This window comes from Mixta tenebrionis, from assembly GCF_006517625.1.
GTDB classification, from domain to species: Bacteria; Pseudomonadota; Gammaproteobacteria; order Enterobacterales; family Enterobacteriaceae; genus Mixta; species Mixta tenebrionis.
Genome location: NZ_VHQI01000010.1, coordinates 1 through 57,671, shown reverse-complemented (window position 1 = coordinate 57,671; position 57,671 = coordinate 1). Strand labels below are relative to the sequence as shown.

At 57.2% G+C, this 57,671-nt stretch carries 46 protein-coding genes and 8 tRNA genes (1 of these 54 running past the window's edge); 25 read left to right on the top strand and 29 right to left on the bottom strand.

Annotated features, from left to right (window positions below; all coding sequences use genetic code 11):
- The 8 genes from hflK to nnr form a co-directional block, all read right to left on the bottom strand.
- Nucleotides 1-784, bottom strand: the 5' portion of a protein-coding gene (gene hflK / locus FKM52_RS15960) for an FtsH protease activity modulator HflK (RefSeq protein ID WP_141177149.1). Its footprint begins 455 nt before the window's first position; only the first 784 of its 1,239 coding nucleotides appear in the window; its start codon is at nucleotides 782-784; its stop codon lies beyond the left edge, outside the window.
- Nucleotides 785-850: 66 nt separating this feature from the next.
- On the bottom strand, nucleotides 851-2,131 hold the full coding sequence (gene hflX / locus FKM52_RS15955) for a ribosome rescue GTPase HflX (protein ID WP_141177148.1): 1,281 nt from the start codon (nucleotides 2,129-2,131) through the stop codon (nucleotides 851-853).
- A gap of 69 nt (nucleotides 2,132-2,200) precedes the next feature.
- Nucleotides 2,201-2,524, bottom strand: a complete 324-nt coding sequence (gene hfq, locus FKM52_RS15950) for an RNA chaperone Hfq (protein WP_141177147.1) — start codon at nucleotides 2,522-2,524, stop codon at nucleotides 2,201-2,203.
- A gap of 101 nt (nucleotides 2,525-2,625) precedes the next feature.
- Nucleotides 2,626-3,576: a tRNA (adenosine(37)-N6)-dimethylallyltransferase MiaA gene (miaA, locus tag FKM52_RS15945; RefSeq protein WP_141177146.1), complete on the bottom strand. Its 951-nt coding sequence runs from the start codon at nucleotides 3,574-3,576 to the stop codon at nucleotides 2,626-2,628.
- The gene (gene mutL, locus FKM52_RS15940; protein ID WP_141177145.1) at nucleotides 3,569-5,461 is read right to left on the bottom strand and encodes a DNA mismatch repair endonuclease MutL; all 1,893 of its coding nucleotides are present in this window, start codon (nucleotides 5,459-5,461) and stop codon (nucleotides 3,569-3,571) included. The genes miaA and mutL overlap by 8 nt, the downstream gene beginning before the upstream one ends.
- 75 nt (nucleotides 5,462-5,536) lie before the next feature.
- On the bottom strand, nucleotides 5,537-7,201 hold the full coding sequence (amiB, locus tag FKM52_RS15935) for an N-acetylmuramoyl-L-alanine amidase AmiB (protein WP_377092806.1): 1,665 nt from the start codon (nucleotides 7,199-7,201) through the stop codon (nucleotides 5,537-5,539).
- Nucleotides 7,201-7,677, bottom strand: a complete 477-nt coding sequence (tsaE, locus tag FKM52_RS15930) for a tRNA (adenosine(37)-N6)-threonylcarbamoyltransferase complex ATPase subunit type 1 TsaE (protein ID WP_141177143.1) — start codon at nucleotides 7,675-7,677, stop codon at nucleotides 7,201-7,203. Before tsaE ends, amiB begins: the two co-directional genes overlap by 1 nt.
- A complete protein-coding gene (gene nnr / locus FKM52_RS15925; RefSeq protein ID WP_141177142.1) occupies nucleotides 7,674-9,197 on the bottom strand; it encodes a bifunctional ADP-dependent NAD(P)H-hydrate dehydratase/NAD(P)H-hydrate epimerase in 1,524 nt (507 codons plus the stop codon). Before nnr ends, tsaE begins: the two co-directional genes overlap by 4 nt.
- On the opposite strand from nnr, the gene queG reads away from it, so the two are divergent.
- The 4 genes from queG to grdH all read left to right on the top strand — a co-directional run bounded on the left by queG (nucleotide 9,196) and on the right by grdH (nucleotide 15,520).
- Nucleotides 9,196-10,335: a tRNA epoxyqueuosine(34) reductase QueG gene (gene queG, locus FKM52_RS15920; protein ID WP_141177141.1), complete on the top strand. Its 1,140-nt coding sequence runs from the start codon at nucleotides 9,196-9,198 to the stop codon at nucleotides 10,333-10,335. The genes nnr and queG overlap by 2 nt on opposite strands.
- Nucleotides 10,336-11,268: 933 nt before the next feature.
- Nucleotides 11,269-12,837, top strand: coding sequence for a BCCT family transporter (locus tag FKM52_RS15915; protein ID WP_141177140.1), 1,569 nt, complete (start codon nucleotides 11,269-11,271; stop codon nucleotides 12,835-12,837).
- 28 nt (nucleotides 12,838-12,865) lie between these two features.
- Nucleotides 12,866-14,194, top strand: a complete 1,329-nt coding sequence (locus FKM52_RS15910; protein ID WP_141177139.1) for a glycine/sarcosine/betaine reductase component B subunit — start codon at nucleotides 12,866-12,868, stop codon at nucleotides 14,192-14,194.
- A gap of 12 nt (nucleotides 14,195-14,206) precedes the next feature.
- Nucleotides 14,207-15,520, top strand: a complete 1,314-nt coding sequence (gene grdH, locus FKM52_RS15905; RefSeq protein WP_141177138.1) for a betaine reductase selenoprotein B — start codon at nucleotides 14,207-14,209, stop codon at nucleotides 15,518-15,520.
- Nucleotides 15,521-15,991: 471 nt separating this feature from the next.
- Here the strand turns inward: grdH and FKM52_RS15900 are convergent.
- The 8 genes from FKM52_RS15900 to orn form a co-directional block, all read right to left on the bottom strand.
- Nucleotides 15,992-16,067: transfer RNA gene (locus FKM52_RS15900), tRNA-Gly, on the bottom strand.
- 27 nt (nucleotides 16,068-16,094) lie between these two features.
- Nucleotides 16,095-16,170 (bottom strand) — tRNA-Gly (locus tag FKM52_RS15895).
- 27 nt (nucleotides 16,171-16,197) lie between these two features.
- Nucleotides 16,198-16,273 (bottom strand) — tRNA-Gly (locus FKM52_RS15890).
- A 27-nt stretch (nucleotides 16,274-16,300) separates the two neighbouring features.
- Nucleotides 16,301-16,376: transfer RNA gene (locus tag FKM52_RS15885), tRNA-Gly, on the bottom strand.
- 27 nt (nucleotides 16,377-16,403) lie between these two features.
- Nucleotides 16,404-16,479: transfer RNA gene (locus FKM52_RS15880), tRNA-Gly, on the bottom strand.
- A gap of 27 nt (nucleotides 16,480-16,506) precedes the next feature.
- Nucleotides 16,507-16,582, bottom strand: a tRNA-Gly gene (locus FKM52_RS15875).
- Nucleotides 16,583-16,609: 27 nt separating this feature from the next.
- Nucleotides 16,610-16,685 (bottom strand) — tRNA-Gly (locus FKM52_RS15870).
- Between the two features lie 151 nt (nucleotides 16,686-16,836).
- A complete protein-coding gene (gene orn, locus FKM52_RS15865) occupies nucleotides 16,837-17,382 on the bottom strand; it encodes an oligoribonuclease (RefSeq protein ID WP_141177137.1) in 546 nt (181 codons plus the stop codon).
- Nucleotides 17,383-17,523: 141 nt separating this feature from the next.
- Between orn and rsgA the strand changes: the two genes are divergently transcribed.
- The 3 genes from rsgA to mscM all read left to right on the top strand — a co-directional run bounded on the left by rsgA (nucleotide 17,524) and on the right by mscM (nucleotide 22,917).
- The gene (rsgA, locus tag FKM52_RS15860) at nucleotides 17,524-18,579 is read left to right on the top strand and encodes a small ribosomal subunit biogenesis GTPase RsgA (protein ID WP_141177136.1); all 1,056 of its coding nucleotides are present in this window, start codon (nucleotides 17,524-17,526) and stop codon (nucleotides 18,577-18,579) included.
- Nucleotides 18,580-18,681: 102 nt separating this feature from the next.
- Nucleotides 18,682-19,581, top strand: coding sequence for an archaetidylserine decarboxylase (gene asd, locus FKM52_RS15855; RefSeq protein ID WP_141177135.1), 900 nt, complete (start codon nucleotides 18,682-18,684; stop codon nucleotides 19,579-19,581).
- 9 nt (nucleotides 19,582-19,590) lie between these two features.
- Nucleotides 19,591-22,917 (top strand): miniconductance mechanosensitive channel MscM, encoded by a 3,327-nt coding sequence (gene mscM, locus FKM52_RS15850; protein WP_141177134.1) that lies wholly within the window; start codon nucleotides 19,591-19,593, stop codon nucleotides 22,915-22,917.
- A 47-nt stretch (nucleotides 22,918-22,964) separates the two neighbouring features.
- On the opposite strand, the gene epmA is transcribed toward mscM, so the two are convergent.
- The gene (epmA, locus tag FKM52_RS15845) at nucleotides 22,965-23,942 is read right to left on the bottom strand and encodes an elongation factor P--(R)-beta-lysine ligase (RefSeq protein ID WP_141177133.1); all 978 of its coding nucleotides are present in this window, start codon (nucleotides 23,940-23,942) and stop codon (nucleotides 22,965-22,967) included.
- Nucleotides 23,943-24,151: 209 nt separating this feature from the next.
- Between epmA and frdA the strand changes: the two genes are divergently transcribed.
- From frdA to frdD, 4 genes are read left to right on the top strand one after another with little or no spacing between them, the layout of a single operon-like run.
- Nucleotides 24,152-25,942, top strand: a complete 1,791-nt coding sequence (gene frdA, locus FKM52_RS15840) for a fumarate reductase (quinol) flavoprotein subunit (RefSeq protein ID WP_141177132.1) — start codon at nucleotides 24,152-24,154, stop codon at nucleotides 25,940-25,942.
- Nucleotides 25,935-26,669, top strand: a complete 735-nt coding sequence (locus tag FKM52_RS15835) for a succinate dehydrogenase/fumarate reductase iron-sulfur subunit (protein WP_141177131.1) — start codon at nucleotides 25,935-25,937, stop codon at nucleotides 26,667-26,669. The genes frdA and FKM52_RS15835 overlap by 8 nt, the downstream gene beginning before the upstream one ends.
- A gap of 10 nt (nucleotides 26,670-26,679) precedes the next feature.
- Complete coding sequence (frdC, locus tag FKM52_RS15830) at nucleotides 26,680-27,075, top strand: fumarate reductase subunit FrdC (protein ID WP_141177130.1); 396 nt, start codon at nucleotides 26,680-26,682, stop codon at nucleotides 27,073-27,075.
- A 10-nt stretch (nucleotides 27,076-27,085) separates the two neighbouring features.
- Nucleotides 27,086-27,439: a fumarate reductase subunit FrdD gene (frdD, locus tag FKM52_RS15825; protein WP_141177129.1), complete on the top strand. Its 354-nt coding sequence runs from the start codon at nucleotides 27,086-27,088 to the stop codon at nucleotides 27,437-27,439.
- Nucleotide 27,440: 1 nt separating this feature from the next.
- Here the strand turns inward: frdD and FKM52_RS15820 are convergent, their stop codons facing one another.
- Nucleotides 27,441-28,892: a flagellin N-terminal helical domain-containing protein gene (locus FKM52_RS15820; RefSeq protein ID WP_141177128.1), complete on the bottom strand. Its 1,452-nt coding sequence runs from the start codon at nucleotides 28,890-28,892 to the stop codon at nucleotides 27,441-27,443.
- A 198-nt stretch (nucleotides 28,893-29,090) separates the two neighbouring features.
- Here FKM52_RS15820 and FKM52_RS15815 point away from each other — a divergent pair, with 198 nt between their 5' ends.
- Nucleotides 29,091-29,642: a lipocalin family protein gene (locus FKM52_RS15815; protein WP_141177127.1), complete on the top strand. Its 552-nt coding sequence runs from the start codon at nucleotides 29,091-29,093 to the stop codon at nucleotides 29,640-29,642.
- 56 nt (nucleotides 29,643-29,698) lie between these two features.
- Here the strand turns inward: FKM52_RS15815 and FKM52_RS15810 are convergent, their stop codons facing one another.
- The 3 genes from FKM52_RS15810 to efp form a co-directional block, all read right to left on the bottom strand.
- The gene (locus FKM52_RS15810; RefSeq protein ID WP_038623848.1) at nucleotides 29,699-29,833 is read right to left on the bottom strand and encodes an entericidin A/B family lipoprotein; all 135 of its coding nucleotides are present in this window, start codon (nucleotides 29,831-29,833) and stop codon (nucleotides 29,699-29,701) included.
- A 113-nt stretch (nucleotides 29,834-29,946) separates the two neighbouring features.
- Nucleotides 29,947-30,081 carry an EncA/B family entericidin gene (locus tag FKM52_RS15805; protein WP_141177126.1) on the bottom strand — a complete coding sequence of 45 codons (135 nt, stop codon included), beginning with the start codon at nucleotides 30,079-30,081 and terminating at the stop codon, nucleotides 29,947-29,949.
- Between the two features lie 50 nt (nucleotides 30,082-30,131).
- On the bottom strand, nucleotides 30,132-30,698 hold the full coding sequence (gene efp, locus FKM52_RS15800) for an elongation factor P (protein ID WP_141177125.1): 567 nt from the start codon (nucleotides 30,696-30,698) through the stop codon (nucleotides 30,132-30,134).
- 41 nt (nucleotides 30,699-30,739) lie between these two features.
- Between efp and epmB the strand changes: the two genes are divergently transcribed.
- The 5 genes from epmB to FKM52_RS15775 all read left to right on the top strand — a co-directional run bounded on the left by epmB (nucleotide 30,740) and on the right by FKM52_RS15775 (nucleotide 40,151).
- Entirely contained in the window at nucleotides 30,740-31,768 is a 1,029-nt protein-coding gene (gene epmB, locus FKM52_RS15795; protein WP_141177124.1) for an EF-P beta-lysylation protein EpmB, read from the top strand.
- A gap of 1,509 nt (nucleotides 31,769-33,277) precedes the next feature.
- Entirely contained in the window at nucleotides 33,278-33,904 is a 627-nt protein-coding gene (locus FKM52_RS15790) for a response regulator transcription factor (protein ID WP_141177123.1), read from the top strand.
- The gene (locus FKM52_RS15785) at nucleotides 33,904-37,365 is read left to right on the top strand and encodes a response regulator (protein ID WP_141177122.1); all 3,462 of its coding nucleotides are present in this window, start codon (nucleotides 33,904-33,906) and stop codon (nucleotides 37,363-37,365) included. Before FKM52_RS15790 ends, FKM52_RS15785 begins: the two co-directional genes overlap by 1 nt.
- 104 nt (nucleotides 37,366-37,469) lie before the next feature.
- Nucleotides 37,470-37,898 (top strand): DUF1090 domain-containing protein, encoded by a 429-nt coding sequence (locus FKM52_RS15780; protein WP_141177121.1) that lies wholly within the window; start codon nucleotides 37,470-37,472, stop codon nucleotides 37,896-37,898.
- Between the two features lie 66 nt (nucleotides 37,899-37,964).
- On the top strand, nucleotides 37,965-40,151 hold the full coding sequence (locus FKM52_RS15775) for a fimbria/pilus outer membrane usher protein (RefSeq protein ID WP_141177120.1): 2,187 nt from the start codon (nucleotides 37,965-37,967) through the stop codon (nucleotides 40,149-40,151).
- 39 nt (nucleotides 40,152-40,190) lie between these two features.
- Here the strand turns inward: FKM52_RS15775 and FKM52_RS15770 are convergent, their stop codons facing one another.
- The 5 genes from FKM52_RS15770 to FKM52_RS15750 form a co-directional block, all read right to left on the bottom strand.
- Nucleotides 40,191-40,538 (bottom strand): DUF4156 domain-containing protein, encoded by a 348-nt coding sequence (locus FKM52_RS15770; protein WP_141177119.1) that lies wholly within the window; start codon nucleotides 40,536-40,538, stop codon nucleotides 40,191-40,193.
- A 228-nt stretch (nucleotides 40,539-40,766) separates the two neighbouring features.
- A complete protein-coding gene (locus tag FKM52_RS15765; RefSeq protein WP_141177118.1) occupies nucleotides 40,767-41,417 on the bottom strand; it encodes a hypothetical protein in 651 nt (216 codons plus the stop codon).
- 32 nt (nucleotides 41,418-41,449) lie between these two features.
- Nucleotides 41,450-43,600 (bottom strand): hydantoinase/oxoprolinase family protein, encoded by a 2,151-nt coding sequence (locus FKM52_RS15760; protein WP_141177117.1) that lies wholly within the window; start codon nucleotides 43,598-43,600, stop codon nucleotides 41,450-41,452.
- Nucleotides 43,601-43,642: 42 nt separating this feature from the next.
- Complete coding sequence (locus tag FKM52_RS15755; protein WP_141177116.1) at nucleotides 43,643-44,938, bottom strand: transporter permease; 1,296 nt, start codon at nucleotides 44,936-44,938, stop codon at nucleotides 43,643-43,645.
- A 9-nt stretch (nucleotides 44,939-44,947) separates the two neighbouring features.
- Nucleotides 44,948-46,294 carry an FAD-dependent oxidoreductase gene (locus tag FKM52_RS15750; protein ID WP_141177115.1) on the bottom strand — a complete coding sequence of 449 codons (1,347 nt, stop codon included), beginning with the start codon at nucleotides 46,292-46,294 and terminating at the stop codon, nucleotides 44,948-44,950.
- Nucleotides 46,295-46,570: 276 nt separating this feature from the next.
- Between FKM52_RS15750 and FKM52_RS15745 the strand changes: the two genes are divergently transcribed.
- Together FKM52_RS15745 and FKM52_RS15740 are read left to right on the top strand one after the other, a co-directional pair.
- A complete protein-coding gene (locus tag FKM52_RS15745; protein WP_141177114.1) occupies nucleotides 46,571-47,491 on the top strand; it encodes an ROK family protein in 921 nt (306 codons plus the stop codon).
- Between the two features lie 20 nt (nucleotides 47,492-47,511).
- Nucleotides 47,512-48,492, top strand: a complete 981-nt coding sequence (locus tag FKM52_RS15740; protein WP_141177113.1) for a LacI family DNA-binding transcriptional regulator — start codon at nucleotides 47,512-47,514, stop codon at nucleotides 48,490-48,492.
- Nucleotides 48,493-48,738: 246 nt separating this feature from the next.
- Here the strand turns inward: FKM52_RS15740 and groL are convergent, their stop codons facing one another.
- The 3 genes from groL to FKM52_RS15725 all read right to left on the bottom strand — a co-directional run bounded on the left by groL (nucleotide 48,739) and on the right by FKM52_RS15725 (nucleotide 51,405).
- Entirely contained in the window at nucleotides 48,739-50,385 is a 1,647-nt protein-coding gene (gene groL, locus FKM52_RS15735) for a chaperonin GroEL (RefSeq protein ID WP_141177112.1), read from the bottom strand.
- A gap of 45 nt (nucleotides 50,386-50,430) precedes the next feature.
- Complete coding sequence (locus FKM52_RS15730) at nucleotides 50,431-50,724, bottom strand: co-chaperone GroES (protein ID WP_141177111.1); 294 nt, start codon at nucleotides 50,722-50,724, stop codon at nucleotides 50,431-50,433.
- 219 nt (nucleotides 50,725-50,943) lie between these two features.
- Nucleotides 50,944-51,405 carry an FxsA family protein gene (locus tag FKM52_RS15725; RefSeq protein WP_141177110.1) on the bottom strand — a complete coding sequence of 154 codons (462 nt, stop codon included), beginning with the start codon at nucleotides 51,403-51,405 and terminating at the stop codon, nucleotides 50,944-50,946.
- Between the two features lie 395 nt (nucleotides 51,406-51,800).
- On the opposite strand from FKM52_RS15725, the gene aspA reads away from it, so the two are divergent.
- From aspA to FKM52_RS15695, 6 genes are all read left to right on the top strand, one after another.
- Nucleotides 51,801-53,237: an aspartate ammonia-lyase gene (aspA, locus tag FKM52_RS15720; RefSeq protein ID WP_141177109.1), complete on the top strand. Its 1,437-nt coding sequence runs from the start codon at nucleotides 51,801-51,803 to the stop codon at nucleotides 53,235-53,237.
- A 115-nt stretch (nucleotides 53,238-53,352) separates the two neighbouring features.
- A complete protein-coding gene (locus FKM52_RS15715) occupies nucleotides 53,353-54,654 on the top strand; it encodes an anaerobic C4-dicarboxylate transporter (RefSeq protein WP_141177108.1) in 1,302 nt (433 codons plus the stop codon).
- 95 nt (nucleotides 54,655-54,749) lie between these two features.
- The gene (cutA, locus tag FKM52_RS15710; protein ID WP_141177107.1) at nucleotides 54,750-55,073 is read left to right on the top strand and encodes a divalent cation tolerance protein CutA; all 324 of its coding nucleotides are present in this window, start codon (nucleotides 54,750-54,752) and stop codon (nucleotides 55,071-55,073) included.
- The gene (locus FKM52_RS15705; RefSeq protein ID WP_141177106.1) at nucleotides 55,049-56,764 is read left to right on the top strand and encodes a protein-disulfide reductase DsbD; all 1,716 of its coding nucleotides are present in this window, start codon (nucleotides 55,049-55,051) and stop codon (nucleotides 56,762-56,764) included. Before cutA ends, FKM52_RS15705 begins: the two co-directional genes overlap by 25 nt.
- A 75-nt stretch (nucleotides 56,765-56,839) precedes the next feature.
- The gene (gene dicD, locus FKM52_RS15700) at nucleotides 56,840-57,418 is read left to right on the top strand and encodes a division control transcriptional repressor DicD (protein WP_141177240.1); all 579 of its coding nucleotides are present in this window, start codon (nucleotides 56,840-56,842) and stop codon (nucleotides 57,416-57,418) included.
- A gap of 109 nt (nucleotides 57,419-57,527) precedes the next feature.
- A tRNA-Phe gene (locus FKM52_RS15695) sits at nucleotides 57,528-57,603 on the top strand.
- Nucleotides 57,604-57,671: the final 68 nt, after the last annotated feature.

Sequence of the window (57,671 nt, the reverse complement as noted above, 5' to 3'; positions counted from 1 at the left end):
CTTCCGCCTCACGCACGTACTGCTCGCGGTTTTCACGTGCGGCGATCGCATCGTCAAATGCGGCCTTCACCTCTTCCGGCGGACGCGCCGCCTGGAAGTTGACGTCCAGCACGGTGATGCCCATATTGTACGGGCGAATGGTTTCATCGATTTCACGCTGCGTTTCGCTACGCACCACGGTACGCCCTTCCGTCAGGATGCGATCCATGCTGGAGCGGCCAATCACGCCGCGCAGCGCGCTGTCGGTCGCCTGGCGCAGGCTGTCATCGGCGCTGGTGACCGCAAACAGATAGCGCTCCGGATCGGTAACGCGGTACTGCACGTTCATTTCAACGCGCACGACATTTTCATCGGAGGTAAGCATCACGCCGGAAGCGGCTAGCTCGCGCACCGCCTCAACGTTTACGGCGCGCACCTGATCGATAAAGGTGGGCTTCCAGTTCAGACCCGGCTCTACCAGATGGCTAAACTGACCAAAGCGCGTTACCACGCCGCGCTCCGCTTCCTTGATGGTGTAAAAGCCGCTGGCGGCCCAGATCACTACCGCCGCTGCGGCCACGATGCCGACCAGCTTGCCGCCGTTGCCGGCGCCGCGTAGGTTATCGCCGCCTTTGCCGCCGCCCAGACCGCCAAGCTTTTTGCTCAGCTTACGGAAGATATCATCGAGATCGGGAGGCCCTTGATCGCGTCCTCCTTTGTTTCCCCCAGAGTTGCCGCCTTGATTATTGCTGCTTCCCCACGGGTCGCGGTCTTGTCCGTTATTACCGGGCTGATTCCACGCCATGTTTATACTCCATTTATTATGTGTGCGGTGGTATCCCATGCCGGGATACGCGTTTCAGGCAACATGTCAAACAATATAATCGACCAGCGTCGGCTCCTGCTTGCACAGGCGGCGCCAGTCGACAATCGGCATGCGTATCGTTAGCCCTACGCTGCCGTCCTCTTCATTCCATTCATTCTCAATGGCCTGCAGCTGATAAAAACGGCTGCGCAGGCGCCCCGCCTCCGGCGGCAGGCGCAGATCGTAATGCGCAATTTCGCCGGCCAGCCGCTCGGTCAACGCCTGAAACAGCAGCGGCAGGCCCGCGCCGCTTTGGGCGGAAAGCCAAACGCGTACCGGCAGGTTTTCATCATTGCGATCGATACGCGGCTCAAAACCCTCCAGCATATCGATTTTGTTCATTACCTGCAGCGCAGGGATTTCGTCGGCTTCAATCTCTTCCAGCACCGTTTCCACCGCGGCGATATTGTCATCCATACGCAGATCGGCGGCATCGATAACGTGCAGCAGCAGCGCGGCCTGGCGCGTTTCCTGCAGCGTGGCCTTAAAGGCGGCGACTAAATCGTGCGGCAGATGGCGAATAAAGCCTACCGTATCCGCCAGCACCACCTCGCCGACATCGGCGACGTCAATACGGCGCAGGGTCGGATCGAGAGTAGCGAACAGCTGGTCGGCGGCGTAAACGTCGGCGGAAGTCACGCTGTTAAACAGGGTGGATTTACCGGCGTTGGTATAGCCCACCAGCGAAACCGTTGGGATATCCGCCTTGGCGCGCGCCTGACGCCCCTGATCGCGCTGCTTTTCGACGCGCTCCAGGCGCGACAAAATCTGGCTGATGCGGTTGCGCAGCAGCCTGCGGTCGGTTTCCAGCTGAGTTTCACCCGGTCCGCGCAGGCCGATCCCCCCTTTCTGACGCTCAAGGTGAGTCCAGCCGCGCACCAGGCGCGTGGCGAGATGGCGCAGCTGAGCCAGCTCTACCTGTAATTTACCTTCATGAGTACGGGCGCGCTGGGCAAATATATCCAGAATTAATCCCGTGCGGTCAATCACACGGCATTCGCACAGACGCTCAAGGTTGCGTTCCTGAGCCGGGGTCAGAGCATGATCGAACAGCACAACGGAAGCTCCGGTGGCTTTAACCGCTTCTGCGATTTCGACAGCTTTACCTTCACCGACAAAATATTTGGGATGTGGCGCTTTGCGGCTACCGGTTATCACGCGCAGCGCTTCGACGCCTGAGGAAGAGACCAGCGTTTCGAATTCCTGCAGGTCTTCTGTCTCTTTGTCTTGCGAGAACCAGATGTGTACCAGTATGGCCTGCTCACCGGCATCATAACGGTCAAACAAGCTTAAACCTCTCTAATAAATTGACCAAAACGGGGTAGTTTCCCCGTTCTGGTATTGCGATGGCAGAGCTTACTCAGCGCTATCACCGTCTTGCTGCTGCGGCTGCGATTGCGATTGCGATTGCGCTGCCTGATTATTGCCGCCGTGGTGATAGTTGCTACCGCCGCCAGCGTTGTTGCTATGGTGGGAGACGGCACGGGACGGAACCACGGTAGAGATAGCGTGCTTATACACCATCTGGCTGACCGTATTTTTCAACAAAATCACAAACTGATCGAAAGATTCAATCTGCCCTTGCAGTTTGATGCCATTAACCAAATAAATCGAAACCGGAACACGCTCGCGACGCAGTGCGTTCAAGAACGGGTCTTGTAATGATTGCCCCTTAGCCATTCTATCTTTTCCTTATATGCTTGTTGTTTATTACTAAGAACCCTGCGGCTCTAAATACTGCGTAAAAAATTTGCGCACGATAACGGTTCAATTGTACACATTCACCCGCGGTTCGCATCAAGAACCTGTAATACCTGGCGAAGAGACTGGTCTGGACGATCGCTGTCAAGCCAGTGAACATGTTGCCAGCCTCGTAACCAGGTCATTTGGCGCTTGGCAAGCTGCCGGGTGGCGCAAATTCCCCGATAAACCATCTCGTCGTATGGGATCTCGCCTTCAAGGTAAGACCACATCTGGCGGTAGCCCACACAGCGAATGGAAGGCAAATCCGTATGCAAATCTCCCCGTGCAAACAGCGCACGCGCCTCAGCTTCAAACCCTGAAGCCAACATTTGTTCAAAACGCAACGCAATACGCTGATGCAATACTTCACGGCTCGCCGGAGCGATAGCGAACTGCACGACATCATAGGGCAGAGCATCACCCGCAGTTTTCGTCAGTTCTGTTAAAGTTTTACCCGAAATAAAAAAAACTTCCAGTGCTCGCGAGAGTCTCTGGGGATCATTCGGATGAATACGTGCTCCGGCAATGGGATCAATTTCACATAATTGGCGGTGCAGAGCTTCCCATCCCTGTTCACGCGCCATCTGTTCTATCCGCTTACGTACTTCCGGATCGGCCGAGGGCAATGGCGACAATCCTTCCAGCAACGCTTTGAAATAGAGCATGGTTCCACCAACAAGCAACGGAATTCGCCCCTGCGAGACGATATCCGCCATTTCCGCCAGCGCATCACGACGAAAATCGGCAGCTGAGTAAGCTTCCGACGGATCGCGAATGTCCAGCAGACGATGGGGCGCCAGCGCCAGCTCTTCCGCGCCAGGTTTGGCAGTGCCAATATCCATGCCGCGGTAAATCAAAGCTGAATCAACGCTAATCAACTCTACCGGCAAGTGATCACGCAGCCTGATGGCCAGCGCAGTTTTACCGGAAGCCGTCGGCCCCATCAAAAAAATAGCCTTAGGCCGGCCCGCCATTTTACTTTCACTCATGCTTCAGGGCGCTTAACGCCGTTTCTGTGTCAATCGGTTGTAATAAACCCGGAGGCGGCGATTTCAACAGCGTCGGGCAGAGCCTTTCGACATCCGCCAGCAACGCTATCGCCTGTGAGTGATTCCAGCGCATATCGTCCAGCTCCGCCTGCCGCGCCAGCCACTGGGCCAGCAGCGTCGGCGAAATATCCTGCTGACGGGCGAGATAGCCTAACAGTTCTGGAATCAAGATTTGTAAATTTTGTTGGCGTAATGGTAAAGGCACCGCGCGAAGCGTCACATGCTGCCCATCGCTTTGCAAATCGATGCCGAGCAGGCGCAGCAGTTCGCCCTGTCGCTGCATCGCTTCGCGCTCCGGCACAGCCAGTTTCAGCCGCACCGGAATCAGCAGCGGCTGCGGCTTCAGCCCCTCGTCGCCCGGCTCCAGCTGCGCCTGGCGCAGCCAGCGCGCCGCTACCGCCAGCGCGATCATTGCCAGCCCGCCGTCACGCTCCACCACCGCATAGCGATCGCGCAGCACCGTCAGCACTCGCCCCAGGCTTTGGCTGTGGCCGCGCAGCGGCGCCTCAGCCGCTTCCGGGCGTGAAGCGCGCGGCGGCGCTTCCTCCGCATGCGCCGCAGGCGTTTGCAGCAGCTGCTGGTACAGCGCGCCTTCTCTTTTCTGATAGCCCGGCTGCTGCTGCGGCCAGCCGGCGCCTGAGCCGCCTTTTCCCGCAGCGCTACCGGCGGAGGAGGCGCGGGGCGATGCCCCCGCTGCCGGCGAAACAGGCTGCCGCCCAACGCTTTCAGCTGATGGAGTGGCGAAGTGGTTGCCGCCCGCCGCCGGTCGGTTCTCCGGCTGCCAGCGCGGCATCTCCCGCTCGTCGTTTAGCGGCAGCCGTTCCGCCCCGGTTTCCTGCAAGACGCTAATCACGCCCTGATAGATAAAATCATGCACCAGCCGCGACTGATGAAAACGTACCTCGTGCTTTGCCGGATGGACGTTAACATCAACCTGATGCGGATCGATTTGCAGATAGAGCACGTAGGCGGGCTGATGATCGCCGCCCAGTTTCTCCTGATAGGCCTGGCGTATCGCGTGGTTGATTAATCTGTCGCGCATCATGCGCCCGTTGACGTAGCAATATTGCAGTTCGCTGACCTGGCGAGCGCCGGCCGGATCGGCCACCCAGCCGCGCAGCAGCAGATCGCCATGCTGCCACTCGATTTTCAGCGCATGTTCCATAAAGGTAGCGCCGCAGATTGCGCCCAGCCGCCGCAGCTGCTGATTTTCCTGCGTCGCCGCGCGATACTGGCGCACCAGCTTGCCGTTGTGGGTCAGCGAAATAGCGATATCGAAGCGCGCCAGCGCAATACGCCGCACTACCTCATCAATATGGGTAAATTCCGTTTTCTCGGTGCGCAGGAATTTACGCCGCGCCGGCGTATTGTAAAAGAGATCGAGTACCTCCAGCGTGGTGCCGGGCGGATGCGCCGCCGGCTTTACCGTTACCGTCATATCGCGCCCTTCCGCGTAGGCCTGCCAGGCCTCGCTCTGCTCGGCGGGACGCGAAGTCAGCGTCAGGCGAGACACCGAGCTGATACTGGCCAGCGCTTCGCCGCGAAATCCAAGGCTCACGATCGCTTCCAGATCGTCCAGCGAGGCGATTTTGCTGGTAGCGTGACGCGCCAGCGCCATCGCCAGTTCCTCTTTACCAATGCCGCTGCCGTTATCGCGGATGCGAATCAGTTTGGCGCCGCCTTTTTCGATATCGATATCAATGCGCGTGGCGCCCGCATCAAGGCTGTTTTCCACCAGCTCCTTTACGACCGATGCCGGACGCTCGACCACTTCACCGGCGGCGATCTGGTTAGCTAACTGGGGCGGCAGGATCTGAATGGGCATCGGGCATATCCTCAATCTGGCGTAAAACAAGGGCGTCACGCGACCTGAGCGTAGCGGGCCGGCGGCCCGCTGCCGTTATGAGGCGGGGATCTTTAGCGTTTGCCCCAGCATCACGTTGGTCGACTTCATATTATTGGCCTGCATAATCGCCTGCGCGCTGACGCCATAGTGAACTGCAATGGCGGTCAGCGAGTCGCCGCGCACCACTTTATGGCGCAGCGGGCGACGGCTGGCGGATGCCGTAGCGGCAGACGCAGCGCCGTTGGCCGGCACCTTCAGGCGCTGTCCGACCCAGACGCTCTGCTTTTTCAACTGGTTCAGCTGCGTCAGCGTACTCATCGAGACGCCATAGCGCGCGGCGATTCCCGATAGCGTTTCGCCCCGCTTAACCACGTGGCGCGTTACCGGTCCGGTATAGGCTACCGGAGAACTGGCGCGATTCGCTTTAACTTCAACCGCCGTTGCGGACGCCAACGGACGGTTTTCCTGCTTTGGGACGGATTGCAACGGATGCGTCAGGAAGTAGCTGCGCAGGCCGCGATAGATCGACCCGGCAATCTTCTCCTGATACGCGCTGCTTCCCAGCAGCCGCTCCTCCGAAGGATTACTGATAAACCCCGTCTCCACCAGCAGCGAAGGGATATCCGGCGAGCGCAATACGCCCAGGCTGGCATGTTCCGGACGCCGTTTGTGCAGCGATCCTACCTGCTGCAGCTGCTGAATCACTTTTATCGCCACATCATAACCGACGCGCTGCGAATGACCGAACTGTAAATCCAGCACCGCCTGGCTGAGATAGGGATCGGCCTGACTGTTCGCCAGCAGATCGCCCGCGCCGCCCAGCAGCTCGGACTGCTTCTCATGCTGCTCCAGCCAGTTCGCCATTTCACTGTTGGCGCGGCGGTTAGAGAGCACCCATACCGACGCGCCGCGGGCGCTGCGATTGGGGGCGGCATCGGCGTGGATAGAAATCAGCAGGTTGGCGTTTTGCTTACGCGCCACGTCGGAACGCCCCATTACCGAGATAAAATAGTCGCCGTCGCGCGTCAGTACGCCTTTAAACATCGGATCGTCGTTCAGCAACGCCTTCAGCTTACGGGCGATGGCGATAGTGACGTTTTTCTCTTTCAGGCCGTTCGAGCCGATAGCGCCAGGATCCTGGCCGCCGTGCCCGGCGTCAATCGCGACGATCACCGTATCGTTGGCGCTGCTGTTGCTTTGTCCCGGCGCGATACGGCTGTTGCTGCCGGTTACCGTCGTTACCTTGTTGCCGTTAAAAGGATTGTGCGCGGGCGCGACCGGCTGCGGGCGATCGCGGGGGACGGCGCTGGCCGGCGCGCGCGTAGCGGCAGTCTGCCTGCCGCTAATAGTAAACACCACTTTATAATCGTCGCCGCTGCGCTGGGTAGCGGCGCGGGTTTTAGCCGACTGGGTCAGCTCAAACACCAGGCGGATGCTTTGCTTGTCCTTCGGCTGACTGGTACGAATGCGCCTCACGAGGTTATTGCCGCTGAATTCCAGCGGCAGCCCTTTGATGACGCCGGACTGGCGAATATCCAGCACCACGCGATCCGGGTTGCGCAACGGGAAAAAACCGTAGACCGGCTGTCCGTTAAAGCTCAGCGTTATCGTCGCCTGGCTGCCGCCGTTCGACACCTGAATATCGGACAGATTCGCCGCCGGCGCGGTTGCCGACAGCAGGCACAGCAGCATCAACAGCAAGACCCTGATGCGCGCCATTATCGGCCTTCCTTATGGTTCATCACCTGCGCCGCCAGACGCTCGCCCAGCGGCGAATGCGCCGCCAGCTGCGCTTCACGCGCCTGACCGGCATAGCTCAGGGTGAGCGACAGATCGGGCGCCGGCAGCACGCCCGCGCCCTGCTGCGGCCACTCCACAAGGCAAACCGCATCGCCGCTGAAATAGTCGCGAATACCCATAAACTCCAGCTCTTCCGCATCGGCCAGCCGGTAGAGATCAAAGTGATAAACCGGGCGGGCGAACTGCTGATAAGGCTCGACCAGCGTATAGGTGGGGCTTTTTACGTTGCCCTGATGGCCCATCGCCTGCAAAAATCCGCGGCTGAAGGTGGTTTTCCCCGCGCCTAAATCGCCGTAAAGATAGATGACCACCGCGCTGTCGCAGGCGCGGGCAAGTTGAGCGCCCAAAGCGAGGGTTGCCGCCTCGTCAGGCAATGCGATAACACAGGTATTCATGCTTTATTGTTTAACTTCTCAGGATTAACAAAACGATAGAGTTCGGAGAACAGATCGGTCGCCAGCATACCGCGCGTGCCAAAGCGCGCCGCCACCGCATCCGCCGCCGCGCCATGCACTACGCAGCCCGCACAGGCAGCATCATACAGATTCAACTTCTGACCGCACAGGGCGCCGATAATGCCGGAAAGCACGTCACCCATGCCGCCTGAGGCCATACCCGCGTTGCCGACATCGGCGAAAGCCATCTCACCGCTTTCGCTGGCGATAACGGTTCCTGCCCCTTTCAGCACCGCTACGCCGCCATAGCGTTTCACCAGGCGTTGCGCCGCAAGTAAGCGATCGCTTTCTATTTCCGCCGTCGCCACGTTTAACAGCCGCGCCGCTTCGCCTGGATGAGGCGTAATGATGCGATTCTGACGTTTATCGGGATTGAATGCCAGCAGGTTAAGCGCGTCAGCATCCCACAGCATCGGTTTCGGAAAATTTTCCACTCGCCGCAGCGCTTTTTTACCCCACTCTTTCTGTCCCAGTCCGGGGCCGATCGCCACCACGTCGGCCCACTCCAGCGCCTGCTGCAGCGCCTCATCCGTTAGCGCATCCACCATAATTTCAGGGCGGGCGGCGAGAATGGGAATAATATTATCCTGGTGAGTAAGCACTCGCACCAAACCGGCGCCAGCGCGTAATGCGGCCTCCGCCGTCATTCTAATCGCCCCCGCCGTACCGCGATCGCCGCCGACCACCAGCAGCCGCCCATGATAGCCCTTATGCGACGTGGGGCGCCGCGGCGTTAGCCAGCGGGTTAGCGACTGGGCATCGTAGCGCGCCATGGGCGCCTGTTGTCCGGCCAGCCAGTTTTCCAGCCCCAGGCCGTGATAGTGCAGTTCGCCGACATAATCGCGCGCCTTGCCGGTCAGATGCCCCGGCTTGATTGCGATCGGCGCCAGCGTCGCTTCTGCCGCAATGACCGCGCCCGGCGCCGTACCGTTTGCCGCCGCCAGCCCGGAGGGCATATCTATAGCGAAAACCGGCGCCGGATGGCGGTTGGCTTTTTCAATCAGCTGCGCATAGTCATCGGCGGGCGCGCGATTCAGTCCGGCGCCCAACAGCGCGTCAACAATGATATCCACCGGCTCCGGCCAGGGCGCGTCCGCCGCATGGATTTCTCCGCCCGCATTTAGCCAACTGCTGCGTGCGGCCTCCGCCTCTTCTGGTAGCGGGCGCTCACTTTCACAGGCGAGCAGCGTAACCTGATACCCCGCCGCCTGCGCTAATCGCGCCGCCACATAACCGTCGCCGCCGTTATTGCCGTGACCGCACAGCACCAGCCAGTGCCGCGCCTGCGGCCAACGGCGACGAATCAACTCAAATACGGCGCCGCCGGCGCGCAGCATTAGCTCATATAGCGTGATGCCCAGGCTATCGGCGCCCTCGCTTTCCAGCCGACGCAGCGCCTGCGCAGGCCAGACGGAATGTGGTAAACTGCGGGCGTTTTCTCTCTTTCTATGGTTAGTCATGTCACACCCTCTCGATCTGCAACAACTCGCTCAGGATATAAAACAGTGGGGCCTCGCGCTCGGCTTTCAGCAGGTCGGCATCTGCGATACCGATCTTTCGCTGGAGGAGCCGCGCCTGCAGGCGTGGCTGGAACAGCAGCGCCACGGCGAAATGGAGTGGATGGCGCGGCATGGCATGATGCGCGCCCGCCCGCATGAACTGTTGCCCGGCACCCTGCGCGTTATTAGCGTACGGATGAACTACCTGCCGGCGAAAGCCGCCTTTGCCAGCACGCTAAAAAATCCCCGTCTGGGTTACGTCAGCCGCTACGCTTTAGGCCGCGACTACCACAAAGTATTACGCAATCGCCTGAAAAAGCTCGGTGATTTAATCCAGCAGCGCTGCGCGGAGGCGAATTTTCGACCTTTTGTTGATTCAGCGCCGGTTCTTGAACGTCCGCTGGCGGCAAAAGCAGGCCTCGGCTGGACAGGTAAGCACTCACTTATACTCAACCGCGAGGCAGGCTCCTGGTTCTTTCTCGGCGAGCTGCTGATCAATCTGCCGCTGCCGATCGACCGGCCGCAGGAAGCACAGTGCGGCCGCTGCGTCGCCTGCATTACCACCTGCCCAACCGGCGCCATCGTCGAACCCTATGTAGTGGATGCGCGCCGCTGCATCTCCTATCTGACTATCGAGCTGGAAGGCGCTATCCCCGAAGAATTGCGCCCGCTGATCGGCAATCGTATCTACGGCTGCGATGACTGCCAGCTTATTTGCCCGTGGAATCGCTTTGGTCAACTGACCGATGAGGATGATTTTTCGCCGCGCGCCGCGCTGCACGCGCCGCCGCTGACCGAATTGTTCGCCTGGGATGAAGCTAAATTTTTGCGCATTACCGAAGGTTCGGCGATTCGCCGTATCGGTCATCTGCGCTGGCTGCGCAACGTTGCGGTTGCCCTGGGCAACGCCCCCTGGGAGGCGGCCAATATTACCGCGCTGGAAAGCCGTCTCGGCGAAAACAGCATGCTGGATGAACATATTGAGTGGGCGATAGCGCAACAGCTAGCGAAACGCCGCGCCAGCGCCGTTGAGGTGCAGCCATCGAAAAAGCTGCGGCTGATCAGAGCCGTGGAAAAAGGGTTACCACGCGACGCCTGATTTGTCCACAGTCTGTGAATAAAAATAAAAAACCGTTGTCATTCAACGTCGAAAAAAATGCCGGGCGATTGTTCCACCCTTTTTCGACTATTTATATTTTTTATAAATCAAACAATTAACGTTTTATGGGTAAGTTAACAGGCGAACCGGCGCCGCTTTTTTCTGAGCAATAGCTGTGGATAACTCTGTTTAAAAATAAAGGAGAAAGTATTACTCAGCGCTGGCTGAAGGCGGACAGGGGAGCTGCGGCAACGCGGCAGATTATCCGCCGCCGCCGACTTTCGCCGCGAAGCAAAGCCGCTGGAGGATGGATCACCCTGACGCCCCGGAAAATTGGGGGAGGCATTATGCCCTCGCCTGACGGGAATAACAAGGCTTCGCTGAGGCGACAAAATTAAATGCCCGTTTTTTCGCCGCCTCTGAGCGGCGCGTCAGCCGGGCGCGGCGGCGGTTCAGGCAGATACAGGCCGCGCGCCTGGCGCGCAGCCGTAAAAACAGACTGGATAAGATTGAAGAATTTTCATGCCAGATCAAATTTTTCTTGCGATGAAGTCGCTACATTAACGCCATGCAAAATAAATAAGAGGAACGTCAAAATGCGTTTAATCACTCTGTTCAGATACCAAAAACCATCCCATAACTTACCGGTTTATATTAATCACTACGCGGCAAATTCTTGATTATTCTCTGCTCCGGCCGTGTGTCGGATCGGTAAAGCACTTCTACTCCACGCCCCTCCCCGACAATTACTCTGTCTGGCTATAACTCTGCTTGCCGGAATTAAGCCGTTATATTTTCTGCAAAAATTCCTGCTCGCGCATTATAAAAACGGCGCGACGGCGGAAAATATTTTCCGTTTTTACCACCAGGATATTCCCAAATATTTAATCACGTTATTGCATTCGTTACCGACTAAGCTCTGAGAGGTAATTTATGAATGGCACCGATAAGACAAATAACGACAAAACGGTATTTTACGTCTCCCTGATCGTCGTGGCCTGCGTGGTCGCATGGGGAGTAATGGGCGCCAGCAGTTTTAAAAACGCCGGCGATACGGTATTCAGCTTTCTGACAACGAAATTCGCCTGGTTCTATATTCTTTGCATGGCGACCTTCGTACTATTTTCCATCTGGATATGCTGTAGCAAATATGGAAATATCGTGCTGGGCAAAGATGGTGAGAAGCCGGCATACAGCACGCTCGCCTGGTTCGCCATGTTATTCAGCGCAGGGAAAGGCATCGGCCTGCTGTTTTATAGCGTGGCAGAGCCGCTCAGCCATTACGCCCACCCTACCGGCGCCGTACCCGGTTCGCCAGAGGCGATGGCTTTTGCATTGCGCAAGTCCTTTCTCCACTGGGGGCTGCAGCCCTGGTCAGGCTATTGCGTCATGGCATTGGGGCTGGCTTATATCCAGTTCCGCAAAGACAAACCCGGCCTGATCAGCAGCGTACTGATTCCACTGCTTGGCGAAAAGCTGGCAGGCGGCATTATCGGCAAGTGCGTGGATATTCTGGCAATCTTCGCCACCGTCGCCGGCGTGGCGACGTCGTTTGGCCTCGGCACCTACCAGATTAGCAGCGGATTAAACGCCGTCTTCGGCCTTGAACAGACCAATACGCTATTAATGCTGATTGTCTTTTCTATTACCGCGATTTTATTAATGTCCATTGTCGCCGGTCTGGATAAGGGCATGAAGCGCATTTCCAGCGCTAACCTGTGTATGTCTGCGGCAATTATGCTGTTTATGTTCTTCGTCGGTCCCCGGATAGCCATAATGAACGGGCTGGTAGAGGGCGTCGGCAATTATATCTCTCACTATGTGTTCGATAGCCTGTCGGTCGGAGCTTTCTCCGAACAAGAGGCGCGATGGTATGGCGACTGGACGATCTTTTACTGGGCATGGTGGATCGCCTGGGCGCCTTTTGTCGGCACTTTTATCGCCCGCATATCGCGGGGGCGCACCATCCGTCAGTTCGTGCTGGGCGTATTGCTGGCGCCGACGCTGGCAGGCATCAGCTGGTTCTCCATCTTCGGCATGAGCGCCATGGGGCTTGGGCTGGATCAGGCTATCGCCGCCACCTCGGTAGATGTCAGCCGTTCAATCTATATCGTACTGCAGCATTTCCCGTTTAGTACCGCTATCTCGGTGTTGGTGGTAGCGCTCCTGATCACCTTTTTCCTCAGTTCGGCGGACTCGGCCACTTTCGTACTCGGCATGTTTTCCAGTAACGGCGATCTGAATCCGAAGACCTCGCGCAAAGTGATGTGGGCGCTGATTCAGGCGGCGCTGGCGCTGGCATTAATGATTGCCGGCGGGAAAAGCGGGCTGAATATGCTGAAGACGGCCTCGATTTCCGTGGCGTTTCCTTTCGCCTTTATTTTACTCCTGAGTATGGCGTCTCTGGTAAAAGGATTACGGGAAGAAACCCGTGCCGCGCGCAAGGAAAGCCTCGCTGAAAAACACCCACAGAAGAAAATATCAGATCAACCCGTTACGTAATCCGCTTAATAAACGAAGAGGTGCAGAGATGAAATTAGAGATAGGTAATTTCCATGTCAGAGATGTCGTATTTGGCGCCAGGACAGCTTTTATCGATGGCATTTTGAGCATCAATAAAGAGGAGGCGCTGGCGCTTATTTGCGAAGATGAACATATTACTGCTGCCGATATTATTATCGCCCGTCCCGGAGAAAGTAAACGTATCGTCCCGGTGAAAGAGGCGATTGAGCCGCGCTGTAAACTGGATGGCAGCCCTCTGTTTCCGGGCGTCACCTCCAGCGATCTGGTTTCCTGCGAGGGCGGCGTCACGCACGCGCTAAAAAATTGCAGCGTGCTGGCCGTCGGTAAACACTGGGGCAGCTTCGGCGACGGCGTAATTGATATGTCCGGCGAGGGAGCCAACCTCACCTATTATTCCGGCTTAATTAATATCTGCCTGGTGGCCGATACCGACGAGCTGTTTGAACAACGCGAGCAGCAGAAAAAGAATCACGCTATCCGCTGGGCTGCCCACAAGCTGGCGGAATATCTCGGCGAAGCCGTACGCGCCCTGACGCCGGAGAGCGTTGAGACCTTCGAGCTGCCGCCGCTTAGCCGACGCGACGCCGGGGTTATGCAGCTTCCCGGCGTGGTTTACGTTATGCAAATTCAATCCCAGATGGAGGAACTGGGCTACAACGATCTGCTGTACGGCTGGGATGCTAACCGCACGCTCCCCACCTTTATGCACCCCAATGAAATTCTGAACGGCGCCGTTATCGGCGGCTCCTTTATGCCGTGCTCATCGAAATGGTCAACCTACGATATGCAGAACTGCCCAATGATTAAAGAGCTGTATGGGCAACATGGTAAGACGATTAATTTCCTTGGCGTCATCATGTCCAATCTGAATGTCGCGCTGGAGCAAAAACAGCGCGCCGCGCTGTTTGTCGCCCAAATGGCCCGCAGCCTGGGAGCCGACAGCGCCGTGCTGGCAGAGGAAGGCTACGGTAATCCGGACGCCGATTTCATCGCCTGCTTTAACGCGCTGGAAGATGCTGGGGTGAAAACCGTCGGCATTACCAATGAATGTACCGGGCGCGACGGGCGCTCGCAGCCGCTGGTAGCGCTCAGCGCTAAGGCCAACGCCATTGTCTCATGCGGCAACGTATCCCAGCTGCTGGAGCTGCCGCCGATGGATGAAGTTATTGGCGAACTGGCGTCGATTGGGCGCGACGGCCTTTCCGGCGGCTGGGAAGGCGATGAAAAACTGGGCCCTTCCGTGCGCCCGGATGGCTCCATCATCATCGAGAACAACAGCATGTTCTGCGGCGATCAGGTAATCGGCTGGTCGCGTAAAACGATGCTCGATTTTTAAGGAGAAAATGCGATGAAAAAAGCAGTTGTTTATATTAACCAGTACTTCGCCGGCATAGGCGGAGAATCCGAGGCGGATCAGAGGCCGTTGTTCCATGACGGCGCTCACGGCTCGGCAAAGGCGCTGCAGGCGGCGCTGAAAAATGCCGGGATCGCCCATACCATCGTATGCGGCGATAACTATATGGGGTCCAGTACGGACGCCGCCGTTGCAGAGATTATGCAGTTTCTTGAAGGCGTACAGTTTGATATTTTTCTCGCCGGCCCGGCGTTCCAGGCGGGACGTTACGGCTCGGCCTGCGGCACTATCTGTAAAGCCGTACAGGAAAAATTCAACGTGCCCGCGGTAACTTCCATGCACGAAGAAAACCCCGGCGTGGAGATGTTCAGAAAGGAACTCTATATTTTTCCGGGCGGGAAAAGCGCGGCTAAAATGCGCGATGACGCGGCGACAATGGCCAGGTTTGCCGATAAGCTACTCGCTGGCGAAAAACCGGGTCCGGCAGCGGAGGAAGGTTTTTATTCGCGCGGAATCCGTCATCAGGTCTATAACCCTGACTTAAAACCAGCCGCGGAGCGGGTTATCGACATGCTGCTGAAGAAAACGCATGGTCAACCCTATCAAACGGAGCTGCCTATTCCCCCGGACCGCCGGGTGCCCATCGCGCCGGCGATTACCGATCTCTCTAAAGCCAAAATCGCACTGGTCACCAGCGGCGGCATTGTCCCGGTCGATAATCCCGATCGTATCCAGTCAGCCTCTGCTACACGCTGGGGCATGTATGATATATCCGCCATCGATAATCTGCAGTCTGGCGTTTATAAAACCATTCATGCCGGTTACGATCCCGCGGCGGCGGACGCCGATCCGGACGTCGTCGTACCGCTGGATGCGCTGCGAGCCTATGAAAAAGAGGGACGCATCGGCGCTATCGACAGCCATTTCTATACCACCGTCGGCACCGGCACCACGGAGGCGGAAGCGGAACGCATGGCGAAGGAGATGGTCGTCCATCTACGCAACCATAACGTTGATGCCGTAATACTTACCTCTACCTGAGGCACCTGCACTCGTTGCGGCGCAACGATGGTTAAAGAAATTGAAAAAGCCGGTTTTCCGGTAGTGCAGATGTGTAATCTGATCCCGGTTGCAGAAACCGTTGGCGCTAACCGTATTGTGCCAACCATTTCCATCCCATATCCGCTGGGCGATCCGGCGACATCGGCGGAAACGCAGTGGAAGCTGCGCTATCACCGCGTTGGCGTAGCGCTGGATGCGCTGACCAGCGATATTGAGGAACAGACGGTGTTTAAAGTGCGGGTTTAACCTCGCTCCGGTTGCCGGAGCCGACGCGCGCTCCGGCAACCATCCGTTTTCAGCTGCCCCTGGCGATTATTCGCCGTCGCGGAGGCGTGCGCTGCATCATTTTCCCTTACTGACTTTTGGATAGCGTTCCCCTTCTTTGTCGGAGGCAAGGCAAACACGGGAGGCGTGCGCTGCATCATTTTCCGCTGCTGACTTTTGGATAACGTTCCCCTTCTCTGTCGGAGACAAGGCAAGAACGGGACGGGATAAAAAAACGCTCGCTGGCAGCATAACAGACTAAAGCTCTCGCACTGCCGGGAAGCAACCGCGCCAGTCGCGCTTGCTGCATACCATCGCCAGGAGGAAATAAATCTGCTGTAGCGCAAAACAGACAAGGCAAATAACGGTTCAGCTAACAGGAAAAAGCGAAGGGGATAACAAACGGCGATACCGGAAAAAGAGGGGGGAGAAATCAAAATAAGAAGGACATTCTGGAGCGGGAAACGAGACTCGAACTCGCGACCCCGACCTTGGCAAGGTCGTGCTCTACCAACTGAGCTATTCCCGCTTGGTGTTTCGGGTACTGCGTAAATTCTGGAGCGGGAAACGAGACTCGAACTCGCGACCCCGACCTTGGCAAGGTCGTGCTCTACCAACTGAGCTATTCCCGCTTGGTGTTTCGGGCACTGCATAAATTCTGGAGCGGGAAACGAGACTCGAACTCGCGACCCCGACCTTGGCAAGGTCGTGCTCTACCAACTGAGCTATTCCCGCTTGGTGTTTCGGGCACTGCATAAATTCTGGAGCGGGAAACGAGACTCGAACTCGCGACCCCGACCTTGGCAAGGTCGTGCTCTACCAACTGAGCTATTCCCGCTTGGTGTTTCGGGCACTGCATAAATTCTGGAGCGGGAAACGAGACTCGAACTCGCGACCCCGACCTTGGCAAGGTCGTGCTCTACCAACTGAGCTATTCCCGCTTGGTGTTTCGGGCACTGCATAAATTCTGGAGCGGGAAACGAGACTCGAACTCGCGACCCCGACCTTGGCAAGGTCGTGCTCTACCAACTGAGCTATTCCCGCTTGGTGTTTCGGGCACTGCATAAATTCTGGAGCGGGAAACGAGACTCGAACTCGCGACCCCGACCTTGGCAAGGTCGTGCTCTACCAACTGAGCTATTCCCGCGCCGTAGCCGATTAAAATTCTTCATCGGTACGGGGAGCGCATTATACGAGAAATCTTTTGCCCTGCAAGCCCTTGAGGGCAAAAATTTGCGCTTTCGGTGCATTTGCTGATTTAAGCGACGATATGTGGTTTTTTTAGCCGCACGCAGGCGCTACAGCTGCAGAAAATGCTCGCGATACCAGGCCAGCTCCGCCACCGATTCACGGATATCCTCCAGCGCCTGGTGAGTTTCCGCCTTCTTAAAGCCGGTAAGAATTTCCGGCTTCCAGCGCCGCGCCAGCTCTTTCAGCGTGCTGACGTCCAGATAACGATAGTGGAAATAACGCTCCAGCTCCGGCATGTATTTAAACAGGAAGCGACGATCCTGACCGATGCTGTTGCCGCAGATCGGGGAAGCATTCGCCGGCACCCACTGTCGTAAAAATTCCAGCGTTGCCAGTTCGGCGGCCCGCTCGTCGTAGCGGCTGACCTTCACGCGCTCCACCAGCCCGCTGCCGGTATGGGTACGCACGTTCCACTCATCCATCAGCGCCAGCTGCCCGGCAGGCTGATGTACCGCCAGCACCGGCCCTTCGGCCAGAATATTTAAGCTGGCGTCGGTTACCAGCGTCGCAATTTCAATAATGCGATCGCGCTCCGGATCTAACCCGGTCATTTCCAGATCGATCCAGATAAGATTGTTTTCATTTGCGCTCATAATCTATTCCGCAGTTAACCGTATCGTCTTCAGGAACGACAGCATAAAGCGCTGTCGCGTCGCTCGCCGTAATTCGGCCCAGGGTGTATCATAGACGTTTTGCCTGACCAGGCGAAACCGTCCTGAAGCATGTGAGGAAGAGTGAGTAAAAATAAACTGTCTAAAGGCCAGCAGCGACGCGTCAACGCGAACCATGAACGCCGTCTCAAACAGCGTGCGGAAAAGCCTGAACCGGATGACAGCCTGTTTGGCGAAGCGCAGGATGGCATCGTGATCAGCCGCTTCGGCATGCATGCGGACGTGGAAGATAGCGCGGGTCAGGTACATCGCTGCAATATTCGCCGTACCATCCGCTCGCTGGTTACCGGCGATCGCGTACTCTGGCGTCCCGGCGTTGAGGGCGGCGCAACGGTGAAAGGCATCGTCGAGGCGGTGCACGAGCGCCATTCGGTGCTGACGCGTCCCGACTTTTACGACGGCGTGAAGCCGGTGGCGGCGAATATCGATCAAATCATTATCGTTTCCGCTATCGTGCCGGAGCTGTCGCTGAATATTATCGATCGCTATCTGGTGGCGAGCGAAACCCTGGGTATCGAGCCGCTGCTGGTACTGAACAAAACCGACCTGCTGGACAAAGAAGGCCGCGCCTTCGTTGATGAGCAAATGGCAATCTATCGCCATATCGGCTATCGCGTGCTGATGGTTTCCAGCTACGAAAAAGCGGGACTGGCGGAGCTGGAAGCGGCGCTGACCGGACGCATCAGCATTTTCGCCGGGCAGTCGGGCGTGGGTAAATCGAGCCTGCTCAACGCGCTGCTTGGTCTTGATCTTAGCGATAACACCATCTTAACTAATGATGTTTCCGACGTCTCCGGGCTGGGCCAGCACACCACCACCGCCGCGCGGCTGTACCATTTCCCGCACGGCGGCGACGTGATCGATTCCCCCGGCGTGCGCGAATTTGGCCTCTGGCATCTGGAACCGGAACAAATCACCCAGGGATTTGTCGAATTCCGTGAGTTTTTAGGCGGCTGCAAATTCCGTGACTGCAAGCACGATAACGATCCCGGCTGTGCAATTCGCGAGGCGGTAGAGAACGGGCAGATAGATGAAACGCGCTTCGAAAACTACCACCGTATACTGGAAAGCATGGCGCAGGTAAAAACGCGTAAAAACTTCGGCAACGGCGAAGATTAATGCCGTCCGGCGGCATTATCAGCGCGTTAGCCTAAACCGGCTGGCGCTGCTACAATTCGCCTCCTTTTCTTTAACGTCGCGTGATTAAGCCTGGAGGCTAACGTGTTGGATGCAATTAAACTCGGCCTGAACGATCTGTTGCCTAAAAAGTGGCTCACCGAGCTGGCGGGCTGGGCTGCCAGCAAGCGCGCCGGATGGCTCACCAAAGCGGTAATCGATATTTTTGTCTGGTTCTACCGCGTTGATATGTCTGAGGCAAAGAAGCCGGACACCGCCAGCTACCGCACCTTTAATGATTTCTTCGTACGCCCGCTGCGCGACGAAGCGCGGCCGATTGATGCCGACCCTAACCTGCTGGTGCTGCCGGCGGACGGCACCATCAGCCAGCTCGGCCATATTGACGGCGACACCATTTTTCAGGCCAAAGGCCACTCCTATTCGCTGGAAGCGCTGCTGGCGGGCGATCGTCAGATGGCGGCGCAGTTCCGCGACGGCGAATTCGCCACCACCTATCTGGCGCCGCGCGATTATCATCGCGTGCATATGCCGTGCAACGGTATTCTGCGTGAAATGATCTACGTGCCAGGCGAACTCTATTCGGTTAATCCGCTGACCGCACGCCACGTTCCGAACCTGTTCGCGCGTAACGAGCGCGTAATCTGCTATTTCGATACCGAATTCGGCCCGATGGCGCAGATTCTGGTAGGCGCTACCATTGTCGGCAGCATCGAAACCGCCTGGAGCGGCACGGTAACGCCGCCGCGCGAAGGCGTAATCAAACGCTGGAGCTGGCCGGGCGCCGATGATGAAGGCGCGGTGGTACTGCTGAAGGGCCAGGAGATGGGCCGCTTCAAGCTGGGCTCGACGGTGATTAATCTGTTCGCAGCGGGGCGCATCAAGCTGGCGGAGAGCCTGGAAGCCGAGAGCAAAACGCGCCTCGGCCAGCCAATGGCGATAGCGCTGCAACGCACCGATGCGGAAACCGTTCTTCATCACGATTAAGCTGCCGTCGTGCGCCCAATCCTCTGTTTGATTCTGGTTTTTCTGTTCTCCCTGCCCGCCTTCGCCGCCAGCGCGCCTGACGCGGCGCAGGTGCGGCAGGAGCTGGAACAGGCGAAATCCGTTAAATCTTCTCCTGCGCAGGCCGAGCTGGTGCAAACCCTGGAATCGGCGCTGAGCTTTCTCGACGCCCGCAACGAATCGCTGGAGCGGGCGAAACAGTATCAGCAGGTAATCGATGACTTTCCCCGGCTGGCGCGTGAGCTGCGTCAGCAGATTGCCAGCCTGAACGATAACGCACGCACGCTACGCAGCGGCATGAGCAGCGTCGAGCTGGATCAGGAGATCCTGCAGATCAGCAGCCAGCTGCTGGAAGAGGGGCGCCAGGCGCAGCAGGAGCAGGATCGCGCCAGAGAGATCAGCGATTCCCTGAGCCAGCTGCCGCAGCAGCAAACCGAAGCGCGCCGGGCGCTCAGCGAAAGCGAGCGCAGCCTGCAGGGGGCGACGGTCGCCTCCGGCGCCCTGGCCCAGGCGCAGATTTATATGCGCCAGGCGGAAGCCGCTTCGCTGAAAGCGCGGGTTGATGAGCTGGAGCTGGCGCAGCTCTCCGCCAACAACCGTCAGGAGCTGGCGCGGATGCGCGCCGCCGTACACCAGAAAAAGTCGGAGCAGCTGGATGATTATCTGCAGGCGCTGCGCAATCAGCTGAACGGCCTGCGCCAGCGCGAGGCGGAGCTGGCGCTGGAGCGTACCGAGCAGCTGGCGGAAAACAGCGGCGATCTGCCCGCCTCTATTAGCGAGCAGTTCCACGTTAACCGTGAACTCTCCTCGGAGCTCAATCAGCAGGCGCAACGGCTGGATCTTATCGCCTCGCAGCAGCGCCAGGCGACCAATCAAACCATTCAGGTACGTCAGGCGCTCAGCACTATTCGCGAACAGTCGCAGTGGCTCGGCGCCTCTAATCTGCTGGGCGAAGCGCTGCGCGCGCAGGTTGCGCGCCTGCCGGAAATGCCGAAATCGCAGCAGCTGGACAGCGAAATGGGCCAGCTGCGCGTGCAGCGCCTGAAGTATGAGGATCGGCTCGCGCAACAGCAGCAGCTGCGTCAGCTACGCCAGGAAAACGGCGAGCCGCTGACCAGCGAACAGCGCCGCATTCTTGAGGCGCAGATCAAAACGCAGCGCGAGCTGCTGGGCTCGCTGATCTCCGGCTGCGATACGCTAATTCTGGAAGTCACCAAGCTGAAAGTCGCCAACAGCCAGCTGGAAGACGCGCTGGATGAAATCAAAGAAGCGACGCATCGCTATCTGTTCTGGACGGCGGACGTTAATCCGTTAAGCCTGAGCTATCCGCTGGAGGTGGCGCGCGATCTGACGCAGCTGCTGTCGCTGGATACGCTGGGCCAGCTGGGCGGCGCCCTGATGATGATGGTTACCAGCCGCGAAACGGTGCTGCCGATTCTCGGCGCGCTGCTGCTGGTTGGCTTCAGCATTAGCTCGCGCCGCCACTACAGCGCCTTTCTGGCGCGCGCCGCCGGACGCGTGGGCAAAGTGACCCAGGATCACTTTACCCTGACGCTGCGCACCGTCTTCTGGTCGATCCTGGTCGCCCTGCCCCTGCCGGTGCTGTGGGCCGCGTTTGGCTTTGGCCTGCAGCACGCCTGGCCTTATCCGGTAGCCGTGGCGATCGGCGACGGCGTGACCGCCACGCTGCCGCTGCTGTGGGCGTTTATGATCAGCGCCGCCTTCGCCCGGCCAAACGGGCTGTTTGTGGTGCACTTCCGCTGGCCGCAGCGCCGGGTCGCGCGCGCCATGCGCTACTATTCGCTCTCCATCGGCTTTATCGTGCCGCTGATTATGCTGCTGATCGCCTTCGCTAATCTGGAAGATCGGCAATTTTCCGCCACGCTGGGGCGCCTCTGTTTTATTTTGATTTGCGGCGCGCTCAGCCTGGTGACCGTCAGCCTGAAACGCGCGGGCATTCCGCTGTGGCTGGACAGCGAAGGCAGCGGCGACAACTTCATCAACCGCATTCTGTGGAACCTGATGATCTGTATTCCGCTGACGGCGGCGCTGGCCTCCTGCACCGGCTACCTGGCGACTGCGCAGGCGCTGCTGGCGCGTCTGGAAACGTCGGTCGGCATCTGGTTCCTGCTGCTGGTGATTTACCATATTATCCGCCGCTGGATGCTGATTCAGCGGCGCCGTATCGCCTTCGATCGCGCGCGCCAGCGCCGCGCCGATATGCTGGCGCACCGCGCGCGCGGCGAAGAAGAGACCACGGCGCAGGCCAGCGATGCCGTGGAAATGGAGGAGCCGGTTATCGATCTGGATGCGATCAGCTCGCAGTCGCTGCGGCTGGTGCGCTCGATCCTGACGCTGATCGCCCTGCTGTCGATGATCGTGCTGTGGTCGGAGATTCACTCCGCCTTCGCCTTCCTGGAGAATATCCGCCTGTGGGACGCCAGCAGTACGGTGCAGGGCGTCGAAAGCCTGCATCCGATCACTCTCGGATCGGTACTGATCGCCATTCTGATTTTTATCATCACCACGCAGCTGGTGCGCAATATGCCCGCTCTGCTGGAGCTGGCGCTGCTGCAGCACCTTAACCTGACGCCCGGCACCGGCTACGCCATTACCACGCTGACCAAATACCTGCTGCTGCTGATCGGCGGCCTGCTCGGTTTTTCCATGATCGGCATTGAGTGGTCAAAACTGCAGTGGCTGGTGGCGGCGCTCGGCGTGGGGCTGGGGTTCGGCCTGCAGGAGATCTTCGCCAACTTTATCTCCGGCCTGATCATTCTGTTTGAAAAGCCGATCCGCATCGGCGATACGGTAACCATCCGCGATCTTACCGGCAGCATTACGCGCATCAACACCCGCGCCACTACCATCACCGACTGGGATCGCAAAGAGATTATCGTGCCGAACAAGGCGTTTATTACCGAACAGTTTATTAACTGGTCGCTCTCCGATTCGGTAACGCGCGTGGTGCTGACCATACCCGCGCCGGCGAGCGCCGACAGTGAAGAGATCACTACTATTTTGCGCCGCGCCAGCGAGCGCTGCAGCTATGTGCTCGATACGCCGCAGCCGGAAGTGTTTCTGGTGGATCTGCAGCAGGGGATCCAGCTGTTTGAGCTACGTATTCACGCCGCCGAAATGGGCCACCGCATGCCGCTGCGCCATGAGCTGCATCAGCTAATCCTGCAGGGATTCCGCGAGCATAATATTGAGATGCCGTTCCCGCCGTTCCAGGTACGCATGGAGACGGCGGCGAAACGCAGCGCCGCCAGCAACGGCGTTCCGGCGGCGCGTACTTTTAAATCGGGCGGGCTGTAACGTCTGGCAGGGGCTGAGGGGAGCAGCGTTTGCCCTTCCCGCGGTATTTAGCAGCGATCCACCGGGAACGCGATCACTTCGCTGAGCGATTCCGCCTTCAATGCCAGCATAATCAGCCGATCGACGCCCAGCGCCACGCCGGAACAGGCCGGCATGCCGTGCTCCAGCGCGGCGAGCAGATTATTATCGATCGGCTGCTGCGGCAGGCCGCGCGCCGCACGGCGACGGTTATCCTGCTCAAAACGCTGGCGCTGCTCGCGCGCATCGGTCAGCTCACGGAAGCCGTTCGCCAGTTCAATACCTTTAAAGTAAACCTCAAAGCGCTCCGCCACGCGGTGATCTTCAGTGCTGATCTCCGCCAGCGCCGCCTGCGTCGCCGGGAAATGGTAGATAAAGGCCGGTTTTTCCTGGCCGATTTTCGGCTCCACGCCGAGCATAAACAGCAACTGCAGCAGCGTATCGCGATCCTCTTCAGCATTCGCCAGCTCGCCTTCGCCAAGCTTTTCCGCCGCTTCGCGCAGCTGCGCCTTATCGGCAGAGAGCGGATCAATATCCAGATGACGGATAAACGCCTGCTGATAGGAGAGCGACTCCGCCGGCTGGCACTCCAGCACCTGCTGCAGCAGATCGTCCACCTCATTCATCAGGCGATACATATCGTAGTGCGGGCGATACCACTCCAGCATGGTGAATTCGGGATTATGGTGACGTCCCGCCTCTTCATTACGAAAACTGCGTCCCATCTGATAAATCGGTCCGCTGCCCGCCGCCAGCAGGCGTTTCATATGATATTCCGGGCTGGTCATCAGCCAGAGATCTAAACCCTGCGCAGCGCCGGGGCCGACAAAATGCGTCTGGAAGGTGACCAGATGGATATCGGTTACCGTTGCCTGACTCATGGCCGGGGTTTCCACCTCCAGTACGCCGCGGTCAGCGAAAAAACGGCGAATTTCCGCCAGTATTTTCCCGCGTTTCAACAGGTTAGAGATGGGTGCGCTCGGCTGCCAGCTTGCCGTTTCGCTCATGGGGTTTACTCCTCAGTCAAACAAGGGGATGCAGTCTACTCGTATCGCCGTTGCCAGACAAACCTCCGCCGATAAAACCAGCACGTTTTTATTACTTTTTCTGACGCTTTTTCCAGCGGGAATACCTGAGCACATCAAATTTGCCCTGGGTAAGCTGGCATATACTCGCTAACTCTAAAGTATTACCCGACATTCGCAGGGAGGTATCAGTGCAAAGCGTAAAGGCCGATCTCATTATTGTCGGCGCTGGCGGAGCCGGTTTGCGGGCGGCGATTGCCGCTGCTGAAGCGCAACCTCAGTTATCCATCGCCCTTGTATCAAAAGTCTATCCGATGCGCAGCCATAGCGTGGCCGCCGAAGGGGGCGCCGCCGCCGTAACCCAACGCCATGACAGTTTCGACGCCCATTTTCAGGATACCGTGGCAGGCGGTGACTGGCTGTGCGAGCAGGATGTGGTGGATTACTTTGTGCGCCACTGCCCACAGGAGCTAATCCAGCTGGAACAGTGGGGCTGTCCGTGGAGCCGCAAGGCGGACGGCAGCATCAACGTGCGCCGCTTTGGCGGTATGAAAATAGAACGCACCTGGTTCGCCGCCGATAAAACCGGCTTCCATATGCTGCATACGCTGTTTCAAACCTCGCTGAAATATCCGCAAATCCGCCGCTTTGACGAGCACTTCGTGCTGGATCTGCTGGTAGATGATGGGCGGGTCGGCGGGCTGGTGGCGCTGAATATGATGGAAGGGACGCTGGTCACGCTGCGTGCCGGAGCGGTAGTGCTGGCCACCGGCGGCGCCGGACGCGTCTATCGCTATAACACCAACGGCAGCATCGTTACCGGCGACGGCATGGGCATGGCGCTGCGCCACGGCGTGCCGCTGCGCGATATGGAGTTTGTACAGTATCACCCTACCGGCCTGCCCGGCTCCGGCATCCTGATGACGGAGGGCTGCCGCGGCGAAGGCGGCATCCTGGTCAATAAAGATGGCTATCGCTATCTGCAGGATTACGGCATGGGCCCGGAAACGCCGCCGGGCGAGCCGAAAAATAAATATATGGAGCTTGGCCCGCGCGACAAAGTGTCGCAGGCGTTCTGGCATGAACTGCGCGCCGGACGCACTATCTCAACTCCGCGCGGCGAAGTGGTGCATCTCGATCTGCGCCACCTCGGCGCGAAAAAACTGCACGAACGCCTGCCGTTTATCTGCGAGCTGAGCAAAGCCTATGTCGGGGTCGATCCGGTCACCGCGCCGATTCCGGTCCGGCCCACGGCGCACTACACCATGGGCGGCATTGAAACCGACGCGCGCGGCGAAACGCGCATTCAGGGCCTGTTCGCCGCCGGCGAATGCGCCTCCATCGGCCTGCACGGCGCTAACCGGCTTGGCTCAAATTCGCTGGCGGAGCTGGTAGTCTTTGGCCGGCTGGCGGGCGAACAGGCGGCGGAGCGGGCGCTGGAATATCAGGGCGATAACGACAGCGCCCTGCAGGCGCAGGCGCAGGATGTGGAACGGCGCCTGATCGCGCGGGTTAATCAACCGGGCAAAGAGCGCTGGTCAACGCTGCGTGATGAAATGGGGCGCAGCATGGAAGAGGGCTGCGGCATCTACCGCACTACCGAATTAATGCAGCAGACTATCGATAAGCTGGCGGAGCTGAAGCAGCGCTTCCGTCAGCTGCACATCAGCGACAGCAGCAGCGTATTCAATACCGAGCTGCTCTATAGCCTGGAGCTGGAGCATAGCCTGGACGTGGCCGAGTGTATGGCTCACGCGGCAATCCATCGTAAAGAGTCGCGCGGCGCCCACCAGCGGCTGGATGAGGGCTGTCAGCAGCGCGATGATGAAAACTATCTGCATCACACGCTCACCTTCTACAACGCCGACGGCGCGCCGCGCATTGCAACCTCGCCGGTGAAAATCACCCAGCTGCCGCCGGCGCAACGGCTTTACGGCGCAGAGGCGGACGCCGCGCATGCTCAGGAGGCGAAACATGGATAAGCAGCCAACCTTAACCCTGACGCTTCAGCGCTATAACCCGGAGCTGGACGACGCGCCGCATGACGAGCGCTATCCGGTGCCCTGGGATGAACAGACCTCGCTGCTGGACGCGCTGGGCTATATCAAGGATAACCTCGCCTTCGATCTCGCCTGGCGCTGGTCATGCCGTATGGCGATTTGCGGCTCCTGCGGCATGATGGTTAACGGCGTGCCTAAGCTCGCCTGTAAAACCTTTCTGCGCGACTATCCCAACGGGCTGCGGGTCGCGCCGCTGGCTAACTTTCCGGTAGAGCGCGATCTGGTAGTGGATATGAGCCGCTTTATTGAGGGGCTGGAGGCGATCAAACCTTATATCATCGGCAATCCGCGCATCCCGGCGCAGGGCGCGAACCCGCAAACGCCGACGCAGATGGCGCGCTATCACCAGTTCTCCAGCTGTATCAACTGCGGCCTGTGCTACGCCGCCTGTCCGCAGTTCGCCCTGAATCCGGAGTTTATCGGCCCTGCCGCTATCGCGCTGGCGCAGCGCTATAACCTCGACAGCCGCGATCGCGGCAAATCGCAGCGGATGGCGTTGCTGAACGGCGATAACGGCGTCTGGTCCTGTACCTTTGTTGGCTACTGCTCTGAAGTCTGCCCTAAGCATGTCGATCCGGCCGCAGCGATCCAGCAGGGTAAAGTCGCCAGCGCGCAGGATTACCTTATCGCCCGGCTGAAGCCGCACTAAGGAGCTTTTAATGATAAGTAAACGTAAACCCTGGAGCGCGCCGGTCACTGCAGGCTGGTGGCGGCAGCTGCCCTTTTATCGCTTCTATATGCTGCGCGAAGGCACGGCAATCCCGGCGCTGTGGTTCAGCCTGGAGCTGATTTTCGCGCTCTATGCGTTAAAACATGGCGCGGAGCAGTGGGCATCCTTTGTCGCCTTTCTGCAAAATCCGCTGGTGCTGGTTCTCAATTTGATCGCGCTGGCGGCGGCGCTGCTGCACAGCAAAACCTGGTTTGAGCTGGCGCCCAAGGCGGCCATCGTCATGGTGAAAGGTGAAAAGCTGCAGCCGCGACCGGTCATCATTGCGCTGTGGATCGTGACGCTGCTGGTGTCCATCGCCGTGCTCTGGCTGGCGTTAAACGCGTAAGGAGGAAAAGATGCAACAACCACAACGATCGGATGAGCCGATTTTTTGGGGGCTGTTCGGCGCAGGCGGCATGTGGGCGGCGATCGTCTCGCCGGTAGCGGTGCTGCTGGTGGGCCTGCTGCTGCCGCTGGGATGGTGGCCGGAAGGCGCGTTAAGCTATGACCGTATCATCAGCTTCGCCACTACCTTCACGGGCCGCGGTCTGATTTTCCTGACCATTGTGATGCCGCTGTGGTGCGCGCTGCATCGCCTGCATCACGGCGCGCACGACTTAATGATTACCCTTCCCGCCAGCAAATGGCTGTTCTACGGCGCGGCCGCCATCCTGACGGTGATTGCCGTGGTTGGCGTGCTGACGCTGTAAGTTAGCCTTTCAGCAAAGAAAGCATCATCTGCGGCTGCTGGTTCGCCTGTACCAGCACCGCATTGCTGGCCTGCTGAATAATCTGCGCCCTGGTCATTTCCGAGGCTTCCTGCGCATAATCCGCATCCATAATTCGGCTGCGCGCCGCCGTAGCAGCCAGCGTCTGCTGCGTCAGCGAAGCTTTAGCTGACGTCAGGCTGTTGATGGTTGCGCCATAGTCGCCGCGATAGCCGCTGACGGTTTGCAGCGCCATATCCAGCGCGCCCAGCGCCTTTTCCGCCTCATCTTTAGGATTGAGACGGGTAGTCGCCAGCCCCAGCGAGGCGCTGTCGGCAGGCGTCGGCGCGATAGTGGTAGTCTGTAACGCGTCGCCAAAGTTAGCGCTGGTGACAATTTGCGTTGCGCTGCTCACCTTTTCCGGTTTGGCCGGAGAGTAAGTAGGCGTCGGCATATTATCCCAGGTCATACGCGCCGAAAAAGAGCCGTTTCCCACCACCATAATCACCAGATCTTCAGTAACGTTATTGATCTGCACGCGCTCCTGGGTATGGGTGCTGGCCACCTGGCCGTTATTAAACCCGCCGCTGCTGGCATCCTCATAGCGGTCGCCGTCTCCGCTGTAGGCGATGGTCATGCCGTGATAGTTTTGCGTGGCGCTGCCGTTGAGATCCCAGGCGCCGCCGCCCTGCTTCAGCAGCGCGTCATCATAGCTGGCGCCCGGCAGAAAACCGTTCGCTTCAGTAATAATGCTGCCGTTGGCCTGCGCCGTACTGGTAACGCCCTTGCTGACCCAGGTGTAATCAGGATCGCTGCCGTTCAGCGGCGTACCCACCAGATGCTTGCCGTCACGCGTAAAAATCTGGATATCATCATCGAAACCGAAGGAATCGATATTCATCATTACGTTGGTCGCGCCCGCCGGAATATAGGCCAGCGACACGATGCCTGAGTTAAAGCCGTAGCTGGCGCCCGGCGTGGGAAATTTGCTGGTTGCCGGCGGAACGTCGCCCAGCTTTAACGGCAGATCGGCTATCGCCGGCGCCAGCGGATATTTACCGAAGATTTCGGTGTTGCTGGCAATCTGATCGATAGTGCCGCTGATTTGTTGAAATTCGTTCTGTAAACTTTGCCGATCGCTGTCCGATAACGCATCGTTCACCGAGCGTATCGCCAGCGATTTAGCGCGGATCAGCAGCTGAGAGATAGTATCCAGGCCGCCGTCGGCGGTTTCCGACAGGCTGACGCCATCATCAAGACCGCGCGCAATGACGCTGTCGGCCCCGATATTGGCGGTCATGCGGTTCGATATCGCCTGTCCGGCGGCGTCATCTTTCGCGCTGTTAATGCGCAAACCGGAAGAAAGGCGCGTAAGCGTCTGGCTAAGGGAAGAAGCATCCTTCGCCTGATTTTTCAGCACGTTGGCTGATAACAGATTACTGTTTATGCTCGCCATGATAAGAAATTCTTCACTGACTGTTATCTGAGTAGCTGGATTATCGGCGCAGCGCGCGCTGGCTTTAGTACGTTTACATTCGCCTGAACCCTGGCGCGACAAGGCCTTGCGCATTTTTTCCGCTTTTTAATTCGTCCGCTGCGCAGACTACATTTCACCACCTATACTTAAGCCGTTAGAACTTATCAGGAAAGCACTATGTCTCTATGGAAAAACCTTGTTGCCAGTATCGGCGCCCTGCTCTCGGTCGCCTGTAGTACCGCTCCGCCGAAAAATGTGACGGTTGTCGAAAATTTCGCGGCCGATCGCTATCTTGGCCAGTGGTACGAAATTGCCCGCCTTAATCACCGCTTCGAACGCGGTCTCGATCATGTTACCGCTACCTATAGCAAGCGAGACGACGGTGGTCTGAAGGTGATCAATCGCGGTTACGATGCGCAGAAGCAGCGCTGGAAGGAAAGCATCGGCAAAGCCTACTTTACCGGCTCGCCGCAGCGCGCGGCGCTGAAAGTCTCGTTCTTCGGCCCTTTTTATGGCGGCTATAACGTTATCGCGCTCGATAAGGACTATCGCTATGCGCTGGTTTGCGGGCCAAACTACGATTACCTGTGGATTCTGTCACGCACGCCGCAGCTTGATCCGGCGGTTAAGCGGCAGCTAACGGAGCAGGCGCGTCAGGCGGGCTTCCCGGTTGATAAGCTGATCTGGGTAAAACAGGATGGCGCCGCGGCGCAGCCGGCAGGGAATTAACGTCGGGATGAATAAGGTCGGTACGGAACCAGCGTGCGCGTTCCGTACCGCTTAACTTACTGCGCGCCGCGCTGAATTGCCTGGCCGCCCGCTTCAACATCTTCGCCCACGCCGCGCGTGGTGTTGCAGGCGGAGAGCAGAGTAGAAAGAATCAAGGCTGAAAAAATTGCGACAATACTTTTCTTTGACATAGCCATTTCCTTGTTGGTTACAGTTGAAAGTACAGCAACTAAAGCATAGCCCTAAATTAACAGCTTGCCCGTTGTCGCCGCAGGAAATAACTGATTACAGCAGGAAGGAGAATTTAGTTTGCCGCGCGCGCGATGACGCCGCCGAGGCGCGACACATCCTTACCAAAGCTGCGGAAAGTATTACAGGCGCTGAGTGCGCAGGTCGCCAACAGCGCGACGGCGATAAAGGACAGGATGCGCTTTATCATCGTATGTTCTCAATAAAAAAGCGCACCTGCGGGATGCGCTTGATCATCGCTTATTTCACGCGTGAAACGTATTCGCCAGAGCGGGTATCAACCTTGATCACTTCGCCAATCTGCACGAACAATGGAACCTTAACTACCGCGCCGGTGGTCAGCGTAGCCGGTTTGCCGCCGGTACCTGCCGTATCGCCTTTCAGACCCGGATCGGTATCCACGATTTCCAGCTCAACGAAGTTCGGCGGCGTTACCGCGATCGGGGTATTGTTCCACAGGGTAACAATACATTCAGCCTGATCCAGCAGCCATTTAGCGCTGTCGCCTACCGCTTTCTCGTCAGCAGCCAGCTGTTCGAAAGTTTCATTGTTCATGAAGTGCCAGAACTCACCGTCGTTATAGAGGTAAGTCAGCGTCATATCTACAACGTCTGCGCCTTCAGCGGAGTCGGTAGATTTGAAGGTTTTTTCAATCAGTTTGCCGGTCAGCAGACGGCGCATTTTGACGCGCGCGAACGCCTGGCCCTTGCCCGGTTTTACAAATTCACTGGCTTCGATGGCGTAAGGCTCGCCTTCGAACATGATTTTGAGACCGTTGCGGAAATCGTTGCTAGAATAAGTCGCCATAAAGGCCCTCTACAATTAAATACTGGTACTTAGCCAAAAAAATGGCACACATTGTAACCCTAAATACCCCATCCAGAGAAGATTGGTTGCAACAACTTGCAGACGTCATCACTGAACCCCATGAATTACTGCGTTTTTTAGCACTGGATCGGCATCCGGAGCTGGCGCAGGGCGGCGATGCGCGCAGGCTTTTCGCACTGCGCGTGCCGCGCGCGTTCGCCCAGCGCATGAGAAAAGGCGATCCGCGCGATCCGCTGCTGCTGCAGGTGATCACCGATCGCCAGGAGTTTATCGATGCGCCGGGCTACAGCGCCGATCCGCTGGATGAACAGAGCAGCGTGGTGCCGGGCCTGCTGCATAAATATAGCAATCGGGCGCTGCTGCTGGTGAAAGGCGGCTGCGCGGTCAACTGCCGCTACTGCTTCCGTCGCCATTTCCCCTATCAGGATAATCAGGGCAACAAGCGCAACTGGCAGCGGGCGCTGGATTATATTCGCGCCCACGCCGAGCTGGATGAGATCATCTTCTCCGGCGGCGATCCGCTGATGGCGAAGGATCATGAGCTGGACTGGCTGATCGGCGAGCTGGAAGCGATCCCGCATCTGAAGCGTCTGCGCATCCACAGCCGCCTGCCGGTGGTGATCCCGGCGCGCATCACGGAGGATCTGTGCCAGCGCCTGGCGCGCTCGCGGCTGCAGATATTGCTGGTGACCCATATCAATCACGCGCAGGAGATCGATGGCGCGCTGCGTCACGGCGTCGCCATGCTGAAGCGCGCCGGGGTGACCATGCTGAACCAAAGCGTACTGCTGCGCGGCGTTAATGACGATGCGTCTGCGCTGGCGGCGCTCAGCAACGCGCTGTTTGATGCCGGTATTCTTCCTTACTATCTGCACGTACTGGATAAGGTGCAGGGCGCGGCGCACTTTTATGTCCCTGACGATGAGGCGCGGGCCATTATGCGCCAGCTGCTGACGCTGGTTTCCGGCTATCTGGTGCCGAAGCTGGCGCGGGAGATCGGCGGCGAGCCGAGCAAAACGCCGCTCGATTTACAGCTAAGGCAATCCTGATGCGCGTCCGGCAGGAGGATCGCTTACCGAACGAAGTAAACTTTGCTCTTGCCTGTCAGTAATAGCAGCATCTCTTTTCTGACTTTCTGAAAGGACTGACGTAAATATATTCACGCTGCGGCGCATCCGCCCGCAGCAGGTTAATTCCCTGCGCTCGCTACCTGCGCCATCGCTAAAATAGATGGCGGAAAATTTTCACCAGAAACTAAACGCTGGTTAAATTTACCGGCTTTTTCCAGTTAGCGGGCTGATACTTTTCAGGCAGACAGTTAATTAACGGAACCTGAGTATCGAAATCATGGTTTTCACCTTATGAGGCAGTGAAATATCGCCATATTCGCCGTGAAAATAATGATGGCATTATTCTACAGCCTGTTTTTTCAGCCTTTTAATAAAATCTCCGCCCTGCCGGTAAATAACCCGTAGATTGTTGTCATATCTGGCCAGCTGTTTACGGACTTACGGCGCATCACGTCGCTATTTTGACCTGGACGATAACGGCGGGCGTGTGGTGATATTTAATGCGCAGCTTAGCGCGGATATCGACTAAACCAGCCAATGCCTCAGGAGCGTTATCCCTCGCAGCTAATGCAGATTTGCGGGTAATTTGCGGATTAACATCGAGAAAAACGGGTTTGTTCTGCAAATCAAAATTGCGCCGCAGGCAGCAGCAAAGGATTAAAATTACCGTAGCTGTCGTTTTTGTCCGCAGGCGAAACGGACCGGGCAGGTAAAACCATCGCTGCGCTGATAGTCGGTTTTCACACCGTTATCAGTAAAATGGCCGTATGCCGCAGCAGTTTCGGCTAGCTCTTTATCTATGCCGGCGATACGTCAATATAGTCTCCGGCGGGACGTGTGGCGGTGCGCATATGCTGCAGCCAGCCTGAGGCGAAAGTATGTTGGTAATCAGGCCAGCGTGCGAGAGCGAGCTTACGTCGGCCATGTGAAGGCGTTGATGTTAATAACGCTGACCGCCTCTCGCGATTCGGCGTTACGACGACGCTGCCGCCCCAGATGTCAGGTCGGACGTTCATCTCCCGACGGCAATAAGAATAATATGGGGAAGATCCGCATTACGCTGCGCCTGAACAGGCAACTCAACCGCGCGCGCCGGGAGCTAAGCTCTGCTCAAAAAATTCAAACATGAAATTGCGCAACTCAACCGCGCGCCGGGAGCTAAAACAGCTGGCTTAAAAAACCTCCGTCGCCAAAAGTTAAATTAAGCTTTAGTGACTTAGATTTTGCCTGCTAAACAGTAACAATCCTATAGAAATTTAAAAAAAGTTATCAGGCCGGTTATTTATCTACAGGTACCGGAATAGTTTCTGCGGGTTTTTGTGATTTACCTCCGCTTTTTTGTGGAATATAACCGCGTTACTGCCAGATATTGTAACCGTAAGAGAAAGAAAAATTAATTACTTTTATCAGTTCTTTCTTCTAAAAATGAAGTTACTATTATACGGCAGATGATATGAGTTCACTTTGCTATAATAATCATGGACGTTTATGCCTTCTATTCTTATCGTTGACGATCATCCCGCTATTTGTTTTGCGCTTAAGGCTTCACTGGAAGTAGAAGAAGACCTTACCGTAACCACCACGACCGACGGCGGGAAGGTCATGTTTCTTATTCGTGAACTTAAGCCTGACTTAATTATACTTGATATTTCTCTGTTAAAGTTGGATGGTCTTGATTTACTGGCGCGAATCAAACATTATCGCCCGACTATTCGGGTATTAATCCTTACCGGGCTGCCGGCGGAAGTGTACGCGCCGCGCAGCCTGAAGGCCGGTGCGGACGGTTTTCTCAGCAAACAGCATCTGCTTACCGCCATCAGCGCGGTGGTACGGCTGCTGTTGGATGGCTACAGCTGTTTTCCCTCCGGCAGTTTTATCGCGGAAAACGCGCCCTGCGCATCGGCGGAGGCGGAAAGCTCGCGCCTGCTGGCGCGCATGTCCGATCGCGAACTTACCGTTTTACGCTATCTGGCGGAAGGGAAATCGAATAAAGAAATTGGCGAATTACTCCAGTTAAGTAATAAAACCATTAGCACTTATAAAGCGCGGCTACTGGAAAAAAGCGGAACGGAATCGCTGGCGGAGTTACTCCAACAATTTAAAAATATAAAATAATGTCGCTAATTCTACGTATAGTTATATTAATAGGGTTAATTACTTTCTCTGCTACCGGCCCGGCCGCGCCGCCGCCGGAGAAGCCCGTCAATTCGCTACAGCTGCTGGCGCACAGCCAGGCGATGCTGTCGGATCTGACCTTAAGCAGCGAACAGTGGCGCTGGCTGCGCAAGCATAATCATCTGACGATCGCCAGCTGGGCGCCTAATGTTCCGCCCTATTTTATGAACGCCGGACGCTATGATTATGTTGGCATTACCGCCGATTATCTGGGCCTGCTGGCCTCTAACCTTAATATTAAGCTGGAAATCCAGCAGTACGCCGATAAGAAAGCGGCCTTTGAAGCGCTGGAAAACGGCGAGGCGGATCTTATCGCCTGGGCCAGCGATGAGGCGTATGACGCCGGCTTCCTGCTGAGTAAGCCCTACACCAACAATACTCCGGCGGAGGTGGTTAATTTTAACGCCTGGCCGCTGCCTGAAGAGGGGGTCCGGCTGGCTATCGACGCCGCCTATCCTAACCCGGAAGCCTTTATACAGCGCTGGCCGCAGGCGCAGCTGATCCCCTTTATTTCGGCGCGCCATGCGCTGGAGGCATTAGCGTTTCATCAGATAGATATCTTTATTGGCGATGCGACCGCTACGCAATATTTAATTAATGAATCTAACCTGAGCGATTTAAATATTCGCCGGCTACGCAATAATCAGTCAAAGGGATTCTCGTTTGCCGCACGGCCCGATAATGAACAGCTGATAGCGATCATTAATCAGGTACTTTCCGCCATCCCGGCCAATATTAATGAAGATATTATGCGGCGCTGGAACGGCGGCTTTATGCCGATTCTCAGCGAGCGCCATCTCTATTTCACTTCGCTTGAGCAGAAATGGATCGAAGATAATCCGGAAATCCGCGTTTCGGTGCTGCGCGACAGCGCGCCGCTGAGCATCTATGACAGCAAAAAGAAACTGCACGGCGTCACCACCGACATCTTAAAGGCGATCGGCCTGCGTACCGGGCTGAAGTTCGTTATTCAGCCGAAGGATAATCTGGAGGAGATTATCACCGCGGTAAAATCCGGCCATAGCGATATGGTGGCCAGCCTTAACCTGGACAGCGCCAGCCATGCCAGCCTCTTAACCACCCGCACCTGGCTGTTTAATTCATGGGTAATGGTAGGACGCCATCCTTCGCTTTCGCTGCCCGCCACGCATCGGGCGATGCTGCTGAAAGGCAACGCCGTCGATCTGAGCGCCGAGCCGGAATTGCAGAAAATGCGCATTGTGCAGGCCGATACCCTGACGGAAGGGCTGGAAGCGGTAGTGAAAGGCAAGGCGGACGTGATGATCCTGCCGTTAATCAACGCAAACTTTTATATTTCCCGGCTGTATGCCGACAAACTGCGCATTATTAAAAGCCTGGAGATCGATCCGGCGCGCTTCACTATGGCGGTTTCCGCCAGCAACTATCCGCTGGCGACTATTCTCGATAAGGCCCTGCTGAATATCGCCCCGGAGGACTTACAGCTAACGGTGCGCAAATGGCACAGCAACGCCAATATGCCCAACGATCGACAGAGCGAGATACAGTCCGCCCCTTCCCAGGCGCTGATCGGGCTGGCGGTCGTCGCTGCCGGGATGATCCTGACGCTGCTTATTCTGCTGCTGCGTCATCGTCAGCGGCGTCAGCCCGCCCAGCAGCACCTGCTGGATGCGATTCCCGTCCCGCTGTTTATCACCGATCTTAACGGACGGCTGACCAGCGCAAACCGCTCTTTTGCCGAAGCCCTGAATATCGACGTAAACGAACATCGCGGGCAGAACGTACAGGCGCTGATGGCCGAATTCGGGCTTTATGACGGCGACCGCGTTAAGGAAGGGATCGCTTTCTGGCAAACGCTGCTGCAAACCAACGCTCTGGGCTACGGCTATGTCGGCGGCTGGCAGGATATGCGGGAAAGCCTGCAAACGTTAAAGCAGCTGCAGCAGGCCAAACATTCGGCGGAAAAAGCCAGCCGGGTAAAAACCACTTTCCTCGCCTCTATCAGCCATGAGCTACGCACGCCGCTCAGCGCCATTATCGGCATTCTGGAACTGCTGCTGCGGCGTAAGCAGCTTAACCCCGGCGATCGCGACTCGCTGCACATCGCCTACGACACCGCAGAATCGCTGCTGATGCTGGTAGGCGATATTATTGACGTTGCGCGCATCGAAACGGAAAGGCTGGTGCTGCGACCGGAACGCGCCTCGATTCGTCCGCTGATTGAGTCAGTGGTGACCATGATGGATGGCCTGGCGCGGCAGAAATCGCTGCTGTTTACCTGCGAGATCGATGCGGATATCAGCGGCGATGTGCTGGTCGATCCGGTACGGTTCAAGCAAATCCTGATTAATATTCTCGGCAACGCGGTCAAGTTCACCGTGCAGGGGCGAATTATCTTCCAGGCCCTGCTGGAAAAAGAGGAGGCCTCGGCGCTTAATCTGGTGTTGACCATTCAGGACAGCGGGCCGGGTATCGACGCCGCCACCCAGGCGCGCCTGTTCAAACCTTTTGAGCAGGGCGATAACCAGCAGAGCCAGCAGGGCAGCGGACTTGGCCTCTACATCTGCCGCACGCTGATTAACATGATGGCGGGCGAGCTGACGCTGGACAGCCAGCCGGGCATGGGCACGGAAGTCACAATTCGCCTGCGTCTGCCGAGAATGACGCCTCAGCCGATGCCGGCGGTGGTGGCCGCCGCTCAGGCGGCGCCGACTACCGCACGGCGCATTCTGGTGGTGGACGATCACGCCGCCAGCCGCCACGTCCTCATCCAGCAGCTGCACTATTTAGGCCATGAGGCGATCGGCGCCGCCGACGGCCAGCAGGCGCTCTCCCTGCTATCCGCCCAGCTGCCCGACGTGGTGATTACCGACTGCAATATGCCGGTGATGGACGGCTTCGCCCTGACCCATGCCATTCGGCGCGATCATCCCGACCTGATTATCTGGGGCGCTACGGCCAACAAACAGCAGTCGGTGCGTGAAGCCTGTCTGAACGCCGGAATGAATGATTGCCTGTTCAAGCCGCTGACGCTACAGACGCTGGAAAAATCACTCAGCACCCTGCCGGTTACCGAGACTCCGCCCTGCAATATCGCGTGGAAATTCCCGCCCGGCCTGAATACGCCGCTTAAGCGCCGCCATTTCCTGCAGCTGCAGCTGGAAATGTTCGATGAAGCCCTGGCCGATATTCATGAGGGGCGACAGCATAATCGCGATCTAAAAAGCGTATTGCATAAATTACGCGGCGGCCTGTTGCTGCTTGGCGCGGACGAGCTAATCGAGGCCTGTCAGCAGCTGGAGAAGCAGCCTGACCCGGAAAAACTGCAGCAGTTCGAACAGCAAATAGTGCATCTTTCCCGGCATCTTCAGCTTATTTATGCAGGGACTACAGACTTGTCATCCCTTCCTACAGCAGGGTGAGGACGCGCCTGTATTGCCATAGTTGGGCCTAACCTTTAACCTGAGGCCACTTACGGATAAGTCCGCAAGCGTTTAAATAAATGGTTTTCGTATAAGGAGTTACGATGAAAAAGTTAACAGTTCTTGCAGCGGTAATGATGGCTGGCGTATTTAACATGGCTCATGCAGGCGTTGAAGATTGCGCCACTAAACGTGCAGCGCTGGAAAGAGAAATCAGCATCGCGCAGCACTACGGCAACACCATGAAGGTGAACAGCCTGAAACATGCGCTGGCTGAAGTTAAAGCTCATTGCACCAGCGCCAGCGTCATTGCCAAAGCACAGAAAGAAGTTGCCAAGCTGGAGAAAAAACTGGCTGAGAAACAAGGCGACATCCGTGAAGTACAGGCTGACCTGCGTGAAGCCCAGGCTCGCGGCAAGAAAGACAAAATCGCTAAATATCAGCGTAAGCTGAGCGAAAAACAGGCAGATCTGCAGGAAATCCAGCAGAAGCTGAACCAGGCTCGTGCTGACCTGGCTGCTCTGCAAAAATAATTATTCCCCTTAAGCAAACGGAAGCGTTCTCGCTTCCGTTTTTTATGGCTTAGCTTTCTGCCACTAATGAAATTTTGGTCACTGACTTTTTTAATATTAATTTTTGCTTACTGCCATTCAGCCAATGCCGGCCAACAGCTCTGGGTCATCGTAAATAACAATTACAAAGGCCAAATATTCCTTGAGATGGACGGCGAGGAACCCTGCCTGCAACGGGATTTGCTGGAAGAATGGGGCGTAAAGTTAAAACAGCTACCGGAAGATAGCTGGAGCGCGCAAGGCTGCCTGACCCAGGCGAGCCTCGAACTGCTGCGCATTCAATCCTGGTATCGGCCCGACGCGGGGCTGCTCACTATTCTTATCCCTGATAAATTTATTAACGCCCGGCAAAACGGCGTCAATACCAGCCGCTGGGATGAGGGCATTAACGCCTTCTTTACCAGCTATCGCGCCAGCTACACCAATTATCAGAGCGACAGCCCCTATGCGGAGACCGGCGACAGCTATAACGTCGAATTCGATAACGGCATTAATTATGGCCCGTGGCGCCTGCGCTATCAGAATACGTTATGGCGCGATGCTGAAGGCAGGCACGGCATTTATAGTCGCCAGGCTAATCTTTACCGCAGCATCAACAGCTGGCGCTCGCAGCTGCTGGCCGGAGACGGCGAAACGACGGATACGCTGTTCGACGCCGTGCCGTTTCGCGGCATCACGCTGGTCACGGACGAAGCGATGTTTCCTGACAGCTGGCGCCCCTTCTCGCCGTGGATTAACGGCTACGCCAGAAGCCATGCCGAGGTAACCATCAGCCAGAACGGCATGACGGTTTACCGTATACACGTACCGCCCGGCCCCTTCGTCATCCGTGATTTTTATCCGCCGGACAATAACGGTACGCTGCAGCTGACGGTAAAAGAGAGCGACGGCAGCGAATCGAGCCGCTATTTGCCGTGGTCGGCGATGCCCGCGCTGGTGCATGAAGGCAACTACAGCTATGAGCTGGTGGCCGGGCGCTATCGTCCCTGGCGCGGCAGCGATCTCGCTAAACCGACATTTTTGCAGGCCAGCCTCGCGCGCGGCATTACGCCCGCTCTGACGCTCTATACCGGTGCGCAGCACGCCGATCAATATGACAGCTATCTGGCCGGCGCCGGCCTGCATCTGAACGCGCTGGGTTCGTTCTCTATGGATACCACCTGGGCGCGCTATACCTCATATGCCGAAGATTATCGCGGCAGCGTCTGGCGCCTGCGCTACGCCAGAACCTTTTTTAACAGCGGAACCAACTTTAGCGCCCTGCTGCGCTATTACCCAGCCGGGCAGCAGTTTCGCTCGCTGGAAGAGAAGGTTACCCAGCCTTCCGCAGAGTACGACTGGCTTTTTGATGAGAATAAAAACCGCCTGCTGACCCAGGAATATTGGATCAACCACTATCTGAACGAAGAACAGAGTCTGAGCCTGCATTACACCCAACAGAACTGGCGTAAAACTCCCGGTCACCGCCGCTATATTTCCCTGAGCTATCAGGCAAACGTGGGAGACTGGGATATCAGCGTCTGGCTGGGGCGGTCGCGCGAACAGAGCAGCCGTAGTGAAACCACTCTTGGCGTTACGCTCAGCCTGGCGCTGCCCGACATCCCCGGCGGCGGCTCGCCCAGCCTGAGCTACAGCCATAATCTCGCCAGCCACTCCGATCCCAGCGAAGAGATCGGCCTGAGCGGCACGGCGTTATCGGATTACAGCCTGCGTTACGATCTTTCGGCGGTACATACTCCTCATGCTGACAATCAATATAACGCCTCGCTTGGCTATCAGTATGACGCCGGTGAAGCCACCGTCAGCGCTTATCGCGAAGGCGGCACGCGTGAGCGGCGCATCGACATGCGCGGATCGGTGCTGGTTCACCGCAACGGCATTACCCTTGGTCAGGAAGTGAGCGATACCATGGCGCTGATCGTGGTGCCGGATACGCCCGGCATCGGCAACTATCAGCAGTTTGGCGTGAAAACCAACGCGAAGGGCGAAGCGCTGGTCGGTTATCTGGTGCCGTGGCGCGTAAACCGTCTGACGCTGGACAGCTGGCAGCTGCCTGACGATCTGACGCTGCCGATGACGGAGCGCGGCGTCGTGCCGACAAAAGGCGCTATCGTCAGGGCGATGTTCCTGCCCGCCGAGAAGAAAAAAGTTAAAGATGAGGCGAAGGCGGCAGAGGAAGATGAAGATGAAGATGAAGAGGATAAGCCGGAATAGCCTCAGGCATCGCCTGATAGCTGTTCCGGCGCGCAGCGCTTAGGGGCACTTATAAACCTGGCCGCTCATTTTGCTGTCGAGCGGCGCGAAGTTTGACCAGATATTCTGCGTCGGGCTGGTGGCGCCGTAGATGACGTTGCCGCCCATCTCCGCCGCCCGGTTGCGTAAATCGTTGGCCGCGCCGCGCAGCGAGCTGCCTTCGCCGCCCGTTCCGCTCAGCCAGTTGCTTTGGCTGCCGGTAACTTCTCCCAGTAACTGACACGCTTCCCCCGGTTGCCGATCGGTAAAGGTGACGCGCTGCCCGGCCGCGCTCAAATCTTTCGACGTGCTACAACCTGTCAGCAGCGCCGCCGCGACAGAAAGCCCCAGCAAGACATTAATCCGCATAGTATTCCCCAGTTATTATGGTCAGTATCCGGTTCGAGCGTATCAGAAAAACCAAGGTTTCCTTAAACATCCCTTGCCACCAAACGTCAGGATGAACCTGTGCGTCTACTTATACCTTTTTCAGCGCCAAAAGAAAAACCCCTGCCGGCGACGGCTCCGGAAGCGATCGCGCGGCAGCGCAGAGAGCCCCGCCGCATAGTACGTCGCGCCTTGCGGACAGCCCGGCAATCACAAACACGCATCCGCCTGAGGCGTCAGGCCGAAAGCCAGCATTTCCTGCCACGCTTCGGCAAAGCACCGCTCATTCTCCCACTGAGTCTGTTTCCCGCTGTGCGCCAGCCATAAAAAATCATAGTACGATGGATAATAATCGAGCTGATGAAACCGCTGACAAAAACGATGCGCCGCGATTTCCGAAGTCGCGCCAACGGTGGAGTAGCGTCGAAACGGGCCGATGGCGACATTGCATACTTTTTCCAGCGAGGCGCTGACGGGCCGCTGCTGATATTCAAGAAAATGGAAAAATTCATGCGCCAGATGAATATCAATAATAGTGTCCAGCGACATTACCAGCCCGACGCTGGCGCAGCCGGCGAGCAGGCTCTCCAGCGAGGGCTGATATAGCGTGATTTTACGCCGCGATAGCTTCTCGCTGTATTCAAACTGCGCGCGAAACTGCACGGTAAAGAACAGGCCATCATCTTTCTTAATCTCTATGGCAATCTGATGTTGCGCGCAAAGCTGGCGAATATCCTGTCCGTTAAGCCGGGCCGCAGCCTGCTCGCCGAATGCCAGCGCGCTGTCAAGGTAATAGCGGTACTTAGCCGGCGGAATTTTATTGAATACCAGATCGTTGCGCAGATCCAACCACGCCAGCATGTGATTAAACTCATTCCGTTCCATCTGCCGTCCTACTGCCACGCCACGGTAATAACCGGCTGTTGCCGATCGACGCTGTCCAGCTCCATATCGATAATCGACAGCATTTGCTCTTTGGTTTGCGTACCGCTCAGGTCCAGCATCTTCTCTTTCCAGAATAAAAAGGTTTTGGGAATGGCGGCGTTGGCTTCTGAATAACGGGTATTGTCATCGAGAAAATCGATAAAAAGCGAGGCTATCTCGGCACGCGTACAGAGCAGCCAGTTGGCATTCTCCTTTTTCAGGCGTACAACGCCGCCCCGGTCCAGCATGCTCAGACGGCGTTTTTTCCGGCTAAACAGGCCCCAAAAGCGTTTCTGTTCGCTGATGCCCTCAAAAAGATGCCAGCGCCCTGTCTGGCAGGCCGGCGTAACCGCCTCCGCCTTAAGGTTGATGGATTCGGCGGCGATCTGCCGCAGCTGGGCCAGCGGCAGCGTTTCACTAATGCTCTCTTTTTTGCGTAATTCCGTCGCGCCGGTAGCAATAGCGCGCAGCACGTTTTTCTGCTTATCGATCTCGATATTAATATCGACGGTCTCTTCGTTCGCTCCGGAACGCACAATGCGCTCGATAATTTCCGCACGGATCTTTTTAATATCGCTTTCGCCGGGATTAACCACGCTTTTTTCAATCATCTCGCGCACCATCGCCATCGCCACGCCGATAGTGGAAATATAGGGGGCGTTGCGCGCGTTTTTATATTTCATGGCGGCTTTTTCCGCCATCGCCGGCACCAGTACGCAGCCGCTGCCGCCGCCGCCGACCAGCGTAATAAAGTGCGGCTCCAGCCGGTATTCGCTAATCATTTCATTAACTATCGCCATCACTTTATCAATGGCGATATCCAGCGCCTGTCGCGCCGCCTGTTCGGCGCTGATGCCCAAATACGCGCCGAGCAGCTGCCAGGCGATACGGGCGCTGGCAAGATTGCCGGCAGCGTAGTCATCCGCCGGCACGTAGCCCAGCAGGTTGGCGGCGCCGGCCAGCGTTAACGCATAGCGCCTGCCATGCGCGCCGTTCACCACCGCATAGGTTGGCGGATCGCCCGGACGCGGACTGATAAAATCGAGCGTCGGCCGCTCGCCGAAGGCCGATTCAGCGACAAAACATTCATATTCGCAGCCGGCGATATGCGCGCTGCGCGGCCCGGTCATAGCGATTTTATTGTTTTCCACCATGATCATGCTGCCGCCCGCCACCGCCAGAGTACGCACGTCCAGCGAACGCAGATAGGTTCGATGGCCGCCCACCTGCGCGTTCTGAATCATTACCTTGCCATTTTTAATCACTGAGATATCTACACTGGTGCCGCCCACCTCAAAGAAGATACCGTCAGAAATTTTCTCATACATCAACGCTCCGGCGACGCCGGCGGCCAGCCCGGAGAGCATGGTCAGAATCGGGCGTTTACGCACCTCGTCAATGCTCATCACGCCGCCATCGCATCGCATGATCATCAGCTGCGAGGCGATCCCCGCCGCCTTGATCGCCTGTTCGGTCATGTTGGCGGTTTCCAGCATACGCGGGATCAGGCTGGCATTGACGACGGCGGTACGGGTACGGGTTTTCAGGCCGTACAGCTGGGTGATTTCATGTCCGGCGGTAGCGGAAATGCCCATGTCGGCAGCCACCGCCATCACGCGCAGCTCGTTGGTGGGATCGTCAACGCTATAAGCTTCTGACGCCACAATCACCTCCGCCCCCTGCCGACACAGCTCTTCGATTGCCGCACGTATCGCCGCGTCGCTGAGCTGCCGCGTATCGAGAAAGGTATTAAAGGTATGCAGGAACTTTCCATCGGCCAACGGGATGTCGGCAATGCAGGCCTCTTTACGCACGCTTTTACCTTCCAGGCCGCTGCCCATGGCGATAATTCCAACCTTTGCCACATCGCCTTCCAGCAGGGCGTTGGTCGCCTGGGTGGTACCGTGCGCAATAAAGCTGACCTCCTGCGGCGCAATGTTATTCTCCGCCAGCACCTGGTGAATAATGGTGATAATCCCATGCGCCACGCCGTCAGGATGATGATGAGTCGTTGGAATTTTCTTTTTGGCTATCAGTTCAAAGCTGTCGTTATCGATAACCGCGGCATCGGTAAAGGTGCCGCCGACATCGATGCCAATACGATATTTTTTATCAGTCATAATCAATGCCTTATCAAGCTCTGAGCCGGCGCAAAACCGCCGTTAAAATGCGACATAGCCCGCCATTAACATCGAGATCAGTACGGCGATCATGCCCCACGGCAAGGTTTTGCGCAGAATGTCGTTAACGTCTACTTTGGCAAAGTCGGACGCCCAGACGTTGTGCGTGTTGGTAGGATCGGACAGCCCCTGCACCAGCAGCGCCGAGCGCAGCGCCAGCATGGTCGCCAGCGGAGAAAGCCCGCCGCCAAGCATCAGCACGCCCAGACCGCTGCCAAGGCCATAGCTGTTAAGCGGTCCGCGATAGAGCGCCAGCGGGCTAAGCAGCGAGAAGAAAAGAATATAGGTAAGCGCGGAGCCAGGAACGATGGAGGTAATCAACGGCTTAAGCACCAGCGTGACCTGCGGAGCGGTAACGGCATTAAGCAAAATGCCGATGCCAACCATTAGCCCAATCGCGCCGGCCACATTCTGAATACCTTCCACCAGACTGCTGACCAGCACATGGACCGGACGTTTCGGCAGCGCCAGCAGCAGACAAATCACCAGGCTCAGGCAGATGGCGGGCACCACCTCCATATGGAACCAGAAGATAATCATCACCGGCACCAGCGGTGTAATCAGCGCCAGCGCCCTGACCTGGCGGCGGCGATTCAGACTATCAGCCACCGGCATCGACCAGGCTTTTCGCACTACCACCTCGCGCTTAACCATCCATATCACCATCGCCAGATAGATAACCGCCGCCGGAATGGCAAACAGCACAGCGTAGCGCGCCACTTCCGTTACCGGGATCCCGTACAGATCGTGCATTAGCGCCCAGCCGCTGACGGAGAACAGGCTGCCAAGCGCATGGCAGGCCAGCAGCACAATGCAGCTGGTTAGCGGCGAAAGACCCGCCGTCAGCAGAATCGGTATCACAATGCTGCCGACCAGGATCACCATGCCCAGGCCGTCGCTGGAAGAGAAGATCACCGTGCCGATAATAAAAAAGACGATCGCCATCGTCAGCGGCTTATCGCCGGAAAGCTCGGCGGCCTTACGCACCAGCGCTTCGGTGACGCCGATTTTTTTCAGCACCTCGCCAAACCATGCGCCGAAAATCAACGCCATGATGGTGGCGCCAAGACGCAGCGAGCCTTGAGTCAGCACGTTGTTAGCGATCGTAAAGGTGCTTTTATCTTCGCTGAATAGCGGAACGCCGGCAATCAGCGGCATCAGCAGCGCCATCACCGGCAGCGCCAGAATCGCCGGCATTTTTCGGCTCATCATTAGCCCGGAAAACACCAAGAAAACCATCAGGATCGCGCAGATCCTGACAATATTAATCATGTCCATATCTGTTCCTCAGTAATCGAGATAACCCTGCTGTTGACGAATGGCGAGCTGTAGCTGCTGCACGGATACCTGATGAACGGTGATGTGCTGCCGCGCCGCCAGCGCCGCGGCGATACCGCCAGCCTGGCCGATGGCGCCTACCGTCGGCGTGGTGCGTATTGCCGCCTGCGCCTCAAAAGTGGCGGAGATGCAGCGCCCGACGACAATCACATTGTCAGATTCAGCGGCAATCAGGGCGCGCCAGGGAATGCTGTAAATGCCGCCACAGGGCAGCTGTTCGTGTACGGTTCCTTCGCCATCCGGGCTGTGGATATCAATGGGATAGCCGGAGAGGGCGATGGCATCGTCGAAACGGGTCTGACGCAGCAGATCCCTGGCGGTAAGGGTGTAGCAGCCGGCGATCTGGCAGGAGCTACGCACGCCGACAGAGGGGCCGGTTTGTACCACGATCGCCTCTGCAAAACCTGGCACCACGCGCCTGGCGAAGCTTTCCAGCTGCCGGCACTGCTGGCGGCCGATAAATTCGGCGTGGCTCAGACTCCACGGATCGGTCGCGTCATGATCGAGAATACGACTGGTATTGAAAACGAATTCACCGGGATTATTGGTTTCAAAGATCAGCAGATCTTCACGCGGAATGGTGATTTCTCCGGCGGCTTTAGCCGCGGCGAACTCGGCAGCAAAACCGTGACAGGCCAGGCGGGGGGCGTTGCGTACATCTTCAACGCGGTAGTGATTATTGAGTTTATCAATATTCTCTATCATGTAACGACGCAGCTTTTCACGATCGACATTAATCATCTTCATGGTCATAGTCATCGGCTGAGATTTGCCGTCTGACTCGCGTCCTTTCACCAGCGGAATACCTGCTTTTGCCGCCAGCATGGCGTCGCCGCTGGCATCAATAAACACCGGCGCGGCAATCGCCATCAACCCGGAGCGGGTGCAGACTCTGATATGCTCCAGCCGGGAGCCACAGCGCTGAACATCGGCCAGCGTCGCGTGATAGAGCACGCTGCCGCCCGCTTCCAGCAGCATCAGCTCAAGCTCATGCTTCATCGCTTCTGCGTCAAACGGAGTGTAGGTGGCGGTAAAGTGACCGGGATCGGGAACGTGACCCGGCGACTTGCCGCAGGCCTGCAAACGGGTGATAAGTTCATCGGTAATCCCGCGAATAACCTGCTTCTCGCCGGCATGAAAAGTCATCATAGGATTTACGCCGTTAGCGGTCAGCGAACCTCCCAGACAGGCGCCAGCTTCAACGATGAGCGTTTTAGCCTGACTTCGCGCGGCGGCAATCGCAGCAATCGCACCGGAAAAACCGCCGCCCACCACAACCACATCAAACTGTTCCATTTTTTCGCCTTTAGTAAACAAGGAAACTGGTTCGAATCGTGACGGATGGTCCGGGGGTTGCCTAGCGCTTAATCGGATCAATGTGAACTGCATCCAGGTTTTTATTAAACAGCAGCAAATATTTGTGATCCTGCCGCGGTAAAACGCTTTTATGGCGCGTTTTCGCGTACATTCAGGCCTTTTTAATAGGTTTTGTGATCCTCCTCTATTTGTTTAGTAAACAAAAGATCCAGGCTTACGCTCCTGAATCGCAGAGTCGTTACAGAGGCGGAAATCATGAAGTTAGGACTTGATATTGGCGGCACAAAAATTGAAGCCGTCGTGCTGGATAATGAAGGCAAAACGCGCTATCGCCAGCGTTACGCAACGCCAACGCAGCGCTACGAGGATTTTTTTACCGCCGTTATCAATATTATCGCCGGCGCCAGCAGGGCGGTCGGCCAGCCGGTTTCTGTCGGGGTGGGTATTCCCGGCGCGCTGGATGAGGCCGGCCTGATTAAAAATTCAAATATTCTGGTGCTTAACCAGCGGCCCTTTGCCGCAGAGCTGGAGCAGCGCCTGAGAAGGCCGGTTTCTGTCGCCAACGACGCTAACTGTTTTACCCTGTCAGAAGCGCTTGACGGCAGCGGCCAGCCATACGGTCTGGTATTCGGGGTGATTCTCGGCACCGGCTGCGGCGGCGGCTTATGCATTAATAAACAGCTTATTACCGGCCCTAACGCTTGCGCAGGCGAATGGGGCCATAACGCCCTGCCCCGCTACCGTCCTGAAAATGACGGCGCAGCGGCGCCCTGCTACTGCGGCCAGATAAACTGCATCGAAAGTTTTATCTCCGGCAGCGGCCTGCAGCGGCAATATTTCCAAAGATTTACTAAACATGCTAAGGTGCCGGAAATTATCGCTCAGCTAAGCGCTGGCGAGACGCGGACGCTGCTGCTGTGGGAGAATTACCGGGATCAACTGGCGCGGGCGCTGGCCAGCATTATTAATACGCTGGACCCCGATGTGATTGTTTTGGGCGGCGGCGTATCTAACGTTGAGCAGCTCTATCCGAGGCTGCAGGAACGGGTGGCGCAATATGTGTTTGGGCAGCGGTGCCGCACGCCGATTGTCCGCGCCCGCCATGGCGACAGCAGCGGCGTTCGCGGCGCGGCCTGGCTTGGCGCGCAGCTTCCGCAGCCCCTCTCCACGGCGTAGCAGGAATAAAAGAGAGATGAATGGCTAAATCAGTAAGGATCAGGGATATCGCCGGGGCCTGCGGCGTTTCGCCAGGCGCGGTTTCCCGCGCCCTGAAAGGCCAGCCTGGCCTGCGCGAAGAGACCCGGCGGCGCATTATTGCCGCAGCGGAGCAGCAGGGATATGACTTCTCCCGCCTGCGTAGCGATAAACTGAAGCGCGTGCTGTTTCTGCTGCACCGTCAGCACAATATCAGCCGGGCGCTGCCCTTCTACTCGCGGCTCTTTCTCAGCATTGAAGAGCAATGCCGCGCTCAGGGCATCGCGCTTAGCTTTCTTTCTCTTGGTCCGGCGGACGCCATCAGCGATCAGGTTATGCTGCATCAGCCGGACGCCTTAATCTGCGCCGGTTTTTTTGAACCTGAGCTGCTGGCGCTCCTTCAACAGCTGAAACTTCCGCTGGTGCTGGTCGATCTCTATGCGCCGGGCCTGCCGTGCGTGAACCCCGACAACATGCAGGGCGGTTATCTGGCGACGCGGCACCTGCTGGAGCAGGGGCGTTCACGCATCGCCTTCCTCGCGAGCACGCTCTCCCACTACAGTATCCGCCAGCGCGAAAAAGGCTACCGGCAGGCGCTGTATGAGGCGCAGCTGCTGATGTCGCCGGAGTATGAAGCGATAGCACCTCCCCAGCTGGATACCGAGCAGTCGCTGATTCAGGCCATCAATGAACTGTTGGACCTGCCGGAACCTCCTGATGCGATCTTCGCCTATAACGACGCGGCGGCGTTGCTGGTACTGCGCGTCTGCGCTCAGCGCGGATTGCGGGTGCCGGAAGATATCGCTCTGGTGGGGTTTGATGACATCGAATCCGCCGCCTGGGCGCAGCCTGCGTTAACCACCATTGCGGTAGATAAACAGCTGCTGGGCCAGAAAGCCTTACAGCTGCTGCTGGAAGAGACGCAGGAAAGCAATACCCTGCTGCCGGTAAACCTGGTGGTACGCGCCAGTTCGCATGGATAACGGACAGGCCACGCGCCAGCGGCATCAGAAGTCTGCTTTACCATCCGTAGCCGACGCTTTCCCCTTAGCCTGAAGCCAGCGCTGCGTTTTAACCAAAAAAAATGCCCGACGGCAGCAAAAATTTATCTGCTGCAACATCGGGCATCGTTCGTGTTGGCGTTACTGGCCGCCGAGGCGGCGAGCATCAACGCTTTAGTTGATACTCGCCCAGGGGCCCAGACGACAGACGATACGACGTAGGTCGTATTACATCATGCCGCCCATACCGCCCATGCCGCCCATACCGCCGGCAGCGCCTAAGTCAGCTTTGTCGTCCTTCGGCAGATCGGTCACCATACATTCGGTGGTGATCATCAGGCCGGCAACGGACGCCGCGTACTGCAGCGCAGAGCGGGTTACTTTGGTCGGATCCAGGATACCGAAGTCGATCATGTTGCCGTACTCTTCGGTAGCGGCGTTGTAACCGTAGTTGCCATCGCCCGCTTTCACCATGTTAGCCACAACAGACGGCTCTTCACCGGCGTTAGCCACGATCTGACGCAGCGGTGATTCCATTGCGCGCAGCGCAACTTTGATACCAACGTTCTGATCTTCGTTCTGACCAGTCAGCTCGGTCAGTTTAGCCGCAACGCGTACCAGCGCTACGCCGCCGCCGGCCACCACGCCTTCTTCCACCGCCGCACGGGTAGCGTGCAGGGCGTCTTCAACGCGCGCTTTTTTCTCTTTCATTTCAACTTCAGTTGCCGCGCCCACTTTCAGAACGGCGACGCCGCCTGCCAGTTTCGCTACGCGCTCCTGCAGTTTTTCTTTGTCGTAATCAGAGGTCGCTTCTTCGATCTGCTGACGAATCTGCGCTACGCGGCCCTGAATAGCGTTTTCTTCACCCACGCCATCGATGATGGTGGTGGTGTCTTTGTTGATCACTACGCGTTTTGCCTGGCCAAGATCTTCCAGCGTAGCTTTTTCCAGCTCCATACCGATCTCTTCAGAGATCACGGTACCGCCGGTCAGGATAGCGATATCCTGCAGCATGGCTTTACGACGATCGCCGAAGCCCGGCGCTTTCACCGCAGCCACTTTTACGATGCCGCGCATGGTGTTTACCACCAGCGTAGCCAGCGCTTCGCCTTCTACGTCTTCAGCGACGATCAGCAGCGGCTTGCTCGCTTTCGCTACTGCTTCCAGTACCGGCAGCAGTTCGCGGATGTTGGAAACTTTTTTATCAACCAGCAGAATGAACGGGCTGTCCAGCTCTACCGCACCGGTTTCCGGTTTGTTGATGAAGTAAGGAGAGAGGTAGCCGCGATCGAACTGCATACCTTCAACCACGTCCAGTTCATCCTGCAGACCGGTGCCTTCTTCAACGGTGATAACGCCTTCTTTGCCCACTTTTTCCATCGCCTGAGCGATCAGGGTACCTACGGATTCGTCGGAGTTAGCGGAGATGGTGCCAACCTGAGCGATAGCTTTGGAATCAGAGCAGGGTACGGAGAGCGCTTTCAGCTCTTCTACCGCAGCGATAACCGCTTTATCGATACCGCGTTTCAGATCCATCGGGTTCATGCCCGCAGCAACCGCTTTCAGACCTTCGTTAACGATGGACTGCGCCAGTACGGTAGCGGTGGTGGTGCCGTCGCCCGCAGCGTCGTTCGCTTTAGAGGCCACTTCTTTCACCATCTGCGCGCCCATGTTTTCGAACTTGTCTTCCAGTTCGATTTCACGTGCAACGGAGACGCCATCTTTAGTGATGGTCGGCGCACCGAAAGATTTATCCAGAACCACGTTACGACCTTTCGGGCCCAGGGTAACTTTAACTGCGTCTGCCAGGATGTTTACGCCGCGCAGCATTTTTACGCGAGCGTCATTACCGAATTTTACGTCTTTAGCTGCCATTTGAAATTTCCCTTAAATTCGTATGTTCGATGGATTTTCGCGTAATCAGGCTTCAACGATTGCCAGAATGTCGCTTTCAGAGATAATCAGAACTTCTTCGTTGTCGATCTTCTCGCTTTTAGCGCCGTAGCCTTCGTTGAAAATCACAACGTCGCCCACTTTCACATCCAGCGGCTGTACGCTGCCGTTTTCCAGGATGCGACCATTGCCCACAGCCAACACTTCACCGCGCGTAGATTTACCTGCTGCGGAGCCGGTCAGAACGATGCCGCCAGCAGATTTGGATTCAACTTCTTTACGCTTGACGATAACGCGATCGTGCAATGGACGAATTTTCATTTGATAGCTCTCCTTTGAGAAGTCCAATCAGTCATTTTGGGATGAACGCCGGGCTTATGGGGCTTCCGGCCTCGTGGCTCAAGAGATAGGGACAGCGGCAAACGCTTTCAAGGGGCAAAGCAAAAAAAATTTTTTAGCCCGCAGTGAATTTTGCCGATACGGCTAACCCCCTGAAGAAAAAAGGGTGATGGTTCGCACCTTCACCCTGAGTCAGAAATATCAGCGATCGCGGCGATCGTCGTCGTGGCCGATACGATCGCTGTCTTTGCGCTCGTATTCGCCCTCCATGGTATAGCCGCTGTCAGGCCCTGCGCCCGGTCCGCGCCAGACGCGCAGATGCGGCATCAGCTTCAGCGTCAGGTGCTTTTGCACCGGCGGCAATAGCAGCAGCAGGCCGAGGAAATCGGTAAAGAAGCCCGGCAGCAGCAGCAAAAAACCGGCGATAATCAACGATACGCTTTTGATCATCTCCGCCGCCGGGCTCTCGCCCTGCGCCAGCTTCTGCTGCATCAGCATAAAGTTTTTCACCCCCTGGTTTTTTACCAGCGAAACGCCGATACAGGAGGTAAAGATTACCAGCAGCATGGTCATCAACACGCCTAAGACGTGCGCCACCTGGATAAACAGCGAAATCTCGATCCAGGCGAATAAAAACAGTAGTAATAACGGTAACCAGCGCACCGTATTCTCCTTTCAGTCGGGCCGCCACGCCTGCGGCACAGCGGCGGAATGCGGTTCAGTAACTAAGACGAAGGCGCGGAACAGGCGTTAAGTTTGCTGCCTGCAGGGCGCCGCGCCGGGTAAAACAGAGAGATGGGGCTCGCTCCGCTACTTTTCAACCAGCGCGGTCGATTTTCTGCGCGCCCGCCGGATTAAGTTGTGATCGCATCACAAAAAAGATAACAGGACGCATTAACTGTTCTGAATCACGATCGCTGCTCAGATATTTCGTTCTCTTATGCCTATCATCGTGCAGCCGGGCTGATAAACGTCAACTTATCGGCGCGCGCTTTATATGACACTATGAATGCATCACCAGTAATGATGTAACCGGTAGCTCTAACAAGAAGGTTCCCATGGCAAATAACATTCGTATCGAAGAAGACCTGCTGGGCATGCGCGAAGTACCGGCAGATGCCTGGTACGGTATTCATACTCTGCGTGCGATTGAAAATTTTTGTATCAGCAGCCACAAAATCAGCGATATCCCAGAGTTTGTACGCGGCATGGTGATGGTAAAGAAAGCGGCGGCGTTAGCGAATAAAGAGCTGCAAACCATCCCGCGCAACGTTGCCGACGCCATTATTCAGGCCTGCGACGAGGTGCTGAATAACGGCAAATGTATGGATCAGTTTCCGGTTGACGTTTATCAGGGCGGCGCCGGCACCTCGGTAAATATGAACACCAACGAGGTGCTGGCTAATATCGGCCTGGAGCTGATGGGACATCAGAAAGGGGAATATCAGTACCTTAACCCCAACGATCATGTGAATAAATGCCAGTCCACCAACGACGCCTATCCTACCGGTTTTCGCATTGCGGTCTACGCCTCGATTTTAAAACTGCTGGATGCGATCGCTCTGCTGGGCGAGGGTTTCGAACGTAAAGCCGCCGAGTTTGCCGCCATTCTGAAAATGGGGCGCACCCAGTTACAGGATGCGGTGCCGATGACGCTGGGCCAGGAGTTCCACGCTTTCAACGTGCTGCTGAACGAAGAGATTAAAAATATTACCCGCACCGCGGAGCTGCTGCTGGAGGTAAACCTCGGCGCGACGGCGATCGGTACGCGCCTCAACACTCCGGATGGCTACCAGCAGCTGGCGGTGCAGCGGCTGGCGGAGGTCAGCGGGCTGCCGGTCACGCCGGCGGAGGACCTGATTGAAGCCACCTCGGACTGCGGCGCCTACGTTATGGTGCACTCTGCGCTGAAACGACTGGCGGTAAAGCTGTCGAAAATCTGCAACGATTTACGCCTGCTCTCTTCCGGCCCGCGCGCCGGGCTGAATGAAATTAATCTGCCGGAGCTGCAGGCCGGCTCTTCAATTATGCCCGCCAAGGTTAATCCGGTAGTCCCTGAGGTGGTTAACCAGGTCTGCTTTAAGGTTATCGGCAACGACGCCACGGTGACCATGGCTTCTGAAGCGGGCCAGCTGCAGCTGAACGTAATGGAGCCGGTTATCGGTCAGGCGATGTTCGAATCCGTGCATATTCTGACCAACGCCTGCTATAACCTGCTGGAAAAATGCGTTAACGGCATCACGGCGAACAAGGCGATCTGTGAAGCTTACGTGTTTAACTCTATCGGCATCGTCACCTATCTGAACCCCTATATCGGGCATCACAACGGTGATATCGTCGGTAAAATCTGCGCGGAAACCGGTAAAAGCGTACGTGAAGTGGTACTGGAGCGCGGCCTGCTCACCGAAGCCGAGCTGGACGAAATATTTTCCGTTCCTAACCTGATGCGCCCGGTTTATAAAGCGAAGCGCTATACTGATGAAAGCGAAAATTAATCCCAGCGATTGAGCCATTGAAGGCACGTCTGTTCCCTGAACGACGTGCCTTTTTTATTGCGATACCACACAAATTTTTAACGACGTTTTAGCATTATTTTTAAGGAGTCAATTTATGGTGGGGATAGAGCTGATTATCGTCCTGCTGGCGATCTATCTGGGCGCCAGGCTGGGCGGCATCGGCATCGGGTTTGCCGGCGGCCTGGGGGTGCTGGCGCTGGCGCTGCTGTGTCAGATGAAACCGGGCGCCATACCTTTCGACGTGATTGAAATTATTATGGCGGTGATCGCCGCGATCGCGGCGATGCAGGTAGCGGGCGGCATGGATTATCTGGTCAGCCTGGCCGAGCGGCTGCTGCGCAAGCATCCGCGCTACGTTACCTTCCTGGCGCCGCTGGTAACCTACCTGATGACCATCCTGGCGGGAACCGGTCATACCGCCTTCTCCACGCTGCCGGTGATTGCCGAGGTTGCCAAAGAACAGGGCGTTCGTCCTTCGCGTCCGCTCTCCGTGGCCGTGGTCGCCTCGCAGATTGCCATTACCGCCTCGCCTATCTCTGCCGCCGTGGTGTTTTTCGCCGGCATCCTTGAACCACGCGGCATCAGCTATTTAGGCCTGCTGGCGGTGGCGATTCCCTCCACCATGGCGGCGATTTTCGTCGCGGCGCTGATCACAAACTTCCTCGGCAAAGAGCTGCAGGACGATCCGATCTACCAGGCGCGTCTGGCTAAAGGCGAAGTCACGCTGCGCGGCTCCAGCGTGTTCACCGAGAAGCCGGGAGCGAAACGCGCCGTGCTGCTGTTCCTGATCGGCATACTGGCGGTTATGCTCTACGCAACGGCCATCAGCGAAAACGTCGGCCTGATTCAGAATCCGGTGCTGCCGCGTAATGAGGCGATTGTGGTGTTTATGCTCACCATCGCCACGCTGATCTGCCTGAGCTGTAAGGTCAACACCAGCGAAATTCTCAGCGCCAGCACCTTTAAATCGGGGATGAGCGCCTGTATTTGCGTGATGGGCGTGGCCTGGCTGGGCGATACCTTTGTGAAAGGGCATATTAACGATATTCAGACGCTGGCGGGCGAGCTGCTGAACCACTATCCGTGGATGCTGGCGCTGGTTCTCTTTTTCGCCTCTACCCTGCTCTATTCGCAGGCGGCCACCGCCAAGGCGCTGATGCCGGCGGCGCTGATGCTGGGCGTATCGCCAGTTACCGCCGTCGCCTCGTTCGCCGCGGTCTCCGCGCTGTTTGTACTGCCTACCTATCCTACGCTGCTGGCGGCGGTCGAGATGGATGATACCGGCTCCACGCGCATCGGTAAGTATGTTTTCAATCACTCTTTCCTTATTCCCGGCACGCTCGCCATCGTCTTATCGGTAGCCTTCGGTTTTCTTTTCGGTCATTTGGTGCTGTAAACGCGCCGGCTAACCCGGCGCCGCCGGGTTACGCCTGTTTACTTGCCGCCCGCCCCATCGTGCTATGATTGCCCTTTTCCACACAGGAGCAGGTCATGACACATTCAACCGCAGTCATTGTTCTTTGCACCGCGCCTGATGCACAGCACGCCGAACAGCTGGCGGATAAAGCGCTATCTGCCCGGCTGGCCGCCTGCGTTACCGTGCTGCCCGGCGCAACCTCCTATTATCTCTGGCAGGGCCGGCGCGAAACCGCCAGCGAAGCGCAGCTGTTGTTTAAAAGCGATGTTACCCATCAGCAGGCGTTAATCGATCTGCTGAAAGCGGAACATCCTTACGATACGCCCGAACTGCTGGTGTTACCGGTACAACATGGAGAGAGTGATTACCTGTCATGGCTCAGCGCATCGCTTCGTTAATCTTTCTGCTGTTTAGCATCCTGCTCAGCCCCTCAACGCAGGCGGGCCTGTTTGATAACGGCGCGCGCTCGCAGTTTGTGCCGGTAGACCAGGCCTTTTCCTTTGATTTTAGCCAGCAGGGCGATCGGCTGACGCTGCGCTGGCAGGTGAAGCCCGGCTACTATCTTTATCGCCAGCAGATTAGCCTGACGGCGCAGCAGGCGACGCTGGCTCCGCTACAGCTGCCGCCGGGCCAGCCGCATGAGGATGAGTTCTACGGCAAAAGCGAAATCTATCCGCAGGATCTGACGGTGCCGGTGACTATCCGGCAGGCGGCCGATCGCTCCAGCGTAACATTGCGCTATCAGGGCTGTGCGGCGGCGGGCTTTTGTTATCCGCCTGAGACGCGCGTGATCCCGCTTAATGCGGTTAACGCATCCAGTACCGCCTCTGCGGTGGAAAACCCCGCGCCGTTATCTGCAGCTCCTCAGAGTACGCCGCTTCCCTTCTCTCCGCTGTGGGCGCTGTTGATCGGCATCGGCGTGGCCTTTACGCCCTGCGTACTGCCGATGTATCCGCTGATTTCCGGCATCATTCTTGGCGGCAACCGTCAGCTCTCGATGGGACGCCTGCTGGCGCTGTCGATGGTTTACGTGCAGGGTATGGCGCTGACCTATACGCTGATGGGAATGGTAGTCGCAGCGGCTGGATTACGCTTCCAGGCGGCGCTGCAGCATCCCTGGGTATTGATTGCGCTGTCGCTGGCGTTTGTATTGCTGGCGCTATCAATGTTTGGCCTGTTTAGCCTGCAGCTGCCCGCCAGCCTGCAAACACGCCTGACGTTGTGGAGCAATCGCCAACGGGGCGGATCGCTGCCGGGCGTATTTCTGATGGGCGCGCTGGCGGGATTGATTTGCTCGCCCTGCACCACCGCGCCGCTCAGCGCCATCCTGCTTTATATCGCCCAGAGCGGCAACCTGCTGGCGGGCGCCGGCACGCTGTGGCTTTACGCCTTCGGCATGGGGCTGCCGCTGATTGCCGTTACGCTGTTTGGCAACCGGCTACTGCCTAAAAGCGGCCCCTGGATGCAGACGGTAAAAGAGGGATTCGGCTTTGTGATTCTGGCGCTGCCGGTGTTTCTGCTGGAACGCATCGTCGGCGACAGCTGGGGATTACGACTCTGGAGCCTGCTGGCGGTAAGCTTTTTCTCCTGGGCGTTTATCGTTAGCCTGCGCGCGCAGCGCGGCTGGATGCGAGCGGTACAGGTGCTGCTGCTGCTGGCGGCGTTAACCGGCGCGCGTCCTTTACAGGAGTGGGTGTTTGGCAGCGAAACGGCCACGGCGCCGCATGCCGGGCTGAACTTCACCGCTATCAGCACTGTCGATCAATTAAATGCGCAGCTTAACAGCGCCCAGGGCGAGATCGCTATGCTCGATCTCTACGCTGACTGGTGCGTCGCCTGTAAAGAGTTCAGCAAATATACCTTTAGCAATGCCGGCGTGCAGCAGCAGCTGGCGCAGGTAAAATTGCTGCAGGCGGACGTGACCGCCAATAACGCGCAGGACAGCGCGCTGCTGCAACATCTGCAGGTACTGGGGCTGCCGACGATTCTGTTCTTCGATGCCCACGGCCATGAGATCCCCGGCTCGCGCATCACCGGCTATCTTGACGCGGCGGCCTTTCGCGCGCATTTGCAGAAACTGGCGCGGTAAACGACACTGGAGTCAGGTTCAATGAACGTGACTCCCGATTTACCGGTAGAGGAACGCTTACAGGAGGAGTCTTACGTGCAACGTGAACAGGTACTCGATCACGCACTTAACGTGCTGGAACTTAACGGCCTGGCGGGCACGGTTTCGCTGGAAGAGCTGGCGACAGAGATCGCCATGCCTTATGCGCAGCTGCAGCGCTTTTGGCCCAATCGCGACGCTTTACTGTACGATGCCCTTCGCTACCACGGTCAGCAGATTGACAGCTGGCGCCGCCAGCTGTTGCTGGATGAGACGCTGAGCCCCGGACAAAAGCTGCTGGCGCGCTATAAGGTTCTGGAGGAATCAGTTGGCAACGGGCGATTTCCCGGCTGTCTGTTTATCGCCGCCTGCAGTTTTTATCCGCAGCCGGATCACCCGGTGCATCAGCTGGCGGAGCAGCAAAAGCGCGCCTCCTGGCAATATACCCATGAGCTGCTGACGCTGTTGGGCGCCGATAACCCCACGCTGGTAGCCGATCAGATGGAGCTGATTCTGGAGGGCTGCCTGAGCAAGCTGCTGGTGAAGCGCAACCAGCAGGATATCGCCACCGCACGCCGGCTGGCGGAAGATGTGCTGCACATTGCGCTTTGCCGTCGCAACGGCGCGTTAACCTGACATTTTTTCATCGCATTGCCTGAAAAGCAGACGATCGGCTGCATTTCGGCAACTTTTTCGTAGAAAGCCGTTGACGCTTGCCGGCCTTTACGGTTTAATTCGCCCCGTTGCCCGGATAGCTCAGTCGGTAGAGCAGGGGATTGAAAATCCCCGTGTCCTTGGTTCGATTCCGAGTCCGGGCACCAATATTCATAAGGCCTCGCTGCAAAGCGGGGCTTTTTCCTTTTCTGGCTACGGTAGATTTCTGGTCGTT

Bases quoted from the DNA above. Each gene is read 5' to 3' on its own strand.
- queG (WP_141177141.1), top strand. From the start codon at position 9,196: ATGTCACACCCTCTCGATCTGCAACAACTCGCTCAGGATATAAAACAG.
- FKM52_RS15780 (WP_141177121.1), top strand. From the start codon at position 37,470: ATGAAAAAGTTAACAGTTCTTGCAGCGGTAATGATGGCTGGCGTATTT.
- FKM52_RS15705 (WP_141177106.1), top strand. From the start codon at position 55,049: ATGGCTCAGCGCATCGCTTCGTTAATCTTTCTGCTGTTTAGCATCCTG.
- FKM52_RS15750 (WP_141177115.1), bottom strand. From the start codon at position 46,294: ATGGAACAGTTTGATGTGGTTGTGGTGGGCGGCGGTTTTTCCGGTGCG.
- FKM52_RS15915 (WP_141177140.1), top strand. From the start codon at position 11,269: ATGAATGGCACCGATAAGACAAATAACGACAAAACGGTATTTTACGTC.
- FKM52_RS15835 (WP_141177131.1), top strand. From the start codon at position 25,935: ATGGATAAGCAGCCAACCTTAACCCTGACGCTTCAGCGCTATAACCCG.
- FKM52_RS15785 (WP_141177122.1), top strand. From the start codon at position 33,904: ATGTCGCTAATTCTACGTATAGTTATATTAATAGGGTTAATTACTTTC.
- FKM52_RS15810 (WP_038623848.1), bottom strand. From the start codon at position 29,833: ATGTCAAAGAAAAGTATTGTCGCAATTTTTTCAGCCTTGATTCTTTCT.
- FKM52_RS15760 (WP_141177117.1), bottom strand. From the start codon at position 43,600: ATGACTGATAAAAAATATCGTATTGGCATCGATGTCGGCGGCACCTTT.
- FKM52_RS15765 (WP_141177118.1), bottom strand. From the start codon at position 41,417: ATGCTGGCGTGGTTGGATCTGCGCAACGATCTGGTATTCAATAAAATT.
- FKM52_RS15805 (WP_141177126.1), bottom strand. From the start codon at position 30,081: ATGATAAAGCGCATCCTGTCCTTTATCGCCGTCGCGCTGTTGGCGACC.
- amiB (WP_377092806.1), bottom strand. From the start codon at position 7,201: ATGGCGCGCATCAGGGTCTTGCTGTTGATGCTGCTGTGCCTGCTGTCG.
- frdD (WP_141177129.1), top strand. From the start codon at position 27,086: ATGCAACAACCACAACGATCGGATGAGCCGATTTTTTGGGGGCTGTTC.
- hfq (WP_141177147.1), bottom strand. From the start codon at position 2,524: ATGGCTAAGGGGCAATCATTACAAGACCCGTTCTTGAACGCACTGCGT.
- nnr (WP_141177142.1), bottom strand. From the start codon at position 9,197: ATGACTAACCATAGAAAGAGAGAAAACGCCCGCAGTTTACCACATTCC.
- FKM52_RS15745 (WP_141177114.1), top strand. From the start codon at position 46,571: ATGAAGTTAGGACTTGATATTGGCGGCACAAAAATTGAAGCCGTCGTG.
- FKM52_RS15740 (WP_141177113.1), top strand. From the start codon at position 47,512: ATGGCTAAATCAGTAAGGATCAGGGATATCGCCGGGGCCTGCGGCGTT.
- aspA (WP_141177109.1), top strand. From the start codon at position 51,801: ATGGCAAATAACATTCGTATCGAAGAAGACCTGCTGGGCATGCGCGAA.
- miaA (WP_141177146.1), bottom strand. From the start codon at position 3,576: ATGAGTGAAAGTAAAATGGCGGGCCGGCCTAAGGCTATTTTTTTGATG.
- FKM52_RS15770 (WP_141177119.1), bottom strand. From the start codon at position 40,538: ATGCGGATTAATGTCTTGCTGGGGCTTTCTGTCGCGGCGGCGCTGCTG.
- efp (WP_141177125.1), bottom strand. From the start codon at position 30,698: ATGGCGACTTATTCTAGCAACGATTTCCGCAACGGTCTCAAAATCATG.
- FKM52_RS15730 (WP_141177111.1), bottom strand. From the start codon at position 50,724: ATGAAAATTCGTCCATTGCACGATCGCGTTATCGTCAAGCGTAAAGAA.
- orn (WP_141177137.1), bottom strand. From the start codon at position 17,382: ATGAGCGCAAATGAAAACAATCTTATCTGGATCGATCTGGAAATGACC.
- FKM52_RS15755 (WP_141177116.1), bottom strand. From the start codon at position 44,938: ATGGACATGATTAATATTGTCAGGATCTGCGCGATCCTGATGGTTTTC.
- FKM52_RS15715 (WP_141177108.1), top strand. From the start codon at position 53,353: ATGGTGGGGATAGAGCTGATTATCGTCCTGCTGGCGATCTATCTGGGC.
- groL (WP_141177112.1), bottom strand. From the start codon at position 50,385: ATGGCAGCTAAAGACGTAAAATTCGGTAATGACGCTCGCGTAAAAATG.
- tsaE (WP_141177143.1), bottom strand. From the start codon at position 7,677: ATGAATACCTGTGTTATCGCATTGCCTGACGAGGCGGCAACCCTCGCT.
- frdC (WP_141177130.1), top strand. From the start codon at position 26,680: ATGATAAGTAAACGTAAACCCTGGAGCGCGCCGGTCACTGCAGGCTGG.
- FKM52_RS15775 (WP_141177120.1), top strand. From the start codon at position 37,965: ATGAAATTTTGGTCACTGACTTTTTTAATATTAATTTTTGCTTACTGC.
- epmA (WP_141177133.1), bottom strand. From the start codon at position 23,942: ATGAGCGAAACGGCAAGCTGGCAGCCGAGCGCACCCATCTCTAACCTG.
- cutA (WP_141177107.1), top strand. From the start codon at position 54,750: ATGACACATTCAACCGCAGTCATTGTTCTTTGCACCGCGCCTGATGCA.
- FKM52_RS15910 (WP_141177139.1), top strand. From the start codon at position 12,866: ATGAAATTAGAGATAGGTAATTTCCATGTCAGAGATGTCGTATTTGGC.
- FKM52_RS15790 (WP_141177123.1), top strand. From the start codon at position 33,278: ATGCCTTCTATTCTTATCGTTGACGATCATCCCGCTATTTGTTTTGCG.
- FKM52_RS15820 (WP_141177128.1), bottom strand. From the start codon at position 28,892: ATGGCGAGCATAAACAGTAATCTGTTATCAGCCAACGTGCTGAAAAAT.
- epmB (WP_141177124.1), top strand. From the start codon at position 30,740: ATGGCACACATTGTAACCCTAAATACCCCATCCAGAGAAGATTGGTTG.
- mutL (WP_141177145.1), bottom strand. From the start codon at position 5,461: ATGCCCATTCAGATCCTGCCGCCCCAGTTAGCTAACCAGATCGCCGCC.
- FKM52_RS15815 (WP_141177127.1), top strand. From the start codon at position 29,091: ATGTCTCTATGGAAAAACCTTGTTGCCAGTATCGGCGCCCTGCTCTCG.